At 67.9% G+C, this 55473-nt stretch carries 54 protein-coding genes and 2 pseudogenes (1 of these 56 only partly in view); 29 read left to right on the forward strand and 27 right to left on the reverse strand.

The window, feature by feature from the left end; translation table 11 throughout:
• Positions 1-9: 9 nt before the first annotated feature.
• Together gyrB and istB are read left to right on the forward strand one after the other, a co-directional pair.
• Positions 10-2448 (forward strand): DNA topoisomerase (ATP-hydrolyzing) subunit B, encoded by a 2439-nt coding sequence (gene gyrB, locus Q8O26_RS12035; RefSeq protein ID WP_305576117.1) that lies wholly within the window; start codon positions 10-12, stop codon positions 2446-2448.
• 4 nt (positions 2449-2452) lie between these two features.
• Positions 2453-3005: pseudogene (istB, locus tag Q8O26_RS12040) on the forward strand (IS21-like element helper ATPase IstB); the annotation flags it as partial.
• Between the two features lie 79 nt (positions 3006-3084).
• Here the strand turns inward: istB and Q8O26_RS12045 are convergent.
• The 3 genes and pseudogenes from Q8O26_RS12045 to Q8O26_RS12055 form a co-directional block, all read right to left on the reverse strand.
• Positions 3085-3270: a hypothetical protein gene (locus Q8O26_RS12045; protein ID WP_305575881.1), complete on the reverse strand. Its 186-nt coding sequence runs from the start codon at positions 3268-3270 to the stop codon at positions 3085-3087.
• 81 nt (positions 3271-3351) lie between these two features.
• Entirely contained in the window at positions 3352-3993 is a 642-nt protein-coding gene (locus Q8O26_RS12050) for a DUF2799 domain-containing protein (protein ID WP_305575883.1), read from the reverse strand.
• A 344-nt stretch (positions 3994-4337) separates the two neighbouring features.
• Positions 4338-4514 (reverse strand): annotated as a pseudogene (locus Q8O26_RS12055) (transposase); the annotation flags it as partial.
• Between the two features lie 172 nt (positions 4515-4686).
• On the opposite strand from Q8O26_RS12055, the gene Q8O26_RS12060 reads away from it, so the two are divergent.
• On the forward strand, positions 4687-4962 hold the full coding sequence (locus tag Q8O26_RS12060; RefSeq protein ID WP_305575885.1) for a hypothetical protein: 276 nt from the start codon (positions 4687-4689) through the stop codon (positions 4960-4962).
• 281 nt (positions 4963-5243) lie between these two features.
• On the opposite strand, the gene Q8O26_RS12065 is transcribed toward Q8O26_RS12060, so the two are convergent.
• Positions 5244-5765, reverse strand: a complete 522-nt coding sequence (locus Q8O26_RS12065; protein WP_305575887.1) for a DedA family protein — start codon at positions 5763-5765, stop codon at positions 5244-5246.
• A 257-nt stretch (positions 5766-6022) separates the two neighbouring features.
• Here Q8O26_RS12065 and Q8O26_RS12070 point away from each other — a divergent pair, with 257 nt between their 5' ends.
• The 5 genes from Q8O26_RS12070 to Q8O26_RS12090 all read left to right on the forward strand — a co-directional run bounded on the left by Q8O26_RS12070 (position 6023) and on the right by Q8O26_RS12090 (position 10846).
• Complete coding sequence (locus Q8O26_RS12070) at positions 6023-6856, forward strand: PhnD/SsuA/transferrin family substrate-binding protein (protein ID WP_305575889.1); 834 nt, start codon at positions 6023-6025, stop codon at positions 6854-6856.
• Positions 6857-6861: 5 nt separating this feature from the next.
• Positions 6862-8313 carry a sensor histidine kinase gene (locus Q8O26_RS12075; protein ID WP_305575891.1) on the forward strand — a complete coding sequence of 484 codons (1452 nt, stop codon included), beginning with the start codon at positions 6862-6864 and terminating at the stop codon, positions 8311-8313.
• Positions 8303-8899 carry a response regulator gene (locus Q8O26_RS12080; RefSeq protein WP_305575893.1) on the forward strand — a complete coding sequence of 199 codons (597 nt, stop codon included), beginning with the start codon at positions 8303-8305 and terminating at the stop codon, positions 8897-8899. Before Q8O26_RS12075 ends, Q8O26_RS12080 begins: the two co-directional genes overlap by 11 nt.
• A 135-nt stretch (positions 8900-9034) precedes the next feature.
• Positions 9035-10384: a molybdopterin-dependent oxidoreductase gene (locus Q8O26_RS12085; protein WP_305575895.1), complete on the forward strand. Its 1350-nt coding sequence runs from the start codon at positions 9035-9037 to the stop codon at positions 10382-10384.
• 60 nt (positions 10385-10444) lie between these two features.
• Positions 10445-10846: a hypothetical protein gene (locus tag Q8O26_RS12090; protein ID WP_305575897.1), complete on the forward strand. Its 402-nt coding sequence runs from the start codon at positions 10445-10447 to the stop codon at positions 10844-10846.
• Between the two features lie 134 nt (positions 10847-10980).
• Here the strand turns inward: Q8O26_RS12090 and Q8O26_RS12095 are convergent, their stop codons facing one another.
• From Q8O26_RS12095 to Q8O26_RS12130, 8 genes are all read right to left on the reverse strand, one after another.
• A complete protein-coding gene (locus tag Q8O26_RS12095) occupies positions 10981-11547 on the reverse strand; it encodes a fumarate hydratase C-terminal domain-containing protein (RefSeq protein ID WP_305575899.1) in 567 nt (188 codons plus the stop codon).
• A 3-nt stretch (positions 11548-11550) separates the two neighbouring features.
• Positions 11551-12423 (reverse strand): fumarate hydratase, encoded by an 873-nt coding sequence (locus Q8O26_RS12100; RefSeq protein WP_305575901.1) that lies wholly within the window; start codon positions 12421-12423, stop codon positions 11551-11553.
• A gap of 4 nt (positions 12424-12427) precedes the next feature.
• On the reverse strand, positions 12428-13195 hold the full coding sequence (locus Q8O26_RS12105; RefSeq protein ID WP_305575903.1) for an enoyl-CoA hydratase/isomerase family protein: 768 nt from the start codon (positions 13193-13195) through the stop codon (positions 12428-12430).
• Positions 13192-14085, reverse strand: coding sequence for an amidohydrolase (locus Q8O26_RS12110; protein ID WP_305575905.1), 894 nt, complete (start codon positions 14083-14085; stop codon positions 13192-13194). The genes Q8O26_RS12105 and Q8O26_RS12110 overlap by 4 nt, the downstream gene beginning before the upstream one ends.
• Positions 14082-14678, reverse strand: a complete 597-nt coding sequence (locus Q8O26_RS12115) for a carboxymuconolactone decarboxylase family protein (protein ID WP_305575907.1) — start codon at positions 14676-14678, stop codon at positions 14082-14084. The genes Q8O26_RS12110 and Q8O26_RS12115 overlap by 4 nt, the downstream gene beginning before the upstream one ends.
• Positions 14678-15910 carry a CaiB/BaiF CoA-transferase family protein gene (locus Q8O26_RS12120; RefSeq protein WP_305575909.1) on the reverse strand — a complete coding sequence of 411 codons (1233 nt, stop codon included), beginning with the start codon at positions 15908-15910 and terminating at the stop codon, positions 14678-14680. The genes Q8O26_RS12115 and Q8O26_RS12120 overlap by 1 nt, the downstream gene beginning before the upstream one ends.
• Positions 15900-16517: a glutathione S-transferase family protein gene (locus Q8O26_RS12125; protein WP_305575911.1), complete on the reverse strand. Its 618-nt coding sequence runs from the start codon at positions 16515-16517 to the stop codon at positions 15900-15902. The genes Q8O26_RS12120 and Q8O26_RS12125 overlap by 11 nt, the downstream gene beginning before the upstream one ends.
• Before the next feature lie 61 nt (positions 16518-16578).
• The gene (locus Q8O26_RS12130) at positions 16579-17301 is read right to left on the reverse strand and encodes a GntR family transcriptional regulator (RefSeq protein ID WP_305575913.1); all 723 of its coding nucleotides are present in this window, start codon (positions 17299-17301) and stop codon (positions 16579-16581) included.
• A 107-nt stretch (positions 17302-17408) separates the two neighbouring features.
• Here Q8O26_RS12130 and Q8O26_RS12135 point away from each other — a divergent pair, with 107 nt between their 5' ends.
• Positions 17409-18413, forward strand: coding sequence for a tripartite tricarboxylate transporter substrate binding protein (locus Q8O26_RS12135; RefSeq protein ID WP_305575915.1), 1005 nt, complete (start codon positions 17409-17411; stop codon positions 18411-18413).
• Positions 18414-18457: 44 nt separating this feature from the next.
• On the opposite strand, the gene Q8O26_RS12140 is transcribed toward Q8O26_RS12135, so the two are convergent.
• The 3 genes from Q8O26_RS12140 to Q8O26_RS12150 are packed head-to-tail and all read right to left on the reverse strand — an operon-like array spanning position 18458 to position 23548.
• Complete coding sequence (locus Q8O26_RS12140; RefSeq protein WP_305575917.1) at positions 18458-18742, reverse strand: hypothetical protein; 285 nt, start codon at positions 18740-18742, stop codon at positions 18458-18460.
• Positions 18743-18794: 52 nt separating this feature from the next.
• Complete coding sequence (locus Q8O26_RS12145; protein WP_305575919.1) at positions 18795-22280, reverse strand: AAA family ATPase; 3486 nt, start codon at positions 22278-22280, stop codon at positions 18795-18797.
• A complete protein-coding gene (locus Q8O26_RS12150) occupies positions 22280-23548 on the reverse strand; it encodes a DNA repair exonuclease (RefSeq protein WP_305575921.1) in 1269 nt (422 codons plus the stop codon). The genes Q8O26_RS12145 and Q8O26_RS12150 overlap by 1 nt, the downstream gene beginning before the upstream one ends.
• Positions 23549-23748: 200 nt before the next feature.
• On the opposite strand from Q8O26_RS12150, the gene Q8O26_RS12155 reads away from it, so the two are divergent.
• Positions 23749-24531 (forward strand): SDR family NAD(P)-dependent oxidoreductase, encoded by a 783-nt coding sequence (locus tag Q8O26_RS12155; protein WP_305575923.1) that lies wholly within the window; start codon positions 23749-23751, stop codon positions 24529-24531.
• Here Q8O26_RS12155 and Q8O26_RS12160 read toward each other — a convergent pair.
• Entirely contained in the window at positions 24528-25811 is a 1284-nt protein-coding gene (locus tag Q8O26_RS12160) for a flavin-dependent oxidoreductase (RefSeq protein ID WP_305575925.1), read from the reverse strand. The two genes, Q8O26_RS12155 and Q8O26_RS12160, sit on opposite strands and share 4 nt — an antisense overlap.
• A 124-nt stretch (positions 25812-25935) precedes the next feature.
• A complete protein-coding gene (locus tag Q8O26_RS12165) occupies positions 25936-26424 on the reverse strand; it encodes an NUDIX hydrolase (protein ID WP_305575927.1) in 489 nt (162 codons plus the stop codon).
• Positions 26425-26723: 299 nt separating this feature from the next.
• Here Q8O26_RS12165 and Q8O26_RS12170 point away from each other — a divergent pair, with 299 nt between their 5' ends.
• From Q8O26_RS12170 to Q8O26_RS12180, 3 genes are all read left to right on the forward strand, one after another.
• The gene (locus Q8O26_RS12170; protein WP_305575929.1) at positions 26724-28346 is read left to right on the forward strand and encodes an ABC-F family ATP-binding cassette domain-containing protein; all 1623 of its coding nucleotides are present in this window, start codon (positions 26724-26726) and stop codon (positions 28344-28346) included.
• 193 nt (positions 28347-28539) lie between these two features.
• Entirely contained in the window at positions 28540-29553 is a 1014-nt protein-coding gene (locus Q8O26_RS12175; RefSeq protein ID WP_305575931.1) for an alpha/beta fold hydrolase, read from the forward strand.
• A 113-nt stretch (positions 29554-29666) separates the two neighbouring features.
• A complete protein-coding gene (locus tag Q8O26_RS12180; protein ID WP_296579790.1) occupies positions 29667-29993 on the forward strand; it encodes an NIPSNAP family protein in 327 nt (108 codons plus the stop codon).
• Between the two features lie 99 nt (positions 29994-30092).
• Here Q8O26_RS12180 and Q8O26_RS12185 read toward each other — a convergent pair whose 3' ends face one another.
• The 7 genes from Q8O26_RS12185 to Q8O26_RS12215 form a co-directional block, all read right to left on the reverse strand.
• Complete coding sequence (locus Q8O26_RS12185; RefSeq protein ID WP_305575935.1) at positions 30093-30458, reverse strand: hypothetical protein; 366 nt, start codon at positions 30456-30458, stop codon at positions 30093-30095.
• 155 nt (positions 30459-30613) lie between these two features.
• Positions 30614-30982, reverse strand: coding sequence for a nitrile hydratase accessory protein (locus Q8O26_RS12190; RefSeq protein WP_305575937.1), 369 nt, complete (start codon positions 30980-30982; stop codon positions 30614-30616).
• Positions 30979-31641 (reverse strand): nitrile hydratase subunit beta, encoded by a 663-nt coding sequence (gene nthB, locus Q8O26_RS12195; protein ID WP_305575939.1) that lies wholly within the window; start codon positions 31639-31641, stop codon positions 30979-30981. Before nthB ends, Q8O26_RS12190 begins: the two co-directional genes overlap by 4 nt.
• Complete coding sequence (nthA, locus tag Q8O26_RS12200) at positions 31638-32291, reverse strand: nitrile hydratase subunit alpha (protein ID WP_305575941.1); 654 nt, start codon at positions 32289-32291, stop codon at positions 31638-31640. Before nthA ends, nthB begins: the two co-directional genes overlap by 4 nt.
• A gap of 87 nt (positions 32292-32378) precedes the next feature.
• On the reverse strand, positions 32379-34112 hold the full coding sequence (locus Q8O26_RS12205) for an AMP-binding protein (RefSeq protein WP_305575943.1): 1734 nt from the start codon (positions 34110-34112) through the stop codon (positions 32379-32381).
• A 93-nt stretch (positions 34113-34205) separates the two neighbouring features.
• Positions 34206-34487 carry an EscU/YscU/HrcU family type III secretion system export apparatus switch protein gene (locus Q8O26_RS12210; protein ID WP_305575945.1) on the reverse strand — a complete coding sequence of 94 codons (282 nt, stop codon included), beginning with the start codon at positions 34485-34487 and terminating at the stop codon, positions 34206-34208.
• Complete coding sequence (locus Q8O26_RS12215; RefSeq protein WP_305575947.1) at positions 34484-35968, reverse strand: flagellar hook-length control protein FliK; 1485 nt, start codon at positions 35966-35968, stop codon at positions 34484-34486. The genes Q8O26_RS12210 and Q8O26_RS12215 overlap by 4 nt, the downstream gene beginning before the upstream one ends.
• Before the next feature lie 48 nt (positions 35969-36016).
• Between Q8O26_RS12215 and Q8O26_RS12220 the strand changes: the two genes are divergently transcribed.
• The 3 genes from Q8O26_RS12220 to Q8O26_RS20755 are packed head-to-tail and all read left to right on the forward strand — an operon-like array spanning position 36017 to position 39235.
• Positions 36017-36154 (forward strand): hypothetical protein, encoded by a 138-nt coding sequence (locus tag Q8O26_RS12220; protein ID WP_305575949.1) that lies wholly within the window; start codon positions 36017-36019, stop codon positions 36152-36154.
• Positions 36155-36165: 11 nt separating this feature from the next.
• Positions 36166-38451, forward strand: coding sequence for an OmpA family protein (locus Q8O26_RS12225; protein WP_305575951.1), 2286 nt, complete (start codon positions 36166-36168; stop codon positions 38449-38451).
• Positions 38452-38461: 10 nt separating this feature from the next.
• Positions 38462-39235, forward strand: a complete 774-nt coding sequence (locus Q8O26_RS20755) for a hypothetical protein (protein WP_371134549.1) — start codon at positions 38462-38464, stop codon at positions 39233-39235.
• Positions 39236-39527: 292 nt separating this feature from the next.
• Here Q8O26_RS20755 and flhA read toward each other — a convergent pair whose 3' ends face one another.
• On the reverse strand, positions 39528-41654 hold the full coding sequence (flhA, locus tag Q8O26_RS12235; RefSeq protein ID WP_305575953.1) for a flagellar biosynthesis protein FlhA: 2127 nt from the start codon (positions 41652-41654) through the stop codon (positions 39528-39530).
• A 171-nt stretch (positions 41655-41825) separates the two neighbouring features.
• Here flhA and Q8O26_RS12240 point away from each other — a divergent pair, with 171 nt between their 5' ends.
• From Q8O26_RS12240 to Q8O26_RS12270, 7 genes are all read left to right on the forward strand, one after another.
• Complete coding sequence (locus Q8O26_RS12240) at positions 41826-42203, forward strand: hypothetical protein (RefSeq protein WP_305575955.1); 378 nt, start codon at positions 41826-41828, stop codon at positions 42201-42203.
• A 122-nt stretch (positions 42204-42325) separates the two neighbouring features.
• Positions 42326-44011, forward strand: coding sequence for a flagellar basal-body MS-ring/collar protein FliF (fliF, locus tag Q8O26_RS12245; protein ID WP_305576119.1), 1686 nt, complete (start codon positions 42326-42328; stop codon positions 44009-44011).
• Positions 44008-45093: a flagellar motor switch protein FliG gene (gene fliG / locus Q8O26_RS12250; RefSeq protein ID WP_305575956.1), complete on the forward strand. Its 1086-nt coding sequence runs from the start codon at positions 44008-44010 to the stop codon at positions 45091-45093. The genes fliF and fliG overlap by 4 nt, the downstream gene beginning before the upstream one ends.
• Before the next feature lie 10 nt (positions 45094-45103).
• Positions 45104-45742 carry a FliH/SctL family protein gene (fliH, locus tag Q8O26_RS12255; RefSeq protein WP_305575958.1) on the forward strand — a complete coding sequence of 213 codons (639 nt, stop codon included), beginning with the start codon at positions 45104-45106 and terminating at the stop codon, positions 45740-45742.
• 80 nt (positions 45743-45822) lie between these two features.
• Positions 45823-46104 (forward strand): flagellar motor switch protein FliN, encoded by a 282-nt coding sequence (fliN, locus tag Q8O26_RS12260; RefSeq protein ID WP_305576121.1) that lies wholly within the window; start codon positions 45823-45825, stop codon positions 46102-46104.
• Between the two features lie 13 nt (positions 46105-46117).
• Positions 46118-47497 (forward strand): sigma-54-dependent Fis family transcriptional regulator, encoded by a 1380-nt coding sequence (locus Q8O26_RS12265; protein ID WP_305575959.1) that lies wholly within the window; start codon positions 46118-46120, stop codon positions 47495-47497.
• 61 nt (positions 47498-47558) lie between these two features.
• Positions 47559-47816, forward strand: coding sequence for a hypothetical protein (locus tag Q8O26_RS12270; protein ID WP_305575961.1), 258 nt, complete (start codon positions 47559-47561; stop codon positions 47814-47816).
• A 10-nt stretch (positions 47817-47826) separates the two neighbouring features.
• On the opposite strand, the gene Q8O26_RS12275 is transcribed toward Q8O26_RS12270, so the two are convergent.
• Positions 47827-47991 (reverse strand): DUF2256 domain-containing protein, encoded by a 165-nt coding sequence (locus tag Q8O26_RS12275; protein ID WP_305575963.1) that lies wholly within the window; start codon positions 47989-47991, stop codon positions 47827-47829.
• Between the two features lie 84 nt (positions 47992-48075).
• Here Q8O26_RS12275 and Q8O26_RS12280 point away from each other — a divergent pair, with 84 nt between their 5' ends.
• The 5 genes from Q8O26_RS12280 (at position 48076) to Q8O26_RS12300 (ending at position 53543) form a co-directional block, all read left to right on the forward strand.
• Positions 48076-48807, forward strand: a complete 732-nt coding sequence (locus Q8O26_RS12280) for an SDR family NAD(P)-dependent oxidoreductase (RefSeq protein ID WP_305575965.1) — start codon at positions 48076-48078, stop codon at positions 48805-48807.
• An 8-nt stretch (positions 48808-48815) separates the two neighbouring features.
• Complete coding sequence (locus Q8O26_RS12285) at positions 48816-50384, forward strand: cryptochrome/photolyase family protein (protein WP_305575967.1); 1569 nt, start codon at positions 48816-48818, stop codon at positions 50382-50384.
• A gap of 110 nt (positions 50385-50494) precedes the next feature.
• Complete coding sequence (locus tag Q8O26_RS12290) at positions 50495-51499, forward strand: nitronate monooxygenase family protein (protein WP_305575969.1); 1005 nt, start codon at positions 50495-50497, stop codon at positions 51497-51499.
• 109 nt (positions 51500-51608) lie between these two features.
• Positions 51609-52409: a DUF2189 domain-containing protein gene (locus Q8O26_RS12295; protein ID WP_305575971.1), complete on the forward strand. Its 801-nt coding sequence runs from the start codon at positions 51609-51611 to the stop codon at positions 52407-52409.
• Positions 52410-52511: 102 nt separating this feature from the next.
• Complete coding sequence (locus Q8O26_RS12300) at positions 52512-53543, forward strand: ABC transporter substrate-binding protein (protein ID WP_305575973.1); 1032 nt, start codon at positions 52512-52514, stop codon at positions 53541-53543.
• A gap of 19 nt (positions 53544-53562) precedes the next feature.
• Here Q8O26_RS12300 and Q8O26_RS12305 read toward each other — a convergent pair whose 3' ends face one another.
• Entirely contained in the window at positions 53563-54489 is a 927-nt protein-coding gene (locus tag Q8O26_RS12305) for a polysaccharide deacetylase family protein (protein ID WP_305575975.1), read from the reverse strand.
• Positions 54490-54670: 181 nt separating this feature from the next.
• On the opposite strand from Q8O26_RS12305, the gene Q8O26_RS12310 reads away from it, so the two are divergent.
• Positions 54671-55473 carry the 5' portion of a D-2-hydroxyacid dehydrogenase gene (locus Q8O26_RS12310; RefSeq protein WP_305575977.1) on the forward strand. The gene runs 169 nt beyond the window's last position, so 803 of the gene's 972 nt are visible here — the first part of the coding sequence; its start codon is at positions 54671-54673; the stop codon falls past the right edge of the window.

Raw genomic sequence — 55473 nt, forward strand, 5'->3', positions numbered from 1 at the left:
GCCAAGGCCATGAACGCCAAAACAGCCGATTCCGCCGCCGAAAAAGCCCCCGAAAAGACGTACGACGCGGACTCGATCAAGGTCTTGCGCGGGCTGGACGCCGTGCGCAAGCGGCCGGGCATGTACATCGGCGACACCGACGACGGCACCGGCCTGCACCACATGGTCTACGAGGTGCTCGACAACGCCATCGACGAGGCGCTGGCCGTCTATTGCACCCAGGTCGACGTGGTCCTGAACGGCGACGGCTCGGTCACGGTGCGCGACAACGGTCGCGGCGTGCCGACCGACATCCACAAGGAAGAGGGCATTTCGGCCGCCAACGTGATCTTCACGCAGCTCCATGCCGGCGGAAAGTTCGACCAGAACTCCTACAAGGTGTCCGGCGGCCTGCACGGTGTCGGCGTCTCCGTCGTCAACGCCCTGTCGAGCTGGCTGAAGCTGCAGATCTGGCGCGGCGGCAAGGAGCATCTGGTCGAGTTCCGCCACGGCGACCCGATCGCGCCGCTGATCGAGGTCGGCCCCTCCAACGGCAAGCGCGGCACGGAGGTCACCTTCCTCGCCTCCACCGACACCTTCACCATGGTGGAATACGACTTCCCCACGCTGGAGCACCGGCTGCGTGAGCTCGCCTTCCTCAATTCCGGCGTGCGCATCCTGCTGACCGACCGGCGCCATGCCGAGGAGAAGCAGGTCGCGCTCTATTACGAGGGCGGCGTCGAGGCCTTCGTGCGCTATCTCGACCGCAACAAGGCGCCGCTGGTACCGAACCCTATCATGCTCAAATCCGAGCGCGACGGCATCACGGTGGAAGTGGCGCTGTGGTGGAACGACAGCTACCACGAGAACGTCCTCTGCTTCACCAACAACATCCCGCAGCGCGACGGCGGCACCCATCTCGCCGGCTTCCGCGGTGCCCTGACCCGTCAGGTCACGAACTATGCCGAATCCTCCGGCGTGACGAAGAAGGAGAAGGTCGACCTCACCGGCGACGATTGCCGCGAGGGCCTGACCGCCATCGTCTCGGTGAAGGTGCCGGACCCGAAGTTCTCGTCGCAGACCAAGGACAAGCTCGTCTCCTCGGAGGTGCGCCCGGTGGTCGAGAGCATCCTCAACGAGGCGCTGTCGACCTGGTTCGAGGAACATCCGGCCGAGGGCCGGACGATCGTGCAGAAGGTGGCGGAAGCCGCCGCCGCCCGCGAGGCCGCCCGCAAGGCGCGCGAACTCACCCGCCGCAAGACCGCGCTCGACGTCGCCTCGCTGCCGGGCAAGCTCGCCGACTGCCAGGAGCGCGATCCTGCCAAGTCGGAACTCTTCATCGTCGAGGGTGACTCGGCCGGCGGCTCCGCCAAGCAGGGCCGCGACCGCGCCTTCCAGGCGGTCCTGCCGCTGCGCGGCAAGATCCTCAATGTCGAACGCGCCCGCTTCGACAAGATGCTGTCGTCGGAGATGATCGGCACGCTGATCATGGCGCTCGGCACCGGCATCGGCCGCGACGAGTTCAACATCGACAAGCTGCGCTACCACAAGATCATCCTGATGACAGACGCCGACGTCGACGGCTCGCATATCCGGACGCTGCTGCTGACCTTCTTCTTCCGGCAGATGCCGGAGATTCTCGACCGCGGGCACATTTACATCGCCCAGCCGCCGCTGTTCAAAGTGAGCCGCGGCAAGAGCGAGACCTACATCAAGAACGAGCGGGCGCTGGACGACTATCTGGTCAATGGCGGCCTCGACGACAGTCTCCTGGTGCTCGGCACCGGCGAGATCTGCGCCGGCGCCGACCTTGCCGCCATCGTCGAGGAGGCCCGCCAGGTGAAGAACCTGATCGGTGCCGTCCATTCGCGCTACAACCGCTCGGTGGTCGAACAGGCGGCCATTGCCGGGGCGCTCAACCCCGAGACGATGAAGGACCCGGCGCGGGCGCAGGCACTGGCGGTGAAGATCGCCCAGCGGCTCGACGCCATTTCCGACGAGATCGAGCGCGGCTGGGAGGGTCATTTCGACGGCGAGCGCTACCGCTTCTCGCGCACCGTGCGCGGCGTCAAGGAAGTCGCCATGCTCGACGCGCCGCTGATCGCCTCGCTGGAGGCCCGCAAGATCGACGAGCATTCCGCCCGCCTCGGCGTCGTCTTCGACAAGCCGGCGAAGTTCCGCCGCAAGACCCAGGAAACCCAGGTCGACGGCCCGATCTCGCTGTTCGAGATGGTCAAGGAGGCCGGCGCCAGCGGCATCAAGCTGCAGCGCTACAAAGGTCTCGGCGAGATGAATGCCGAGCAGCTCTGGGAGACCACCCTCGACCGCAACGCCCGCTCGCTGCTGCAGGTGAAGGTGAAGGAGGTCGACGAGGCCGACGACATCTTCGTCAAGCTGATGGGCGACGTGGTGGAACCGCGCCGCGCCTTCATCCAGGACAATGCACTGAGCGCCACCGTCGACGCCTGAGGCTACGGGCGTCGACTTCGCGTCCAGCGAGGTCAACGAGGCAACGGTACGTCAGCTTCATGCTGGCGCCTTCATTGACGGCGCCGACAATATCGTCCTGATCGGCGGCCCGGGAACCGGCAAGACCCACATTGCATCAGCGATTGGCATCCAGGCTGTCGAGCATCACCGCAAGAAGGTGAGGTTCTTCTCGACCGTCGATCTGGTCAATGCGCTCGAGCAGGAGAAGGCCGCGAACAAGGCCGGCCAGCTGGCCGAGCGTCTCATCCGCCTCGATCTCGTCATCCTCGACGAACTCAGGATACCAGACGTTCAGCCCGTCCGGTGGCGCGCTCCTGTTCCACCTGCTCTCCAAGCTTTACGAGCAGACCAGCATCGTCATCACCACGAACCCCAGCTTCGCCGAATGGGCTGGCGCGTTCGGCGATGCCAAGATGACGACGGCATTGCTCGATCGCCTGACCCATCATTGCCACATCCTCCAAACCGGAAACGACAGCTTCCGCTTCAAGGCCAGCACAAACCAAAAAACCCGAAAGGAAACGGCACGCGCTTGACGACCTGCCATCAAGGCGGGAAACACCTTCAATCCGGGTCACTTCTCAACGAAAAATCCGGGTCAAGTCTTGGCGGGAATCAACACTCAATGACGAGATTGTCTTCGACGGGAAATGGCTGACGCGCGCCCTGCGCCGCCGCATCGCCGAAGATAACGAGGCGTCCATCAACACCGTGCCCCACCACGAGAAGATCTTCGACCCACGACGAGAAGGTCTTCTCGCGCTTCGACAGGCTGGTATCGCTCAGGGACGGGCGGCTCACCCAGATCCATGCTCCAGTCGCGCAAGGCGACGCGCATGAGCGCAAAGGCGACCCATCGGTACCCTGGGAGTCTGCGTGAGGCTACCGGATCCGACGGATCCGCGCGAGATAGGCGTTCGCCGCGTCCTGGGCCGGCAGGAGATCGTAGCGGGCCCGCTCGATTTCGAACATGGCCTGGTCGCTATCAAAGCGAATCGTTGAGAGCTGGTCGCGGATCCGCGACGCCTCGTTGCGACGAGCATCTTCGCTGAGGTTCCTGTTGCTCCGCAGCGCGTCCAAGCGGTCGCGCAGTCGGTTCCGCTCGTTGCCAAGGCTCCGCAGTCGCTCTTCCGCCGAGGAGAGGCGGCGCTCGGCCCCTCCCAAGCGCTCACCGACTTGGCGACCCTCCAGGAAAGGTCCGACCACCTGGGCAGGGCAAAGCCCATGGTAGCTGTCGTTGCGCCGGCCGGTCTCAAAGCCGTTCTCTGGCGTGCAGTACTGAAGGATCCCGCGATCCCAGCCCGCCCGGTAAGCGGCGGCGTTATGGGCGATCCCATGATTGGCGCAGGCCTCGGCATGCTGCGTGATGCGGGAAGGTGGATAGCCGGTTGCCCCGTCCCTTTGCCCGACGCTTGCCCAGTCCCCTTGGCGGCACTCATCTCTCGACATCGTCGCGCAGCCCGACATGCCGATCGATAGGAAACCTGCTCCTGCAAGAGCAAGGAGCTTGAGGGTCATGCGCATGAGTGAGACCTCTGGGGGGACGCTGCCACCGGCGGGCGATCTCGTCAGGGAATATTCTTTTGGTATCGATCGAAGTCAATATCTCCCGTGCCTGCGCGCCAGATCGGCGGTCTTCGCGCCGGCCTCCTGCGGTTCCAGCACCAAAATGATCCGCTCTTCCCTGAACCTTGCTCGCTTCATCAGTCCGCCCTCATGAGGGCCGGACCCTCACCCCGCGTGGAGGCGAAGAGGCCGTTGGTCAGGCCGGTCACCGAGGCGATATAGCCCATCAGCAGGAACATCGGCGCCGCCGACAGATTCCAGTCGCCGATCAGGCGGCAGGGGATGGCCTTCGCGATGCCGCTGACCACCACCGAGACGATCCGACCGGCGTGGCGCATCTTCACATAGGTCGCGTCGATCCACAGATAGAGCCAGTCGCCCTCGATCGGCCGATCGAGGAAGGCCTGGACCCGTTCGTCGATCTCCTCGCAGAGCCGAGAGACCTGGCTCCTGCTTTGCCTGTACAGGTCGTCGATTGAGTCAGGTTTTGGAGTTCGCTCACAGCGTGGAATGGCGAGGCGATCGCTTGAAATCGCCTTTTTCGCTGCGCCGGTGCTCGGTGTTCCCGCCGGAACATCGTGGATCCCAGGTTCGGCCTATTGATTGGACATCGGGGCAACGGAGCCCCTGCCAAACAATGGGACGATCGCCATGACCCGCTTCAAGACCCTCGCTCTCGCCACCGTCGCCGCCGCCGCCCTCTCGCTTGCCGCCGCCCCGCAGGCCGAAGCCCGCCCGCGCCACGGTGGCGCCGGCCTCGCCGCCCTCGCAGTCGGCCTCATCGTGGGCGGCGCAATTGTTGCGAGCCAGTCCCGTGCCCATGCCCACGCCTATGGCCGCGCCTATGCCCGCGACTGCTACCTGACCCGCCGCTGGGTCGACGGCCCCTACGGCCCGGAGCGCCGCACGTTCCGTGTTTGCGAGTGATGCCGATCGCCCCGGGGTCCTGCCGCGGACCCCGGTGGTCCCCGGCGGGTCGGCAGGCCCGGACCGTGGGAGCGACGCTTCGATGACGCGCGTCTCCCGGGCCGTCATTGCGCCGGCCAGCGGCACCGGGCGAAGTGAAACAATGTCTGGCCCTCGCCCGATCGACGCCAGGGCGCTGTCGCGCCCACAGGCGCGCCAGGGGTCGAGGCGATCGAGGCGAGAGTCGCGGACGGATCAACCGGACTTCCCTGTGCGATCACAGGTGGTTGTCGCAGCGGCCGTCACGGCCAGTACTTGGCCGCGGCGTAGCCGGGACCGAGCCAGACGGCTGCCCACAACAGCGATGACGTCCAGTTCGCAATCTGGAAGCGGATCTGAGGCATTCGGAAGGCGCCGGCGAGAAGCGGTACCACGCCGCGCAAGGGGCCGATGAATTTCGCGATGAAGACGCCGAGAACGCCCCAGGTCGAGATCAGCTTGACGCTGCGTTCGACCAGATCGGGGTGACGCGAGAGGGGCCAGATCCCGGACACCCGCTCCTTCAGGACATAGCCGACCGCATAGGAGACCCACTCCCCGAGGGCGGCACCGATCGTCGCAGCCAGCAGGATGGGAATCGGGTTCATGTCCGCTGCTCCGACCAGCGCTCCGAAGCCGATCAGGATGACCGAGGCGGGGATGAACAACGAGAACAGTATGATCGACTCGGCGAAGGCCAGAGCCGCGACGACGGGGAGGAACAGGGATGTGTTGTTGCGGGCCAGTGCCACGAGTTCGTTGGCGAAACTCTCGATGGACCACATGCCTGACCTCTGACGGTAACCGCGCCGCCTGTGAGGTAACTGAAAGCGGTGAAAGAATCTCCCCCCGCCGTTGCGATTTTTGATGCGCGTGCCAATCCGTGTGATGCGCCCGGCTGCGCGCCGTATGGCGCAGGCCGCATTGACGCCCGGTTCGGATTGCTTCCATCATGCTCGAAACGAAAAAGACAGGGAGGAAATGGTTGCCGCCCCCGGGCACAGCCTCTGTCGCGCCACGCTCTGACCGTCGGCGCCTGCTGTTGGCTGGCGGTTTCGCCGGTCTCGCTGCGCTTGCCGCGCCTCGTGTGCTGCGTGCCGAGCGGCCGTTCCAGTTCGGACTAACGCCGGTCTTCCTGACCTCCGACCTCGTGCTCCTGGAAGCGCTGCAGGCCTATCTGTCACGGGCCCTGGACGGCGAGGTGCGCCTGGTGCTCAGGCGAACCTACCAGGAGATCACTTCGCAGCTGGTCGCCGGGCAGATCGACGCGGCCTGGATCTGCGGCTTTCCCTTCGTCGCCTACCGGTCCCGGCTGGAACTCGTGGCCGTTCCCGTCTGGCGGGGGCGCACCACCTACCAATCCTACCTCATCGCCGGGGCACGAGCGCCGGGGGCCGCGCTCAAGGACCTGAAGGGCCATGTCCACGCCTTCTCCGACCCCGATTCCAATTCCGGCTATCTCGTCACCCGTGCCGGGCTGGCCGAGACGGGCGAGCGCCCGGAAAGCTTCTTCGGCCGCACCTTCTTCACCTACGGCCACCGCAACGTCGTTCGTGCCGTGGCCTCGGGGCTGGCCCAGTCAGGCAGCGTCGATGGATATGTCTGGGAGGTCATGACCGAGACCGAGCCGGAACTGACGTCGCGGACGCGGGTCATCTGGAAGTCCGACTGGATGGGTTTCCCGCCGGTCGCGACCTCGGCCGGTCGCCTCCGAGAGGACAGCATCGCCCGCCTGCAGAGGGGATTGCAGAGGATGGCAGCGGACCCGCTGGGACAGCGCGTGCTCGGCCTTCTCCGGCTCGACGGCTTCGCTCTCGCCGATCCCGGTCTTTTCCAGAGCATCGCCGACCGGGTCGCCCTGGTCGGACGCGATTGACGGCGATGTCCTGGGCCAATCCCCTTCGATGGCCGCTGGCGGTGAAGGCCCCGGCCATGGTGGTCATTTTCATGCTGGCCGTCAGCGCCGTCATCACCCATGCCGTGCTCGAAAGGCTCAGGGAGACGCAGGAACGCCACCTCTCGGCGCTGTCGACGACCTTCCTCGAGGGGCTGGCTTCCGCTGTGCTGCCATATGTTCTGCGCGAAGACGTCTGGGAGGTCTTCGACGCCATCGAGCGCAACGCCACGCTCAGCGTCGGTTTCGGGCGGGCCTTCATCGTCATCACCGATGAACGGGGCCGGACACTGGCGTCCAGCAATCCGCTGGACGTGCCTCTCGGGGCAGACCGCGCCTCGTTGAACGATCGGTTCGCCGCGAGCCAGCTGCTGTTCGTCGACGCGGGCGACGGCAAGGCTCATGCCCGCAAGATCCTGCGCTATCAGGACAGGGATATCGGACGCATCTTCGCCGACTACGACATCACCCATCTGGTCGCCGAACGTCGCAACGTGCTCACCACGCTGATCGCGACCAATGCCTTCCTGACCCTGTGCCTGGCTGCACTCGCCTACTGGACCATCCGCCGGATGCTGTCTCCGCTCGCCCGCCTGTCGCGCCACATCGACAGCGGCGCCGCCGGGCCGCTGGTGCCCATCGACCTCGCCGGCACGGGCCATCACGACAGTGAATTCGCGCGGCTGTTCCGACGCTACAACACGCTCGTCGAGGCGCTGTCCGAGCGCGAAGAGCTGGCGCGTCAGCTGGCGGCCGAAGAGCGGGTGGCGAGCCTGGGACGGCTGGCGTCGGGCATGGCGCACGAGATCAACAATCCCCTCGGCGGCCTGTTCAACGCCATCGACACCCTCAGGACACATGGCGAGCGTCCCGCCGTCAGGACGTCATCGATCGAACTGATCGAAAGGGGTCTGCGCGGGATCAGGGATGTCGTCCGCACGGTCCTCGCCACCTACCGCGCCGATCGACATCTGCGACCGCTGGTGCCCGAGGATCTCGACGACATGCGCCTCCTCATCGGCTCGGAGGTGCGCCGCAAGAATGTCGACCTCGGCTGGCGCAACGCCGTCGTCGGAGAACTGGCCCTGCCGGCCTCCGCCATCCGCCAGATCCTGCTCAACCTGACCCTCAATGCGGTCAGCGCCGTCGCGGAGGGCGGGCGGGTGCTGGTCGACATCGCCTGCCTCTCCGCCGAGTTCCGCCTCGTCGTCGAAGACGATGGATCCGGCCTGTCCCCCGCGGCCGCGGACGTCCTGACCGGTCGCAGCACGCGCCCCCTGCTTCAGGGAGAAGGCGCCGGCCTCGGTCTGTGGGTGTCGCAACGGCTGGCGGCAGGGCTCGGCGGCAGGATCGCGGTCGAGACCAGCGCCGCCGGTGGCGCCCGGATCGTGGTGGTCATCCCCCTGCCGGAGATCGCGGAGCATCGCGATGTCGCTTGAAGGCGTGTCCATCATCCTGGTCGAGGACGATCCGATCATGGGCGAGTCTCTCGTCCAGAGGCTTGGCCTGGAAGGCGCTGAGGTCGTCTGGTTCCGATCTCGCGGAGAGGCATCGCACGGGCTCGCCGGGGCGTCGGCGGACGTCGTCATCTGTGACATCCGACTGCCCGACGGAACCGGCGAGGATGTCTTTCTCCATGCCGGCCGGTCCGGACCGATACCGCCTTTTCTGTTCATGACGGCCTTCGCCGACATCGACCAGGCGGTTCGCCTGATGAAGGCGGGAGCCGGCGACTACATCGCCAAGCCCTTCGAAATGCAGAAGCTGCTCGCAAGGGTCCTCGGAATTCTCGGCGAGCGGCATGGGCGTACAGCCCAGATCCCGGACCTCAAACTGGTGCGCGGGGAGGCGGAGAGGGCGTTGATCGAGCGCACGATCGCCGAAACGGGAGGCCGGATCGGCGAGGCCGCCCGTCGCCTGAACGTTTCCAGGACGACGCTGTGGAGCCGCATGAAGGTGCTGGGAGTCGCCGGGCCCCGATCTGTTCAGAAAACTGAACATGGCCCCGGTCGATTGTCAAAATAGTCAAACAAGTATCTGAAATATAGACGTATTTTCCTGAATCTCCTTGCCTTCCCGCAGGTCTTCGGCAAGCCTCCGTTACGGTCACGGAGGAGTCCGTGATCCACAACAAGGCTTGTCCGGAGGGATGCCATGGGGATGAAACGCCATCAGGCGGAAGATGCCGCAACTGTCAGTCAGGTCCTGCGCGAGGGCACCAACCTCGACCGCCGAAGCCTGTTCGTCTCGGCCGCGGCCTTCGGTGCCGTCGCTGCCACGCCGGTTCTCGCACAGGCGCCCGCTGCGCCAACGCCCGCTGCCGCGCCGGCGCGACGCATACTGGTGAAGGACGACAGCCGTGTCCTGAACATCGGCGCCACCGTCCGCTCAGGCAATTACTGGAATTTCACGACCTTCATGACGCCCGTGGAGGAGTTCTACGTCCGCAACCATTATCCGACGCCGCGTGCCGAGGACAAAACGGTTCTGGCGCGCGAGAACTGGAAGCTGAAGGTGCATGGCGCCTCGGTCGAGCGGCCCTTCGAGATCGGCTACGAAGACCTGCTCAAGATGCCGTCCCGCTCGATCATCGCCACCATGGAGTGCCATGGCAACGGCCGCACGCTGTTCTGGGAGCAGGGTGGCTTCACCGGTCAGCAGGTCGGTGGCGGCAACTGGGTCATGGGCGCTGTGGGCCAGGCGGAATGGCAGTATGTGCCGATGAGCGCCATCCTGGCGCGCTGCGGCGTGAAGCCCGATGCGGCGACCGTGCTGTTCTGGTCGGGGGTCGACGGCAACGATATGGGCCGGCCGATGCCCTATGCGGAGATCGCGTCGCGTGCCGACGACATCGGTGTCTGCTTCGCCATGAACGGCAATGCGCTGACGCCCGACCACGGTGCGCCCGTCCGCATCGTCGTGCCCGGCTGGGGCGGCACCGCCTCGATCAAGTGGGTGACGGAGATCCGCATCACCAACAAGCGCGTCTGGTCGCGGCTCAACACCAAGGGCGAGGTCTATATCGGACCGACCTATTCGGCGCCGGAACATGCTGCCGACGACGAGTATCTGCCGGGGATCACAGCCGCCGACATCAAGGGGCCGATGGTCACCTGGATGCCGCCGAAGTCGACTCTCACCGTGCCCCTCGTTCTCGAGAAGTCGCCGTCGGTTCCCTCCAACTACCCGCTGAAGCGCGGTGAACTTCCCAAGCTCAGCGCCGGCCGCCAGACCATGCGGGGCTATGCCTGGGCGCCGCAGCACGGTGTCAATGCGGTCGAGTACCGGATCGACGGCGGTGCCTGGCAGCGTGCCACCATCCAGCCCCCCAATATGGGCCGCTACACCTGGGTCCGGTTCACCTTCCCGTGGGACGCTGCCGCAGGGACCCATACGATCGAAACCCGGACGACGGACAATGCCGGCGTCTCCCAGCCGGAACAGATCCCGCTGAACTCGCTCGGCATGGCCAACTGGTCCATTCCGAAGTTCCGCATCGAAGTGGTCTGAACGCGACCCGGAGCGGCGCGCGCCGGTGCGCCGCTCCCGACCCCCCCGAAAGTGCAACAGATGATGATCCGTGTTTTCGTCGCCACGACTCTCGTCGGCGCGTCATTTCTGCTGGGCCCGTTGATGAAACCCGACGGCGCCGCTTTCGCGAGCCAGGAATCACCTCAAATCGCGCAGGGACGGGCCCATTACGTCGAGCATTGTCTGCTCTGCCACGGCGCCGACGGACAGCGTGGCGAAGGCTACCAGACGCCGATCTGGGGCAACGGCACCCAGATCGCCAAGTTCGGCAACGCCCAGGGTCTTCTCGACTACATGCAGTTGATGCCCTTCAACGATCCCTCGTTGCTCGACGAGACGCAGAAACTGGCCGTGGTCGCCTTCATGCTGGCCCAGCATGGGGCGATCAAGCCGGCCGATTCCATCGAACCCGCCGCGGCGGCCCGTATCGGCATCCGGTGACCGCGGCCGCCCCGTCCTCAGGGCGCGCCCATGGCGGATGGGGCCTGGTCTGCTGCGGCCTCCAGTTTCCGGCGGGCAGCCCTCCCGACGATGATGTTCCGCGCCCTGCGGATCGGGGGCTTGGCAGCGGCGCTTCAGGTCGCCGCGTCGATGTCGTAGAGGCTGACGCCGTGGGCATCGATGGCGACCGTGACGGGACCCATGTCCTCGACCTGCAGCCGCACCAGCCGGTAATGCATCAGCATGTCTGACCAGCCGACCTCGATGACGCGGCGGATGGCCTGCGTGTGCAAGGCCGCGCCGCCGCCGAGAAACGAGAGATAGACCCCGCCGACCTGGCGCAGCGCCTCGACGCAGGGCCTGTCCAGCCCGCCCTTGCCGCCCACCGCATGCCAGTTGAAGCCGCTGATAAGCGTCGGCATCAGGGCGTTGAACCGGGTGCTGGTCGTCGGGTTGATGTAGTGGAGCTGCAGCGTGCCGTCCTTCTCCTCGCTGTAGCTGCCGAGATGGAAGACCGAGGCGCCGTTCAGGTCCATCGGCATCGGCTCGACGCCATTGAGGCAACCGATCAGGCGGTGATGGGTGGGCAGTCCGGCTGTCACGACGATCTCGCCGCTCATGATGACCATGTCGCCGGCGCGCAGGGACCGGGCGGATTCGGCCGTCAGGGGAAAGGTGAGGCGGTGCGTTGTGATCGCCATGACCTACTCGATAATCTCGACGCGGCCGTCGTTGAACAGACGCGCGCGCGTGCGCCGGTTGATCCAGCAATTGAACGTCACGGCCACCGGGGTGAAGCCGTGGCCGGCGGCATAGTCGACATGAACCGCGGTCGCCGTGCTGTCCCCGCCGGTGCCCATGGGGCCGAAGCCGGTGCGGTTGACCGCCGCCAGCAGACGCTCCTCCATCGCTTCGACTATCGCCTCCGGATGCGACTGCCCGATCGGCCGCAGCGTCGCCTCCTTGGCGAGCTTGCAGGCGTAATCGAAGGTGCCGCCGATGCCGACGCCGACGACGACGGGTGGGCAGGGCTGGCTGCCCGCCTTCCGGACGACGTCAAGGACATAGGCCTCGATGGTCGGCAGGTCGGGGAAGCTGAAGATCTCCATCGCCGACCAGCGGCCCGACCCGAGCGCCTTGGGCGAACAGGTGATGTCGATGAAGTCGCAATCGTCCACCATGTCGAAGGTGACGATCGGCATGTGCCGGCCGCTATGGCCGCGCTCCAGCGTCAGGGGATTGGTGACGTGGGGCAGGAGCGGCGGCTGGATGCTGGCGACCAGGTCCGCGAAGCCCTCGACGATCGCCTGCCGCACATTGCCGGAAAACCGCGCCTGCGTGCCGACCTTGATGACATAGACCGGCACGCCGGAATCGGAGCAGACGAACCGCCAGGACTGCTCGGCAGCCTCGGCGCTCCTGATCATGGTCTGCAGCGTGTGGCGAGCAGTCTCGTTCGTCTCGATGCCGTCGGCCTTGCGCAGCGCCACCTTGGAATCCGCCGGAATGAACCGGAGGGACCGGTCATAGAGGTCCGCCGTGACGCGTTTGATGGTGTCGAAGCCGATCCCCGTCATGACGTCAGAAGCTCGGCTTGCGCTTTTCGGCGAAGGCGCGCTGCGCCTCGCGGAAATCATCCGTCGTCGCCAGCATCGCGGTCTGCGACTGTTCGAACTTGTAGCCATCCTGCAGTGGCATGCCCTCGGTGGTGAGGAAGGACTTCTTCGCCGCGCGGACGGCGGCAGGGCTCTTCGTGGCGATCTCGCGGGCGATCTCGAGGGCGGCCGGCAGCATCTCGTCACGCGGCAGGGACACAGACGCGACGTTCATCCGCAGCGCCTCCTGGCCGGAGATCCGGCGCGCCGTATAGGTCATCAGCCGCGCATCGGATTCGCCGAAATGCCTGCGGATATGGCTGACGCCGCCGGCGAGCACATAGTCGACCTCGGTCATGGCGAGATAGGCCTCGTCGGCCATCACGACGATGTCGCAGACCAGCGCCAGCACGCAGCCCGCACCGATCGCCGCGCCGTTGACCGCGGCGATGACCGGCTTCGGGCATTCCATGACGCAGTTGAAGGCCTCGCGGACATTGCGGCTGTGGGTCGGATAGGCTCCGGGAACCTTCGGATCGGGACGGTCCTTCAGGTCAGCTCCGGCGGAAAAGATCTTGCCAGCGCCGGTCAGCACGATCGCGCGAACGTCCGTCCTCTCGCCGAGGCTGTCGAAGAGCCGGGTGATCTCCTCGCGAAAGGCGCGGTTCTGCGCGTTCACCGGTGGCAGCGTGATGGTGACGGTCGCGACATAGTCTGAAACGTCGACCGAAAAGGCGCTGTAGGTGTCCGTCATGGCAAGGCTCGCTTGGCTGGTTCGAATTGGTAGAGGTGCTGTGGGTTGTCGACGAGGATCTGCCGGACGAGGGTCTCGTCACCGGCCCATTCGGCGAAAACGTCGAGCATGGCGCCGGCGTCGGGCGCGGGCTCGAGCCGCACATAGGGCCAGTCCGAGCCCCAGAGCAGGCGGTCGGGATTGGCGGCGATCAGCGCATCATGGAACGGCCTGGCATCGGCATAGGCCGGAAAGGCCTTGCCGACCCGGCAGACCGCCAGCTTCACCCAGACCGCCCCTTCGCGAAGCGCGTAGAGCACGGCCCGGAAGGCCGGAGCATCGGCCCCCCCGGCGATGTCCGGGCTCGCCATGTGATCGAGAACCAGCGGCAGCCGCAGTGCCTGCAACATCGAGAGGTGATCGGCATAGGTCTGCGCGCTCGCCCAGAGCTGCGCATGGAGACCCAGGGCCCGCATGCGCGGGGCGAGCTTTGCGAGACCGTCGAAGCCGACACTGCCGGGATAGCGCTGGCCGTTCGGTGCGCGCATCTCGACGAAGCGAAGACCGCGGACGCCGCGCGCCACCCAGTCCGCGAGCGTCGCGTCGCTGATTTCCTCGTCGGCAATGGCGATGGCCCTGAGGGCCCCGTCCGACCGGGCGACGGCGGCCAGCATCGCCGCGGGATCCATGCCGTAGGGGGCGGGCTGGACCAGCACGCCGCGGCTGATGCCCATCGTCGCGCGCGCCGCGGCGTGAACATTGTCGGATGCGGCAGGCAACGGGTAGGTCGAGGCCTGGCTGGGCGGGAAGGTGTCGAACGGGCCGAAGACGTGGCTATGGGCGTCGCAGGCCCCCGGCGGAACCTTGAGGCGCGGCGCGGTGACCGGCGGTGCCGGTACTGTCGCCGTCACGGGTGCCTCGCCGCCGGCAGGCAGGTGAGACCCTCCGCCGCGATCGGCGTCAGCGGCGGCGTGCTGCCCTCCGGTACCGGGATCTCGTGCACGTTGAGCGTCATCGAGACCATCGTGTAATAGCCGATCACCGCAGTGAGCTCGACCACGCCGCGCGCGCCGTGACGGTCGACGATGCGGTCATAGACCGCCTGCTCGACCGTTCCCGTCATCTGCAACTGCCTGGCGAATTCGTAGACATCGGCTTCGCCGGGATCGGCGAAGACGGGCGCCTCTCCGAGATGGATGGCGTCGATAACGGCTGTCGGGATGCCGGCCGTCTCGGCGGCCTTCGCATGGACGAGCCATTCGACCTGGCTGGTCCAGCGCCGCGCCGTGACGATGATCGCAAGCTCCTTGCAGGCCGGCGGCAGGCAGGTGCGGAAACGGATGTATTCCCCGAAGCCGGACCACAACCTCGCCAGATCCGGGCTGTGGATGACCGCCCTGAGAGGTCCGATCACGGCTCCCCGCGGTCCCGACACGGCAGCGTCATAGATGCGCTGCTGCTCCTCGGTCATGTCGTTGCGGCCGGGTAGTGGAATGCGTGGCATCAGATGATCCCCTTGCCTCTGAGGGCGGCGATCTCGTCGGCGCCGAGGCCCAGTTGCACGAGCGCGTCGTCGGTATGCTCGCCGAGGAGCGGCGCGGACCGTGGAAATGCCAGGGGAGCATTCTCGAAACGCAGCGGACTGACGACGTGGCGGACGCTTCCGGCCTCGGTGTGAGGCAGATCGCGCACCATTTCGCGATGCCGGATCTGCGGATCGCTCAGCACCTGCGGGACGGAATTGATCGGTGCCGCGGGAACGCCCTCGGCATCGAGGCGCGCGATCAGGTCATCGCGGGCGAAGGTCATGAAGCGGCCGCTCAGCAGCGCGGTCAGCTCCGGATTGTGCCGGACCCGGGCGGCATTGCTGGCGAACCGTTCGTCGCTGGACCATTCCGCATGGCCGAGCACTTCGCAGAGCTTGGCGAACTGACCATCATTGCCGACGGCGAGCACGAAGAAGCCGTCGGCACAGGCGAACACATCCTGCGGCTGGATGTTGGGATGACGGTTGCCGCCGCGCTGGGGGTTGCGCCCGCCTACCAGGTGATTCATCGCCTGGTTGGCGAGGAAGGCCGCCTGGACGTCCAGCATCGCAAGGTCGATCACATCGCCGACGCCGGTCCGGTCGCGCTTCGCCACTGCGGCGAGCACCGCGACGGCGGCATACATGCCCGTCATCAGGTCGACGATCGGCACGCCGACCTTCTGGGGTCCGCCGCCGGGCTTGTCGTCCCGTTCTCCAGTGACGCTCATCAGCCCGCCCATGGCCTGAATGGCGAAGTCATAGGCGGCCTGGTCCTTGCGCGGCCCGTCCTGCCCGAAACCGGTGACCGAGCAATAGATCAGTCGCGGGTTGTCGGCCCGCAGGCTGGCGGCATCCAGCCGATAGCGCTTCAGCGTCTCGGCCTTGAAGTTTTCGATGACGATGTCGGCCTGCCGCGCCAGACTGCGGACGATCTCCTGGCCCTCGGTGGTGGCCATGTCGACGGTCACCGAGCGCTTGCCGCGATTGACCGACAGGAAATATCCGGATTCCTTCGTCGCCCGGCCCTGGCTGTCCTTCAGAAAGGGCGGCCCCCAGCTACGCGTGTCGTCGCCGACGCCGGGACGTTCGATCTTGATGACGTCGGCACCGAGGTCCGCAAAGATCTGCGTCGCCCAAGGAGCGGCCATGATGCGGCTGAGATCGAGCACCGTCAGGTGCGCGAGGGGGCCTGTCCGTTCACTGGCCATCGACGATGACCGTTGCCCGCGCCGAATCGCGTGCGCTGAAGGTCTCATGCCAGGCCGCCAGCTGCGGTCGGGACGCGCGCCAGGCGAGATCGGCGAAGCGGAAATCGATATAGGACAGACAGCAGCCGACGGTGATCTGGCCGATGGCGAAGGGGGCCTCGGCCAGCCGTGCGGCTGCCTGTTCGAGCCGATCGAGGCCAATGCCGACGCGCAGTGCGAAGCTCTCGAGCAGTGCGGCGGTCTGGCGGTCGGCTGGCTTGTCACGCTCGTTACGCCACAGGATCAAGAGGTCGAGCATGCCGTTGGCGAGCGCGTGGTCGGTCAGTGCCTGCCAGCGCGCGTCGCCGGGGGGCGGGAACAGCCGATGACCTCCGGCCCTGAAGTCCAGGTACTCGCAGATGGTCAGCGAATCGAAAAGCACGCGGCCGTCATCCAGCACAAGGGTCGGAATCTTGCTGAGCGGGTTGTCGACCATGATGTCCGGGTTCGGCTTCGTCATCATGGCGACGCTGCGGACCAGGGTCATCTCGTCGGCCAGCCCCAGTTCGTGGGCAGCGATCATGACCTTGCGCACGAAGGGCGAGCGCGGCGACCAATGCAGTCTCAAGGTGGGCTCCTCGACCCGATCGCTCGGATCATTCGATAGGCTATATGTTTGTACAAGCAGCCTAACGGAGCTTCATGTCAAGCCTGACGAGGTCGCCGCGGTAGATGCCGTCGGCGACGAGAACGATGAAGCCTTCCCGGTCCACGGCCGTCCGCTGGACCAGGGCGACCGGAGCGTTCAGCGGCAGGCGCAGACGCTCCGCCGTCTCGATGTCGGCGCTGCCGATCGTCAGGGTCTGCTGCGCATCGGTGATCTCCACCCCCGGCAGATCGGCAACCAGCTTCAGCGCCGTCTTGGAGTGGATGTCCTGGTCCGTGATCCGGTCCATCAGCCGCTCGTCGATATAGACGTCGGCGAGCAGGAAGGCCTCGCCGTCGCGTGAATGGAGGCGGCGCAGGTGACGATAGCGCTCGGCCGGCGTGCCGATGGAATGAGGGAAATTCGCCGGTATTTCGCCCGACTTATCGGCGATAATCTCGATCGTCGCGCCTTCGCGGGCGCGCAGCAGGCCGGCGAAATTGGTCTCCATCGTCAGCCACATCTGATCTCTCGGCCGCCGGCGGACGAACGTTCCCTTGGCCCGCAGGCGTTCGATCATCTCCTCCTTCTCGAGCATGCCGAGGGCCTGGCGCAGGGTGGCGCGCGCGACGCCAGTTTCCGCCGCGAGGGCGTCGACGGTGGGGATCTGCTCGCCGACCTTCCACTGCCCCGTCTCGATCCGCCGACGAAACATGGTCGCGAGCTGGATGTAGCGGGGAATGGGGCTCTGGCTGAGGCTGTCCATGGTGGTTCCAGACGGGCGGTACGACACTTCAGATGCAACCCTGCTTGACAAAGGTCAATGATATAGCCTTTTGTTGTTCAATCAAATAACAAAAGGGAGATTACGATATGGGAGCGCCTTTCCATACCCGAGCTTCGCGCCTGCGTTCACGCCGGCTCGCCATGCTGGCGGGTTGTCTGCTCGCGATGGTGGTCATCGCCCCCGCCACGGCTCAGGATTTTCCGGTCAAGGCGATCACGCTGGTCGTCCCCTTCCCGCCGGGTGGCTCGACCGACATTGCGGGGCGCGCGCTCGGCGAGAAGATGTCCCAGATCCTCCGGCAGCCGGTCGTCATCGACAATCGCGCCGGCGCCGCGGGTGCCATCGGCATCAGGGCCGTCGCGACGGCGCCGCCCGACGGCTACACGCTGGGTGTCAGCGGCATCGGCCCTTCCGCCGTGCTCCCGGCGCTCGGCCGCGAGATCGGCTATGACCCCGCAACCCTGACCTATGTCGGGCATATGGGGTCGACGGCGCTGATGCTCGGCGCCCGCCGGGACCTCAACGTGCGCACGCTTTCCGACCTCGCGGCTCTGGCCCGGTCGACCCCCGGCGGCATCAGCTACGGCACATCCGGTGCAGGCTCGCCGGGCCACCTCGCCATGGAACTGCTGCTGCACCGGCTTGGCGTGAAGATGAACCACGTTCCCTACAGGGGGAATGCGCCCCTGCTGAACGACGTCATCGGACGCCATGTGGATGTCGGCGTGCTGACCATGCCCGGCACGCCCGAACATGTGAGGTCCGGCTCGGTCCTCGGCATCGTCGCGCTCGGCGGCGAGCGCACGAAAGACCTGCCGGATCTGCCCACCGTTCGGGAGGGCGGCGTTCCCGACTATGCCTTCGAACTGTGGAACGTGCTCGTCGGGCCACCGGGCCTGCCTCAGCCTGTCGTCGACAGGCTCTCGGCGGCGCTTGCGACGGCCATGGCCGACCCGGATGTCCGGGCGAAGCTGGAGGCCAGCAGCATCATCCCGGTCACCATGTCGCCGGCACAGGCCAAAGCCCTCGTCGATCGTGAGAGGGGCATCTGGCGCGAGGTCGTCACGTCGCTCGGCATCAAGGTGGACTGAGGCCCTGCGACACGCCGGCGGGAGAAGATCCGTCCGCCGGCGGTTCAGCCCGCGCTACAGGCATTCAGCAGCAGCGTGATGAGCGCCACGCCGATGGCAACGATCCGCAGGGCAGACATCCACGCCGGTCCGAAAGCGGCGAGGATGGCGGCGAAGGCGAGCGTTAGCCCCGCCGAGGCCGAGCCAGCGATCAGGGCAGTCTGCGGAGTCGGCCTGAATTCCGTGAGATAGACGAAGGAATAGCCGAAGCCGAAGAGGACGGGCGTCAGCCAGAGAAGCGCCGTTACCGCACGCCTGCGCCGCTCCGGTTCGTTGAAGCCGTCGTTCATCGCGCCGCCTCCGGATCACCATCCTCGCATCGCGGCGGCCATCCTGCCAAGATCAAGGCGTCAGGTCGTGGATGCGCGTGCCGGGAACGATACGGGCGGCCATGTCGCAGAGGTGACGGTGGTGGGTCAGGTAGATCACCTGGCCGATGGTTGCCATGCGCCCGAAGAGCCGGAAGACCTCCTCCGATCGCATCTCGTCGAAGGTCTCCATGATGTCGTCGGCGATGAAGGGGACCGAGGGCCTGACGGCGGCGAATTCCTCGTAGCCGGCGAGGCGCAGTGCCAGATAGAGCTGGAACCGCGTGCCCTTGGACAGGTCCTGCGCCGCCTTCGAGCCGCCCTCCCGCGGCAGGGCGATCAGCACCTCGCGCTCCTTCTCCGCCCGGGTCGTGAGGCCGAGATAGGCGTCGCGGGTGATCAGCCGGAACGCCTCCGAGGCGCGCTGCATCATGGCGCTGCGGTGACGGTCGCGATAGGCGGTCAGGGCGTGGTCGGCGAGGATTCGGCCGGTGCGCAGCCGCAGGAAGCGTTGGGCCAGATCCTCGATCTCCAGGACGACGACGCGGCGCTCGGCCTCGATCCGGGCGACGGAATCATCGCCGCCGATGGCAAGAAGCCGCTCGGCGGCGAGCGTCCGGTCGCCATAGAGCTCCCGGGCCCGCGCCTCGCCCTGCGTGATCCTGGCGCCGAGCTCGCCGGCCTCGATCTCCAACCCGTCTCCGGCGACGCTGTCGAGCCTGCCGAGTGCCTCTTCCAGCGGGACGGTCTGCATCTCCACGGTGATGCGGGCCGCAAGGCTCGCGGCCTCTCCGACGAGCCCGTCGCGCCGGGCACAGGCCTGCAGGCGGGCATTGACCGCCATGAGGTCTTCGACGCCGAAAAAGACGAGACGAGCCTGTTTCTCGGCCTGGTGCGCCATCATCTCGGCGTCGAGCGCCTGCTTTTCGGTGCGTAGGGCGGCGAGCTTGTCCTGCGTGTCGCGCTGAATCTTTTGTTCCAGCCGGGCCACCTCGTGGCGGCCGAGGAGCCGTTCGGCGGCCGCCAGCGCCGTGCCGTCGTCGAAGGGCTCGGCCAGGGCCTCGTGCAGCGCGGCTAGGTCGGAGACGAAGCTGCGGCAATCCGCCTCCATGGCGGCGATGCGGTGGGCGACGTCGTCGCGCGCCCGCAGCGTCGCGGGCAGGTCCCCGAGCACGTCGAGAAGGGCGCGGACAGCGCCGGTGCTGCCGCCACGGTCGGCGAACCAGGTGGCGGCGAGGGCCGTCTCCCAGGCCGCGCGCCATGTCGCCATGGCGGTTTCGGCGGTGCGGGCATGGCGCGTCCGCGCATCGAGATCGGCCCCGCGGTCGCGGATGGCCGCCGCGGCCATGTCGGCGGCGCGGGCGCGCTCGGCCCCGGCCTTCAGGGCGTTCTCGGCGGTCTGGGCGAGCGCCGCGAGGCCGAGTTCCGCGGGTTCGAGGCCGATGGCGGCGATGGCGGCGGCCAGATCGCGGCGTGCCCTGCCGGCCTCGGCACGCGCCGCTGCAAGGCGGTCCTCGCCGTCCTTGGCGCGGACTGCCGCATCGAGGGCGCTGTCGCGGAGCGCCGTCCAGCGCTCGATCGCGTCGAGGCCGGCAGCGAGGGGGGCGTCGTCCGGCAGACCGATCGGCACTGGGAAACGTGCCAGCACAGTGCCCTGCAACAGCGCCATCGCTGCGGCGGCCTCCGCCGCGTGCCGTGTCTCCCGCGCCATGGCCGCCTGCCGGGTCGCCACGACGACCGAGAGGTTGCGCAGTTCCGCGAGGCGGTCGGCATGGGCGGCGCGTGCATCTGCGACGGCATCGGCCGCCCGCATGGCCGCCTCGAAGGTCGCCGCCGTGGCGCGGTCGAGAGTCCCGAGATGGGCTGTCCAGGCGGCCTCGCGCGCGCCACGCAGGGCGGTGGCGGCGGCATCGTCGACGAGACCGGCAGCGTCGCGCAGCGCGTTCAGCGAGGCCGTCGCCTGGTGATGCTCGGCGGCGAGATCCTGCAACTGCCGGCGGGAGCGCGCTGCCTCCGCTGCATGCTCGGTGAGGGCGCGCCGCCAGCCGGCGAGCTCGGCGCGGTCGGGGACGGGGAGCGTCGCGAGGGCCGCCGGCGGTCCCGTCCAGGGCGCCAGAGCCGCCATGGCGGCAGAGAGGGTGCGGCGGTCCTTGTCCACCTCGCGTTCCAGCAGGGCGAGCCGGGCGGTGAGGTCGCCCTGCCGGACCGGCGCGAGCGCTGCTTCGAGGGCCGCGGTCCTTTCGGGTGCGAGCAGCGCTCCGGCCGCGGCGAGACGGCAGTGATCATCCTCGGCGCGCGCCTGCGCCTCGCGGGCATCCTGCAACTCCCGGTTCGCCGTCGCCAGGGCGGCGCTGACCCCGGAATGCTCTTCGATCAGGTCGCGCAACTGGCCGATCAGGCCGGCGGGAAGCGCCAGGGTGGCGGGATCGGTCACATCCGGGCGGCCGAGCGAGGCGGCGATCGTTCGCAGTTGCTGGTCGGCCTCGGCGAGTGCCCTCCGGCGTTTCGGCAAATCCTCGGCGGCGGTGCGATAGCGCGCCGTCTCCTGCGCGAGGCGGGCGAGCCGTTCCTCCAGCGGGTGGAGGGCGGCTTCGGGTTTCGGGCTGGCGAGGGCGTCCTCAAGGGCCGCGATCTGCCTGTCGAGGGCATCGGCCCGGGCCGTCAATGCGGCGTCGCGGGTCAGAAGCGCCGGCATGGTGCCGATCCAGTGGCCGGGGGGATCGGGAAGGTCAGCGAGTGGCGCGAGTTCGGCCAGGATGCGCGCGCGCTCGGTCCGCAGCGGAATGGCGCGGAGGATGCGGGCGAGTTCGTCTGCGCGCGCGCGAGAGACGGCGAGTTCACGGGCGGCGAGGCCATAGGCCTCATCCGCGCGCGCGAGGGTGTCGGCCAGCCGCTGATGTTCCGACGCCTGGACGTCGATCTGATCGCGGGCGGCCTTCAGGTCGGTGAGGCGGCGTTTCAGCGCGGCGATGCGGGTCGTGCTCGCCCGCTTGCGGAAGATGTCGTCGGCCTCCTTGGTCACGGCGTCGAGCTTGCGGGAGAGGTCGGCGAGGCCGCTGCTGGCGGAGAACAGCAGTTCGCCGATGTCGCCCTGGCTGTCGAGGATCGCCTCGCCGCCCATTTCGAGCGTCTCGTCGTCGAGCGAGAACATCATGCGGTAGCTGTCGCGTGTCAGGCCGGCGAGGGGGGCGGCGAGCAGGGTCGGCGCGACAGGCTGGCCGCGGCTGTCCCGCAGGGAACCCGTGCGCTGCTTGACCCGCCTGAGTTCGTGGGTTTCGCCCTCGAAGGTGAGGAGGGCGCCGACCTCCATCGTCGCATAGGGATGCAGGAAGGCGTAGCGGGTCTGTTCCTGGATGCCGAAAAGAAGGTCGAGATAGCCGTTCAGCGACGTCGACTTGCCGGCCTCGTTCGGACCGTAGACGACGTGGAAATCCGGGCCTTCCGCCGGCGCCGCGCCGAAATCGAGCACGCGGTCGGTGAAACGGCCGTAGCGGATGAGGTCGAGGCGCTGCAGCCGCATCACCGGTCTCCCGCCGGTTCCGCGGCGAGGCGCGCCAGCACGTCCTCGCCCGCCTCACCCAGAAGGGTCTCCACGAAGGCCTCGAACTCCTCCTCCGTACCGCCCGAGAAGCCGCGGGCATCGCCGGGCAGATCGTCCCGCAGCTCGCGGACGAGGTCGCGCACGGCTTCGCGCACGCCGTGCTGGCGCATCGCGTCCGACCGCATGAGGTCGCCGAGTTCGCGCACCGGATCGGCGGACCCGGCGCCCTCGGCCGGACCCGGCGCCATGACGGAGAGGTCGATCTTGTCGATCCAGGTCCGCCCTCCCGCCTCCAGCCGCTGCTCGATCTCCGCCAGCAGCAGGTCGCGGTCGCGCCGCATCCGCCAGGCGAGCGGCGTGCGCCCGGACAGCATCAACCGTCCCACCAGATGCGGCGCCTCGATCCGGTCCCGCATCCGGCCGACGGCCTGTTCGATCGCCTCGACCGCCTCGCGCCACCCGGCGATGCCGCCGAGATCGACCGGGATGCGCTCGAACTGGGCGATGCTGGTCGGCCATTCCTCGACACTGATACTGCGATCGTCGCCGATGGTGACGAGCGACACCGATTTCGGACCGGCTTCGTTGATGTCCCGCCCCTGCGGCATGCCCGGCATCACCACGGTCCGGGCACCGGCATGCTCGGCGCGGGCGTGGACATGGCCGAGTGCCCAGTAGTCGAAGCCGGAGCCGTGAAGGTCCGGGAGCGCGCAGGGGGCATAGACGTCGTGACCCGGCGAGCCGGCAAGGCTCGTGTGCATGATGGCGATGTTGACCGCGTCGGGCACGGGGGGGCGGAACTTCGGCACCAGGCTTTCGGGTGCCTGGGGGCGGGCGAAGCTGATGCCGTGAACGGCGATTCCGACGCCCTTTCCCGCGATCTCAACGGCTTCTCCGCGTCCGCCGAAGACTTTCACGGAGGGCGGCAGGATCAGTTCCTGGGTGATCTTCGACAGGGCGTCGTGATTGCCGCGGATCTTGAAGACGGCGATGCCTGCCTCATGCAGCCGGCCGAGTTGGGTCGCCAGGAAACGCGCCGTCTTCATCGAGGTCTGGTCGCCATCATAGAGGTCGCCGGCGATGACGAGGGCATCGACCTTCTGGTCGAGGCAGAGATCGACGATCGCCACCAGGGCCTGCCGCGTCGAATCGCCGATCAGGGAAGCAAGCTTGGGGTTTCGCAGCGCCAGCGACCGCAGCGGCGAATCCAGGTGGATGTCCGCGGTGTGGACGAAGCGGAATGGCAAGGAATTGTCCCTCGTGGCCGGCGCGGAATCGGCCACCGACCTTGCCCGGTTGTGCCCCGCCGCTCAACCGTGGTGGACGGCGCCCAATTCGGCCGCATCAAGGCGACGGGGCGGCCCTGTCGAAGGTGCGGAGGCAGTGCCCGAGCGTTCGTGCTAGGCCTTGGACGGTTTGCATGTCGCCACCGGACGGAACAGGGCCCATGACGAAGGATCAACAGCGCGTCGCGCTCATCACGGGCGCAGCCCAGGGCATCGGCCTTGCCGCGGCGCAGCGTTTTCTCGCCGATGGCTGGGCGGTCGCCATGCTCGACAACAACGGCGCCGTCCTCGCTGCGGCCGCCACGGCGGCGGGAGCCCCGGACCGGGTGCTTGCCCTGACGCTCGACGTCTCCCGCCCGGCCGATGCGGAGGCGGCGATTGCCGCCATTGCCGGGCGCTTCGGACGGCTCGATGCCCTGGTCAACAATGCCGGCATCGCCCATTTCGGGCCGCTGATGGAGACCCCGCTGGAGGCCTGGAACGAGGTCATGGCGGTCAACCTGACGGGGCCCTTCATCATGACCAAGGCGGCGGTGCCGCTGATGCGCGAGACCGGCGGGGCGATCGTCAACATCACCTCGATCTCGTCGCTGCGCGCCTCGACGCTGCGCGTCGCCTATGGAACGTCGAAGGCCGGGCTCGGCCACCTCACCAAGCAGATGGCCGTTGAACTCGCCAGCTACGGCATCCGCGTCAACGCGGTGGCGCCGGGTCCGGTCGACACGGCCATGGCCAAGAAGGTCCATTCGCCCGAGATCCGCGCCGACTATCACGATGCCATCCCGCTCAACCGCTACGGCCTGCCGGAGGAACTGGCGGACGCCATCGTCTATCTGTGCGGACCGGGTGCGAGCTACGTCACCGGCCAGACGCTGGCGGTGGATGGCGGGTTCGACGCCGCCGGGATCGGCCTGCCGACGCTCAGGCGCGACCAGAACGGCTAGGAGGCGCGGGCCCGCGCTCCCGCCGCGATCGTCGGCGGTGCGGCGTTGAGCTGCTCCACGGCGAAGCCGGCGGCCGCCTTGTAGCCGGCCATGAAGGCGGCGCGCTCGGCAGCCGGCACGACGGTGTCGATGTCGTCGAATGTCCCCCCGCAGCGCTCATCGACGAGGTTGAGGAGCCCGAAGGGACCGGCACCGCGGTTGCGGAGGACGACCTGCGAGATGGGCCCGCAGAGCTTCGCATCATAGGCGGCGAGCGCCTCCGGGGTCACGCCGTGCGCAACGATGGCCGCGCCGAGGACACGGGCGTCGACGATCGCCTGGCTCGCCCCGTTCGACCCGGTCGGATACATGGCGTGGGCGGCGTCGCCGAGCAGAGCGACGGGGCCGTCCTGCCAGGTGGCGACGGGATCGCGGTCGATCATCGGGTTCTCGTAGACGCTGTCGGCGCCGCGGATCAGGGCCGGCACGTCGAGCCAGTCCCAGCGCCAGTCCTCGAAATGATGGATGAAGTCGCCGATGCCGACCTGGCGGAACCAGCCGCGCTGGTTCCACCCGTCGGACGGGTCGACCACCACCTCGGCGATCCAGTTGATCGTCGCTAGGCCGTCGGCGTCTGGGGCCGAGATCGGATAGACCACCATGCGGTGGCGATGGGTGCCGAGGCCGATGAAGGATGCCCCTGTGCGGATGGGCCGGGCGCGGCTGGTGCCCCGCCACATCAGCGCGCCACCCCAGTGGATGGGCGGCTGATCGGGATGCATCTGCGCCCGGATGGCGGAGTGGATGCCGTCGGCGCCGATGAGGAGCGTGCCGTGCTCGTCGGAAGCGGTGCCGTCGGCCGCGGTGATCAGGGCGGTCACGCCGTCCGCCTCCTTGCGATAGCCCCTGACCTGCGCACCGAGCCGGACAGCCGCCGGGCCGAGGCGTTCCACCACCTTCTCGTGGAGCAGCATGTGCAGCCGGCCGCGATGGGCGGCATATTGCGGCCAGCGATAGCCGGCGAGGCGGCCGCGCGGTTCGGAATAGATGTCATTGCCGTTGAGGCCGACCAGCGCCCATTCCTTCGCGGGAAAGCCGACCTGGTCGAGATCGGCCTCACCGATGCCGAGATCGGCGAGTTCGCGCACGGCATTGGGCTGCAGGTTGATGCCAACGCCCAGCGGGCGTATCTCGCGCACGGATTCGAACACCGTGCAGGGCACGCCGATCTGATGCAGGGTCAGGGCAGTGACGAGACCACCGATGCCGCCGCCTGCGATGATGACGCGATGGTCGGTCATGATGGTGTTCGGCTCGACATGAAAGGAGCGCCGTCGATTTTACAGGAATTTCCCGCGCCGCCTTTACCGATTTCCTGCGACGTCTGCCAGTGCGTCCGGCGAACGAGGCTGGTCTCCGATCTCGTCAGGTCGCTTGCGGCGCGAAGTCGCGGATCAGCGGCGCGAGTTCGCCGTCGTCGATGATGCTTGCCGCTTCCGTCAGGTCCATCCACCGGCGCTCGCGCCGTTTGCGCTCCGGCCAGGCGGAGTTCTGGCGGCGTACATCGAGCGCATAGACGTCGACCCGGCAGCGCGCCACGGCTCCTGTGGAGAGCAGCTTGTCGTAATGATAGAAGCCGATCGCTTGCTTGCCGATCTTGCCCTCGACGCCGGCCTCCTCGGCAGCCTCCAGCGCCGCGACCTTGTGGGCGGGGCGCTTGCCCATGGGCCAGCCCTTCGGGATGATCCAGCGTCGGGTGCTGCGGGAGGTGATCAGCAGGATCTGCAGTTCACCCTCGTCCGTGATGCGATAGGGCAGGGCGGCGAACTGCACACGGTTCCGCGTGCCCTGGTCGGCATCGCGCTCGCCCGATCGTCCGGCATCGATCATCGCCGCGACGGGCGCTTCATCCACCAAAAAAGTCTCCCCGCAATCCGCCGCGTCCATGATCCCAAGTCTGGTTTGGACAGACGTCATTCCGACGTCGACCGTCAGATTGCAAGCCGATATGGCGACCGCAAGGCAGCCACTGCAGCCGGGTGTTACATAATTGTCATAATTTGTCTCATCTGTCTGTGATGTGTCGGGAAAGGACCTTTTCTGTCCTTTGTCCCAGGCGCCCTGCTCCACGTGCAAAGCAGGGATGAGGCTTCCGCCGGGAGGGAACATCGCGTATGGCCCCGGCAAGCTTCGTTTTCGGGTTTCTGACGCGCATGATTCGACTGGAAAGCATCGGCAAGCAGAACGGCAAGCAGATCGTCTTCATCGAGGCTTCTGCCGCCCTGCAGAAGGGCGAGAAGATCGGCCTCGTCGGCCCCAACGGGGCCGGCAAGACGACGCTGTTCCGCATGATCACCGGCGAGGAGCCGCCGGACGAGGGCCAGGTCTCCACCGACCGCGGCGTCACGATCGGCTATTTCAGCCAGGATGTCGGCGACATGGCCGGCCGCAGCGCGGTCGCCGAGGTGATGAACGGCGCCGGGCCGGTGAGCGAGGTCGCCGCCGAGCTGAAGGCGCTGGAGGCGGCCATGGCCGATCCGGAGCAGGCGGACCGGATGGACGAGATCATCACCCGCTACGGCGAGGTTCAGGGCCGGTTCGAGGAACTCGACGGCTATGCGCTGGACGGACGGGCGCGCGAGGTCCTGGCCGGCCTCGGCTTCTCCGAGGAGATGATGGCGGGCGACGTCGGCAAGCTCTCCGGCGGCTGGAAGATGCGCGTTGCGCTCGCCCGCATCCTCCTGATGCGGCCGGACGTGATGCTTCTGGATGAGCCGTCCAACCATCTCGACATCGAGAGCCTGATCTGGCTGGAGGCCTTCCTCAAGGGGTTCGAGGGCGCCCTGATGATGACCTCGCACGACCGCGAGTTCATGAACCGCATTGTCGGCAAGATCATCGAGATCGACGCCGGGTCGCTGACGACCTATTCCGGCGACTATGCCTTCTATGAGCAGCAGCGGGCGCTCGCCGAGAAGCAGCAGCAGGCCCAGTTCGAGCGCCAGCAGGCGATGCTCGCCAAGGAGATCGCCTTCATCGAGCGGTTCAAGGCACGCGCCTCCCATGCCGCCCAGGTGCAGAGCCGGGTGAAGAAGCTCGACAAGATCGATCGCGTCGAGCCGCCGCGCCGCCGCCAGACCGTGATGTTCGAGTTCCAGCCGGCGCCACGCTCCGGCGAGGACGTGGTCTCCCTCAAGGGCGTCCACAAGCGCTACGGCAGCCGCACGATCTACGAGGGTCTCGATTTCCAGGTCCGCCGGCGCGAGCGCTGGGCGATCATGGGCGTCAACGGCGCCGGAAAGTCGACCCTGCTGAAGCTCGTCACCGGCGCGACCGATCCCGACGACGGCACAGTGGCGCTCGGCGCCAGCATCAAGATGGGTTATTTCGCCCAGCACGCCATGGAACTGCTGGACGGCGAGCAGACCGTCTTCCGCTGGCTCGAGGAGGCCTTTCCGCAGGCAGGCCAGGGGTCGCTGCGGGCGCTGGCCGGGTGCTTCGGCTTTTCCGGCGATGATGTCGAAAAGCGCTGTCGGGTGCTCTCAGGCGGCGAGAAGGCACGCCTCGTCATGGCGCGGATGCTCTTCGATCCGCCGAATTTCCTCGTCCTGGACGAGCCGACCAACCACCTCGACATGGCCACCAAGGAGATGCTGATCAAGGCGCTGGCCGGCTATGAGGGCACCATGCTCTTCGTCTCGCATGACCGGCATTTCCTCGCCGCCCTGTCCAACCGGGTGCTGGAGCTGACGCCGGAGGGCATCCATGCCTATGGCGGCGGCTATACCGACTATGTCGCGCGCACCGGCCAGGAGGCGCCGGGATTGCGCAGCTGATCCGGCCAACGCGTTCTCCCGTATCTGGAACAGGCTGCGACAGTCCGCAACACGTCGGAGCCATCAGCCAGGCCCATGGCTGAGGACCAGCGCGGCCGTTCCCCCCGGTCCGCGCGGGAGGCTGCCCCGGCCGGGGCAGCCTCCCCTTCTCCGCTCCGCCCGCCTATGGTGGCGGCGGGATCAGGGGGGATGGATGGCCGACCACGACATTTTCGAGATCAGGTCCTTCGCCCTGCAACGCGGGCTGACGCTGCCGCTCGCCCGCCTCGCCTACAAGACCTACGGCACGCTGAATGCCGCGCGCAGCAACGCCATCCTCTACCCGACCTCCTACGGCGCTCATCACAGCGACATCGACTGGCTGATCGGGCCGGGACGGGTGCTCGATCCGACGCGCTGGTTCATCATCATCCCGAACCAGTTCGGCAACGGCCTCTCCTCCTCGCCCAGCACGCTGGCCGAGCCCTTCGGCCTCGGACGCGACCCGGTCTTCACCCATGTCGACAATGTCGCGGCACAGGAGCGGCTGCTGCAGGAGGTCTTCGCAATCGAGCGCCTCGCCCTCGTCTATGGCTGGTCGATGGGCGGCCAGCAGGCGCTGCACTGGGGCGCGCTCCATCCCGACCGGGTCGGCGCCATCTGCGCTGTATGCACCTCGGCCCGCACCAGCCCGCACAACCGGGTGTTCCTGGAAGGGATCCGCGCCACGCTCACCGCCGATTCCGCCTGGCGCGACGGCCGCTTCGTCGAGCGCCCGGTGAAGGGCCTGCGTGCCTTCGCCAGGGTCTATGCCGGCTGGGCGATGAGCCAGGCCTTCTACCGGGAGGAGGTGTGGCGGACCGTCGGCTTCTCCTCGCTGGAGGATTTCCTGGTGCGCAGCTGGGAGGCGAATTTCCTGCGACGTGACCCGGCCGACCTGCTGTCGATGATCGAGACCTGGCTGGCCTCCGACATTTCCGACAATCCGGTTTTCGGCGGCGACCTGTCGCGCGCCCTCGGGGCGATCACCGCGCGGTCGATCATCATGCCATCGGAGACCGACCTCTATTTTCCCACGGCCGACAGCGCCATCGAGACCGCCATGATGCCGAATGCCGAACTGCGGCCGATCCCCTCGATCTGGGGCCACCGTGCCGGCAACCCGGCCCAGAATCCCGCCGACGAGGCACTGCTGCGGCAGGCGGTGCAGGACCTGATGGCAGCCTAGAGGCGGCGGCCATCGCCGGGAGCCTTCTCCCAGGAGCCCGCCATTCGCCGGCGTCGATGGCCAAGAGCCGCGGCGCACGGCATGGTGGTGGTCCCATCAGGGAAGGAAAGTCTATGATCTACGAATTGCGCGTCTACAACTGCCTGCCCGGTCGCCTGCCCAAGCTGCTCGCCCGCTTCCAGAATCACACGCTGAAGATCTGGGAGAAGCACGGCATCCGCCAGGCCGGGTTCTTCACCACGGCGATCGGCCCGTCGAACAACGACCTGACCTATCTGCTGGCATGGGAATCCATGGCCGAGCGCGAGGCCAAGTGGGTCGCCTTCCAGCAGGATCCGGACTGGAACGCCGCGCGCAGCGAGAGCGAGAGCGACGGGCCGATCGTCGCCAATATCGCGAGCTCATTCCTGGCGCCGACGGCCTTCTCTTCCGTGAAATGACGGGCGCGGGACGGGCTCATCGGAACCCGTCCCGACCCTGCCGCAGTGAAATGACGGGCGAGGGGCGGGCTCGCTGGAACCCGCCCCGACCCTGTCGCCTCATTCGACCGTGAAGCGCGTCGTGCCGGCCGAACGGTTGTAGAAGAGCGTGACCTTGCTGACGCGGCACAGGTCGACGCCGCGGAACTCGGCGGTCTCCTTGTCGTCATAGACGACCTTGATGTCGAAGCTGCACTCGGTGGTGCTGCCGTTGAAGCGGACCGTGACCTGCCGGGCATTTTCCAGCGTGTCGGCTCCGAGGACGTCGTTGCCCCAGGCGGTGACGCGGGAGGGGCTGACATAGACCTCCTCGATCGTGTAGCCGGTGCGGTTGATCAGGACGAAGTCCTGACGCGACTGGGCATGGACATCGCCGGCAACCATAAGGGAAAGAGCGGCAAAAGCCGCGATGAGCAGGGCTCGCATGTCGGGTATCTCGGTTCTCTCCGCGGGGTGCATGACGGGATGTGGCGGAGCTGATGGGCAGGTGCACCTTGCGCGAACCATGCTCACCCGGAAGAGACTGGGTCAATCTGCCGCAGCCGGTGGCGATGGCCTAGGCCGTCCCACGAAAAGGCGGCTCACATCCGCGCGTCGAGGACGATCGGCTGGCCATGCGGGGTCGCCTCCGCCGCGCGATGCCAGGCGGCGGTGGTGTCGGCGATGGCCGGTGCGCTGGTGACGCCCTTAGCGATCACCAGCCGTTCCAGCGCTGCCAGCCAATGGCTGTAGTAGGTCTCGCCCGTATCGGGATCGCCGGCGGCCTGGGCGGCGCGTATCTCACCGGAGAGCGTCTCTGCCCATTCGGCCCAGGTGAACAGGCCCCGCTGGTGCAACGTCACGGCGAGAGCGAAGGCATGGGCCTCCCAGGGTTCGCGAAAGACGGGCCCCTCGGCATCACAGGGGATGTGGGGCAGGGCGGCGAGGTCGGGAACGATGGTCTGGGTCATGCCGGGCTCAGATAGCTGTCCCAGGCGTCGACGGAGACGCTGGATGCGGGGTCGCCCTCGGTCCCGAAGAGCTCCCGCCCGTCGAACCGCACGGTGTAGAGCCATTCGGGCTCCTCGCCCGCGCCGGTGGCGTTGATGTCGGCGAAGACGTGGACGCCGTGCAGATAGGTGACCGTGCCGGTCTTGCCCTGGACATAGCGCGGCAGGCGCGTATGGCCCTTCGGCGCCGGCATGCTCGCGGTCCTGACGCGTTCGCCGACGGCGAAGCGGGCGGGACCTGCCGCTTCCCGTTCGGTCGGGCCTCCGCGCGCCAGCACGGCCGGGACGTTCTCGGCGGTGAGGACCCGGGGGACGGACTTCGCCGGGTCGACAGAACGGCCGGCGGCGAGATCGGCTTCGGTGACGAGGCCGCGGTCGGTCACCAGGCGTTCGAGCCCGCCGGTCCAAACCTCATAATAGCTCATGCCGAGATAGCCGGGCTGCTGCTCGCGGGCGGCGCGCGACTGGTCGATGTTCCAGGCGCCGGTCGCGCCCATGGCCAGGGTCAGCGCCAGGGCCCTGGCTTCCCAGGGGGCGTGGAACAGGGGCTCGTCGCGCTCCGGCATCACCGGCCCGAGGCCGTGACGCCCGCCGAGATCGGCATGGGTGACGTAGGTCATGCCGTCGCCTCCGGGCTGCGGGCGAGGCCCGTGCCGATCATCGAATCGCGGCTGACGAGACCGGCGAGGCGGGCCTCGTCCCAGCCGTCGGTTCCGACGGGACGTTCCGGCACGACGAGGTAGCGGATCTCGGCGGTCGAATCCCAGACCTTGATGGCCTTGCCCGCAGGCAGCGACACACCAAAATCGGCGAGGACGCCGCGCGGGTCGCGCACCGCCTTGGCGCGGTAGGGCGCCGACTTGTACCAGACCGGCGGCAGGCCGAGCACCGGCCACGGGTAGCAGGAGCACAGGGTGCAGACGACCATATTGTGGGTTTCGGCCGAATTCTCCACCGCAACGAGGTGCTCGCCCTGGCGACCGGCATAGCCGAGTTCGGCGACAGCGGCGGTGGCGTCCGCGAGCAACCGGGCACGGTAGGCGGGGTCGACCCAGCTCCTCGCCACGACACGGGCACCGTTGTGCGGCCCGACCTTGGTCTCGTAGGTCTCGATCAGCACGTCGAGGGCGGCCGGATCGACATAGCCCTTCGCGACGAGGATCGTCTCCAGCGCCCGCACCCTCGCGTCCATGGCCGAGAGTTCGCTGTGGTCGTGATGGTGGTGGTCGTGGTCGTGGTGATGATGGTCGTGGTGATCGTGATCGGTCATGGCGCGTCTCCACCTGCGCAGAGGCTAGCGCGTCGGCGACGGAGGGGAAAGGCGGCCGCCGTGCGCGGCCGCCCTGCGGGCAGGCCCTCAGGCCTTCGGTGCCTTCGCCATTTCCTCGGCGCGCAGGTCCTTGCGCAGGATCTTGCCGACGTTCGACTTCGGCAGCTCGGTGCGGAACTCCACCGTTTTCGGCACCTTGTAGCCGGTCAGATGCTCCTTGCAGAAGGCGCGGATTTCCTCGGCGGAGATATCGGAGCCCGGCTTCCGGACGACGAAGGCCTTGACCGCCTCGCCGGCTGCGCCGTCCGGCACGCCGACGACAGCGACTTCAAGGATGTCGGGGTGCTTGGCCAGCGTATCCTCGACCTCGTTGGGGAAGACGTTGAAGCCGGAGACCAGCACCATGTCCTTCTTGCGGTCGACGATGGTGAAATAGCCGTCCGCGTCCTGGGTGGCGATGTCGCCGGTGTAGAGCCAACCGTCGCGCACGGTGCGGGCGGTCTCGTCGGGCTTGCGCCAGTAACCCGCCATGATCTGCGGCCCGCGGGCGATCAGTTCGCCGGGATGGCCAAGCGGCACTTCCTTGCCCTCGTCGTCGACGCACTTGATGTCGGTGGAGGGAACGGGAACGCCGATCGTGCCTTCCCGCACCGCATCGAGCGGGTTGAAGGTGAGGACGGGGGAGGATTCGGTCAGGCCGTAGCCCTCGATCACCGGCGTGCCCGTCACCTCGTGCCAGCGCTTGGCAACAGCGTCCTGCAACGCCATGCCACCGGCGCAGGAACTCTTCAGAGCCTTGGGCGGGTTGTCGCGGAACCAGGCTTCGTTGTTGAGCCCGTTGAACAACGTGTTGACGCCGGTCAGGGTCGAGATCGGGAACTTCTCGAAGGCCTTCTGCAGGTTGGTCAGCGGCCGTGGACTGGGAACCATCACGTTGTGGGCGCCGAGCACCCAGTAGCCGAGCATGTTCACCGTGAAGGCGAAGATATGGTAGAGCGGCAGCGCGGTGAGGATCGTCTCCTCACCCTTGACCATGTTCGACGCGACCATTTCCAGCGCCTGCGCCATGTTGATGACGAGGTTGCCGTGGGTCAGCATGGCACCCTTGGAGACGCCCGTGGTGCCGCCCGTATACTGCAGCACGGCGAGCGTATCGAGGCCGACGGTCTCGGCATAGGCGGTGACCTTGACGCCTGCCTTGCGCGCCTCGCCGGCGGCGAGGGCGGCACGGAAGGTCGTGTGCTCCACCGGAACCGGCTTCACCGACTTGTCCTTGTACTTCTGTACGAGGCCGACCAGCGTGCCCTGCAGCCAGGGCATGAAGTCGGTAATCGAGGAGACGACGACGTTGCGGACCTTGTGGCGCGCGAAGGCCGCCGGCAGCTTGTCGGCGAACATGTCGATGATGACGAGCAGGTCCGGGTCGCCGTCGGCAAAGACATTGCCCATCTCTTCGGCGGTGTAGAGCGGATTGACGTTGATGAGCACGCATCCGGCCTTGAAGACGCCGAAGGCGACGATCGGGAAGGCGAGGGCGTTCGGCGTCTGCAGCGCGACGCGCGCGCCGGCCTCAAGCCTAAGGACCTCGCGCAGATAGACCGCGAAGTCGTCGGACAGGCGGTCAATGTCGGCATAGGTCAGCGAGCCGCCCATGCCGTTGGGCAGGCAGAGCGAGAAGGCGGTCTTGGCCCCGAAGGTGCGCGCCACGGAGCGGACCATGGCGGCGAGATTGGGATAGGGGGCCTCGTCGATCGTGTGGCGCATGCCGACCGAATAGAATTTCGTCCAGGGCCTCGCAGGCGCGCTGTCGACGTGGGTCATGCTGTCCTCCCGGGATTTTCTTGGTTATCAGCCTATAATCGAACGCTGCCGGGCCCGCCAGACGGCTAAATGCCTCCGCTGTGGAAGATCGGCCTAGCGCAGCTTGCCGGCGGCACGCAGCACGAAGCCGATGACCTCGGCGACGGCACGATAGAGTTCTTCGGGGATATGGTCGTCCACCGCGACACCCGAAAGGGCCTCGGCGAGGAGCGGATTGCCCTCGATGGCGACGCCGTGTTCGCGCGCCGTGGCGATGATCTTCTCGGCGACGAGCCCGCGCCCGGACGCGGTGACGCGCGGGGCGGCGTCCTTGCCCATGTCATATTCGAGCGCCACCGCTATGGTGGGGCGAACCGGGATGTCCTCCGCGCTCATGACGAGAGGTCCAGGCGCTGGCGGGGCAGGCCGGTCGGGGTGCGCGGATCGGGCGGCGTCCCCGATGCGATGGTCAGCCGCTCGACCGTGAAGGCGGAGGCCGCGAGGGCGTCGGAAAGTCCCGCCCGCTGGGCTTCGAGCGCCGCCGCGACGTTGTCCCGCTCGGCCCAGAGCTGGATGCCGACGCGGCCGTCGTGCCAGCGCACGGCGGCATGGATCGGCCCGAGGGGCTCCGCATCGAGCGAAAAACGCATGGTCCAGTCGCCGGCCTTGCGGGAGCGGGCCGTCGGCTCGTCCGCCTCGTCCCGGTCGCGCTGGATCTGGAACTGGACGACGGCGGTCTCGACGCCGACGCGCAGGGGCACTTCCAGCGTGGTCAGACCCTGCAGGTCCGGGCGGATGCCGTCGCGCATGTCGGGAAGCGAGGCGGCCTGCAGCAGGGTGATGCGCGCCAGCGCGGCTTCCGTGCGTTCGGTGAGGATCTGCGCCACCTCGGCAGGGGTCGAGGCCGCGCCAAGCTGGCTCTGCTGGACCGGCTGGCCATGGGGAAGGGCGCCGCGGAGCGGCGGGCGCTCGTGACCCGACGTTTTCGCGGCGGCCTGACCCCCAGCGGGGTCGTCGAGACCCGCCGGCCAGCCGGCGAGGGCCGATTGCAGCCGCTGCAGCGCCGCCTTCAGATCCGGTGGCAGTGGCATTCCCGGCGGCAGCGCCGCGAGCCTCGCCTCCAGCTGCGCGCCGGAATCCTGCAGTGCCCTGGCCAGTCCCGCCGGCGTCGCCAGGGCCTCCGCCGGCACGCGGAAACCGAGGACCTCGGCCATGGCGCGGGCGACCGGCGCCGGTATCGTCGCCCGCGTGCGGCCCTGGGCCACGGCGGTGAGGTCGGCGAACAGCGCGGTCAGGCTCTCCTGCCGCCCGGCGGCTGCCCGGACGCCCTGGACGAGGGCTTCGCGGAGCGCTTTCGGAGGCGAGGCGCCGTTCTCACCCATTTCAACCTGAGCCGGGTTCGATGTGCCACGCGCCGCCAGCGCGACCTGCCCACCCTCCACCAGCTTGGCAGCGCCGGACGATACGAGACCGCGTGCCAGGAGGTCGACGAGGGCGGTGGTGACCGTCCCTGCGCCGGGCACCGACGCGGTGCCGGCGGAAGCAGGTGCTGCGGTGGTCCGGGCCGGCGCTCCGGGTGAACCCTGCATGCTGCGCAGGGTGGCGAGCCCGGCCTCCGCCAGGGCGATTCTCACCGCCTGGCCGCCGCGTTCCACCGTCAGCATGACGTCGGTTCCCGGCACCAGCGGCTGGCTGGTCCTGACGTCGAGCGTACCGGTACCGATGGCGAGCCGGGCGATGCCTTCGGGCAACATGGCGGCCACCCGCGCGGCGACGGCCTCGCCGGCCTTCGCGCCGAGGGCCTCCAGCGCTGCGCGCAGGTTGACGGGCTCGACTGGAGCCACCGCCTGGGTGGGCCTGATGCTCTCCACACTCACGCCGGTTGTCCCCCGCGCGTTCCGGAAACGGAGCCTGCCGGATAAATCATGACCGATTCGGTAATGCCGATCTTGACTCGCGTGGCGTTCCGCACCGAAATCTCCTTGAAACCCGTCCGCCTGGTCTGCTTGCGGCGCGCAGGCGAGGCGGGACAAGCCGGCCGCACAGCGGCGGTGAACGAGTGAGGACGAGTTTCATGTTGCATCAGCCGCGTCGTTGGCTTCCAGGCCTGCTGCCGCTCGCCCTCCTGGCCGGCGGTTCCCTGTGGTGGAAACAGAACAGCATCGAAGCCGATCTGGCCGCCCGTGCGACGCGGGCGATCGCCGCGACGTCCACCGTCGACGGCAAGCCCTGGGCGGTCGTCAGCGTCCGCGGGCGCGATGCGGTCATCACCGGTACGGGCCCGGCGCTCGCCGCGGGTGCCGTGGCCGAGACTGCCGCCGAGGGCCAGTTCGGCGTTCGCCGCGCCGATGCCGCCAATGATCTCCTGCCGGCCGCCAATCCCTTCGGCTGGTCGGCGCGGCGTGAAGGCCAGACCCTCACGCTGTCCGGCCAGGTCGCGCCGGACGGCGCGCGGGCCCGTCTCGTCGAGGCGGCGCGCAGGGCGGTGTCCGGCGCCGAGGTCAGCGATCTGATGACGCTGGCGCGCGACATTCCCACCACCGCTACCCGTGCGGCCGAACTGGGGCTCGAACAGCTGGGACGGGTCACGTCCGGATCGGCGACGCTGACCGGAACGGCCTTCCGCTTCACCGGCACGGCCGGCGATGCCGCGACCAAGGCCGTGATCGAAAGCGCCTTGGGCGCGTTGCCGCAGGGGATCACCAGCGGTGGCATCAACGTCGCCGTGCCGGGCCGCGCCGTGCCGCAGACGCCGCCGCCCGCGGCGATCCTGCCGCCTGAGGCAGACTGGTCGGCGGTCAAGTCTGCCGACGGTGCCATCCGGCTCGTCGGATCGATCGGTTCCCCCGAGGCGCGCGACCGGATCCTGGCCGCCGCCCGTGCCTCGACCACCGGTCCTGTGACCGACGCCATGACCGTCATCGGCGGACTTCCCGCCAATCTGGAGGCCAAGGCGCTCTCCTCCATCGATCAGTTGAAGGGCCTCGCCAGCGGCACGGCGAAGATCGCCGGCACCGTCTATTCGTTCACCGGCGTCGCGGCCGATCCGGCCGCCTTCGACCGGCTCGCCGGCGCGGTGCGCGGCACCCAGGACGGGTTCTCGATCGGCGACCTGATCGTCGCGCCGCCCGTCGTGTCGCTCTTCAGCTGGAGCGCGCAGAGGTCTCCGGATGCACTGACTCTGCAAGGCTTCGCCCCGTCGGAAGCCGCCAAGGCGGCGGTTCTGGCGCTGGCCGGACGGGTTGCCGGAGGCTTGCGCGTCGTCGACGAGATGCGGCTCGCAGGCGGATTTCCCGACGGCGTCAACTATGCGGAGCTGACGGAGGCGGCCCTCACCCAGCTCTTCCGCCTGACCGAAGGCTCGGCCCAGATCAACGGCAACAGGCTGACGCTGGCCGGCCGCGCGCCGGATGCCGGCGTCGCGATGAGCGTCAGGCAGGCTCTCGCCGCGGTTGGTGCGCCGGTGGTCGCGATGACCGACATCGCCTTGCCCCCGGCCGAGATTCCGCCGCCGCCGGCGCCACCGCCGCTCTCGGCGGATCTCGTCGCGCCGCTGCCGCGGCTCGAAACGCTCGCGCCGGTCGCCCAGCAATTGCCTTTGCCGGTGGTGCCGGTGCCACCGCCGTCGTTGGAGGCCATGGCGCCGCCCGTGCAGCAACTCATTCTTCCCGTCGTCCCGCCGGCCTTGCCGCCGGTCGTGCTTCCCGTCGTCCCACCGGCCTTGCCGCCGGTCGCGGCTCAGCCGACCGCGCCGGTCGCAGCGACCTCCGGGAGTTCCGGATCGGGAACCGTCGCTGCCGCGGCAGCCTCTGCTCCCACGGCGGGGGCGCCGCCGGCTCCCACCCCGTCGGCCAGCGCATCGTCGGTGGCAGGTTCGGGAGGCGCCGCCGCAACGGTCGCGAATGCCGCCGGTTCTGCGGCGGCACCACCGCCGGCGCCGGCCGCCATGCCGCCCCCGCCCTCCCCCGCACCGCTCTGGCTGCCGCCGCCCGACTGCAGCGCGATCATCCAGACCGCGCTCGAGGGCGACCGCATCCTGTTCGACTACTTCAAGGCGGAGCAGCGCGCCGAGCATGGACCGGTGCTCGACCGCCTCGCGGCTGCGGTCAAGCGCTGCGGCGGCGAGGCGCGGATCGAGGTGGCAGGCCATACCGACAGCCACAACTGGACCGGACAGAACCAGAAGCTGTCCGAGGATCGCGCCGGCGTGATGCGGAGCGAACTCCTGCGACGCGGGGTCGAGGCGCGGGCACTGGTCGTGGTCGGCCATGCCGCCTCCAAGCCTGTCGCCCCGAACGACTCGGAAGAGGGCCGCGCTCTCAACCGCCGGGTCGAATTCCACGTCCTGCCGCGCAATTGAGGAGAGGGTGATGCTGTATCTCGTTCAAACCTTCACCGCTCCGCTCCTCCTGGCCCTCGCCGGCGGCCTCGCCGTCGGCTGGATCACGTCCGACCGGGAGGACAAGGGTCGGAGTGCATGGGCCGCGCTCGCCATGACCGTCTTCGCGCTCATGGTGGTGGCCGCCGCGCTGAACTGGGTGCCCGGGCGCCCCGGCCTCTGGCTCGACACGATGGTGCTCTTCGGCGCCGCCTATCTCCTCGGCTGCATCGTCGGCGCCTTCGCCCGCGTCTTCACCGACAAGGCCGAGGATGCGGCAGCCGAGCCGCTGCAGCAAATGGCTGTCGCCGGGCAGGCCTTCACCTCCGGCACCGAAGCGGTCAAGGCGGTGGCCGGCGCCACCACCGCGGTGGCCGGCCTGGTCGGCGAGGCTGTCGCGTCGCCCCCGCTGTCGGCCAGCGCCGTGGCGGCGTCGGAGGCTATGGCACAGGGCAGCAAGCCGCAGGGTGTCGCCACGCCGCGCTCCGGCAAGGCCGACGAACTCGAACTGATCCGGGGCATCGGGCCGCAGAACGAAGCGCGGCTCCATGCGCTCGGCGTCTTCCACTTCGATCAGATCGCCGCCTGGACCCCCAGGGAGGCCCAGTGGGTCGGCGGCTATCTCGCTTTCCCCGGCCGCATCGAGCGCGAGGACTGGATCGGCCAGGCCAAGCTGCTGGCCGCAGGCGGCACGACCTCCCATGCCGATCGCGTCAGGAGCGGCGAGATCACCAGTACGCCCGACGGGCGCCCACCGAAGGCGTGAGGACCGGTCCCGAATGCGAAAGGCCCCGGCTGTCGATGCCGGGGCCTTTCGTCATTGTGGTGACCGCGATCAGATCAGGTAATGGACGCCGGCGGCGATGATCAGGGTCCATACGACGAAATTGACGGTGATGGTGGCCAGAACGGCCCTGGCAGGAGACATGCGGAACCTCATCGAAAAGCCTCGCCCCGATGGGACAGACCCCCTCCACACGCTGTTCTAGCGCAGCCAGTCCGGGCGTCGATGAAAGGATGAAGGCAGGGTTAACCGACCGTCCCGGTCCGGGGCGGCGTCAGACGCTGCCGACCGTCTTCAGGCGCACGCGCGGATGGATCTCCGCCTGGCTGAGGACCGGCGTCTGGGCGCGGAAGCGCTCAACGATGGAGCGTACGAAGGGCCGGATGCCTGGGCTGGTGAGGAGGACCGGCGCCTCGCCCATGCGGGCGGCATCCTCGAAGGAATCGCGCACCAGCATGATGAATTCGGACAGTTTCGACGGCTGCATGGCGAGCTGGCGGTCGTCGCCCTGGCCGACGATGGAATCGGCGAAGGCCTGTTCCCAGACGGGCGACAGCGCGATGAGGGCGAGGCCGCCGTCATAGCCGGCATATTGGGCGCAGAGCTGGCGAGCGAGGCGCGCGCGCACATGCTCGGCGATCTGTGCCGGCGAGCGGGTGAAGGCGACGGCCTCGGCGATGCCTTCGAGGATGGTCGGCAGGTCGCGGATGGAGACGCGCTCGGTGAGAAGCGTCTGCAGGACGCGCTGGATGCCGGATATGGTGATCTGGCCGGGGACGAGGTCCTTGATGAGGTCGCCCTGGTCCTTGGGCATGTCCTTGATGAGCTTCTGCACCTCGGAATAGCTGAGCAGGTCGGAGACGTTGGCCTTGAGGATCTCGGTGAGATGCGTCGACAGCACGGTCGCGGCATCGACCACCGTATAGCCGCGGACGCTCGCCTCTTCCTTCAGCGCCGCATCGACCCAGGTCGCGGGCAGGCCAAAGGTCGGTTCGGTCGTGTGGACACCGGGAAGGTCGACCCGACCGCCGGCCGGATCCATGACCATGTACTGCATCGGCCAGATCTGGCCCTGGCCGGCATCCACCTCCTTGACGCGGATGATGTACTGGTTGGGCGGCAGCTGCACGTTGTCGAGAATGCGCACCGAGGGCATGACGAAGCCCATGTCGGAGGCGAGCTGGCGGCGCAGCGCCTTGATCTGGTCGGTCAGTCGGTCCGAGCCGCCCTCCGACTGGACGAGCGGCAGCAGGCCGTAGCCGAGCTCGATCTTCAGGTCGTCGATCTTAAGGACGGAGGACATCGGTTCTTCCGCCGGCGGCGCGGCGGCGGCGGCGACCTCCGCGGCCTCGGCCACGTCCGAGTCCCGGGCGATGCGCTTGGATTCCTCGCCGAGCGAGTAGGCCGCCCAGCCGGCGAGGGCCGCAAGGCCGGCGAAAGGCAGGAACGGGATGCCCGGCAGGAGGGCCATCGCGCCCATGACGCCGGCCGAGAGGCCCAGCGCCTTCGGGTAGCCGGTCAACTGCTTGAGCATCGCCTGGTCGGCCGAGCCGGTGACGCCCGCCTTGGACACGAGCAGGCCGGCGGCGGTTGAGATGATCAGGGCGGGGATCTGGCTGACGAGGCCATCGCCGACGGTCAGGATCGTGTAGGTCCGCGCCGCCTCGAGGAAGGGCATGCCCTGCTGGGCGACGCCGATGATGAGACCCGCGATGATGTTGATGAAGGTGATGATCAGGCCGGCGATGGCATCGCCCTTCACGAATTTCGAGGCGCCGTCCATCGCGCCGTAGAAGGCGCTCTCGTCTTCGAGGTCCTTGCGGCGCGTCCTGGCGGTCTGCTCGTCGATCAGGCCGGCGGAGAGGTCGGCGTCGATCGCCATCTGCTTGCCGGGCATGGCGTCGAGGGAGAAGCGCGCCGCGACCTCGGCGATGCGGCCGGAACCCTTGGTGATGACGATGAAATTCACCAGCACCAGGATGGCGAAGACGATGATGCCGATGACGAAAGAGCCGCCCATCACGAAGTTGCCGAAGGCTTCGATGACATGGCCGGCGGCGTGGGTGCCCTCGTGCCCGTGCGAGAGGATCAGGCGGGTCGAGGCCAGGTTCAGCGCCAGTCGCAGCATCGTGGCGATGAGCAGAACCGTAGGGAAGGACGAGAATTCCAGCGGCTTGTGGATGAACAGCGCGGTCATGAGGATCATGACCGAGGAGATGATCGATACCGCCAGCATCAGGTCGAGCACGATCGCCGGCAGCGGGAAGATCAGGATGATCAGGATGCCGATGACACCGACGGCCATCCACAGGTCGGGCCGGCGCAGCCAGCCGGCCATCTGGCCGACCGACATGCCACTGGCCGTCGCGCGCTGTCTGTCGGCTGCCGCCGTATCGCTCATGCCCGGTCCCCGTCCGCAAACACGCGCGGATTTGTTGAATCGTCCTGGGCAAGAATTGCCGGGCAGATGGTTAACGCGAGGTTACCCGGCGGCCACGCGCAGGCGCTTGTTCCCGGCGGGGAGGAATGGCAAAGCTCTGGGCGGGCGACCCAGCCCCTCATGGAGCCCGACATGGCCGACTTCCGTCTGTCCGGCGCCGGCGGCACGCCCGGCGGCCTGATCACCTTCTTCGTCGGCCTCGGCATGACGGTTGCCGGGGCCTATCTGCTGACGAATCAGGTCTCCGTCCACGGGGGATCGTGGACTTTGGGCGGCTATTCGGCCTTCGGCCTGTCGCTGGTTCCCATCCTCTTCGGCATCGGGATGCTGTTCTTCGACGGCTCGTCGCGCTTCGGGTTCCTGCTGCTCTTCGCCGGCGTGATCATCATCGCCGCCGGTATCCTGGTCAACCTGACGATCTATTTCGTTCCCACCAGCCTCTTCAACACGCTGATGATGCTCGGGCTGACGGCCGGCGGAATCGGGCTCGTCCTGCGCTCGCTGCGGTAAAATCGACATACCGCCCCAAAACGCACGGCCGCGTTAACCATCCGGTAACCACCCACCCGGCAAATCTTGCCCAGCGAACGGCGGCAGGCCGCGTCGCTTGGGACCGGATGGCTGGTGGCGTCTTGAACGGCATGATGGAGTTCATGAAGAAACTGGGAGCGCCCCGCCTCGCGGCGATGGGGGCGGTCTCGTTCGGCCTGGTCGGGTTCTTCGTCTACATCATCCTCAGGATGAGCCAGCCGCAGATGGCGCTCCTCTTCTCCGATCTCACGCTGGAGGATTCCGCACAGGTCGTGAAGGAACTGGAACGCCGGCAGGTGAAGTTCCAACTGCGCAACGAGGGCGCCCAGGTCTTCGTCCCGCAGGAACAGGTCGCCCGCGTCCGCCTGCAACTCGCCGAGGGCGGCATGCCGCGCGGTGGCGGCGTCGGCTACGAGATTTTCGACAAGGGCGACGCGCTCTCCTCTACCTCCTTCGTGCAGAACATGAACCAGCTGCGGGCGCTGGAAGGCGAGCTCGCCCGTACCATCCGCGGGATCGAGCGGGTGCAGTCGGCCCGCGTCCACCTGGTTCTGCCCGAGCGCGCCCTGTTCTCGCGCGAGCGGACCGAGCCCTCCGCTTCCATCGTGCTCCGGGTCCGCGGCGGGCTGGAGCCGCAGCAGATCCGCGCGGTGCGCCACCTCGTCGCCTCGGCGGTGCGCGGCCTGTCGCCGCAGCGCATCTCCATCGTCGACGAGGGCGGCCGGCTCCTCGCCGACGGTGCGGGCGATGCGACGGGCATGATGGGGTCCACCGTCGACGAGCGGAAGGCTGGCCAGGAGCGTCGCCTGCGCGAGCAGGTCGAGAGCATCATCGCCTCCGTCGTCGGTCCCGGCCGGGCCCGCGTCCAGGTCGCCGCCGACATGGACTTCAACCGCGTCACCCAGACCTCCGACGATTTCGATCCGGAGCGTCGCGTGGTGCGCTCGACCCAGACCCGCGAGGAACAGTCCAGCTCCAACGAGGGGCGCGGCGACGGCCAGGTCACGGTCGGCAACGAGCTTCCCGGCGCCAACCAGACCGGTGCCGGCGCCAATCCGTCGCGCGAGGCGAGCCGCAAGACCGAAGAGACGGTCAATTACGAGATCGCGCGCACCCAGCGCACGGAGGTGATCGAGGGCGGTCGCATCAGGCGCGTGTCGGTGGCGGTTCTCGTCGACGGCATCTATGCCCGTGACGCGCAGGGCAACGTCAACTACCAGCCCCGGCCGGCCGAGGAGCTGGAGCGCATCGGCGCACTGGTGCGTTCCGCCATCGGCTTCGACCAGCGGCGCGGCGACCAGGTCGAGATCGTCAACCTGCGCTTCGCCGAGGCGCCCCAGCTCGCCGCACCGGAAGCCGAGAGGCCCTGGTGGATGGTCTACGACTTCACGAAGGAGGACATCCGCTACGCCATCGAGCTGGCGGTACTGCTGCTGGTGTCGCTGCTGGTCATGCTGTTCGTCGTCCGGCCGCTGCTTCGCCGCATCGTGGCGCCGGACGAGGTCCCGGCGGCGCTGCCTGCTGGTAGCACCGGCACTGCCGCGGCGCGTGCCGATGGGGCCACGGGCGGCGAGCCCGGTGAGCGTGGCGACGGCACCGTGGCGATGAAGTCGCCGCCGCTGGTGCCGGGCGCAGAAAGTGCCACCATGAAGATGATCGAATTTGCCCAGATCAAGGGCGAGGTGCATCAGGCCTCGCTCACGAAGGTCGGAGAACTGGTCGAAAAGAACCCGCATGAGACGGTGTCGATCATCCGCCAGTGGCTTAATGACGGGGAACCGAAATGACCGTGGCCCAGATTCAACGCGACGCGGAATTCGGCAGCGCTCTCGCCGCCCTCTCCGCCGATGGCCGCATCAACACTCTCGCCGCCAAGGGGCTGAACGGCCAACAGCGCGCCGCCATCCTCATGCTGACGCTGGGCGACAAGGTGTCCTCCCGCATCTGGAAGCTGCTCGATGACGACGAGATCCGGGTCCTGTCCATCGCCATGTCGCAGCTCGGCACGGTCGAGCCGGACGTGGTGGAGAGCCTGATGCTCGAGTTCGTCGGCCGGCTGTCGGCCGCCGGCGGCCTGATGGGCAATTTCGACGCCACCGAACGCCTGCTCTCGCAGTTCATGCCGTCGGACCGCGTCGCCAGCCTGATGGAGGAGATCCGCGGACCTGCCGGCCGCAACATGTGGGAGAAGCTCTCCAACGTGCAGGAGCAGGTGCTCGCCAACTATCTCAAGAACGAATATCCGCAGACGGTCGCGGTGGTGCTCTCCAAAATCAAGCCGGAACATGCCGGCCGGGTGCTCGCCATCCTGCCCGAGGAGTTCGCCCTCGACGTCGTCGGCCGCATGCTCAAGATGGAGGCGATCCAGAAGGACGTGCTCGAGCGCATCGAGCAGACGCTCCGCACCGAGTTCATGTCCAATCTCTCGCAGACCTCGCGGCGCGACAGCCACGAGGCCATGGCGGAGATCTTCAATTCCTTCGACCGGCAGACCGAAACGCGGTTCATCACGGCGCTGGAAGAGCAGAGCCGCGACTCGGCCGAGCGCATCAAGAGCCTGATGTTCACCTTCGACGACCTCGCCAAGCTCGACGCCGGCTCGGCGCAGACGCTCGTCCGACAGGTCGAGAAGGACAAGCTGGCGATCGCGCTCAAGGGCGCTTCGCAGACGATGCGCGACTTCTTCCTCGCGCAGATGTCGACCCGCGCGGCCAAGATGCTCCAAGACGACATGCAGGCGCTCGGACCCATGCGCCTCAAGGACGTGGACGATGCGCAGGGCGTGCTCGTCAATCTCGCCAAGGACCTCGCCGCGAAGGGCGAGATCATGATCTCCAAGAACCGTGCCGACGACGAACTGGTCTTCTGAGGACATGAACGTGGCAGCGCCGGTCAAATATCTCTTCGAGACGGAGTTCGGGCAGGAGGCGAAGCGCGCCGCCGAGCCGCAGATCGCGCTCACCGACCATGAGCAGTTGATCGCGCTCGCCCGCCAGGAAGGCCACGCGGCGGGGTTCATCGCCGGCGACGCCCGGGCCATGGCTTCCATCGAGCGGCAACGCGCCATCGCCCTCGGTGACCTCGGCGACCGGCTGACGGTGGCCGCCGCCGCGCTGGCCACCCTCGAGGGCCGTCTGGAGGCTGAGGCCATCGACATCGCGGTGGCCGTGGCGCGGAAACTGTCAGGGGCTCTGGTCGCCCGCGAGCCGCTGGTCGACATCCGCGATCTCGTCGCCGACTGCTTCGCCAATCTGCGCAGCGCGCCGCATCTGGTCGTGCGTGTCAGCGATGAACTCCTCGAGGACGCCCGCGCCGAACTGACCAAGCTCGCCGCCGAGCGCGGCTTCGACGGGCGCCTCGTCATCCTGGCGGAGCCGGGCATCCCGCTGGGCGACTGCCGCATCGAATGGTCGAGCGGCGGCGTCATGCTCGACCGTGACGAGACCGCCCGCCGTATCGCCGAGGCGGTCGGCCGCTATATCGCCTCCACCTCCGGTAACGCCGAGGCCCTGACATGACCAATCCGACCGAAACCGGCATGCCGCTGCCCGATCTCGAAAATGACGGCATGGACGTGGTGCCCGGCAGCAATGCCGGTATGGAGGCCGACGAGGGCGCCGACGACAGTTCCAAGGACGCTGCGGATCTGGAAGCCGTCTTCGACGTGCCGGTCAATGTCTCCGCCGTGCTCGGCCGGTCGCGGATGGATGTCGGCGAACTCCTCAAGCTCGGCCCGGGTACTGTTCTCGAACTCGACCGCAAGGTCGGCGAGGCCATCGACATCTATGTGAACGACCGTCTCGTCGCGCGTGGCGAAGTGGTGCTCGTCGAGGATCGCCTCGGCGTCACCATGACCGAAATCATCAAAGCCGAGCGCTGAAGGAAACCGAACGATGCGACTGCTGATCGTCGGAACACTCAAGGGCCAGCTCTCGATCGCCACCAAGATGGCGGTGGACAAGGGCGCTGCCGTCACCAATGCCGAAGACATCGAGACGGCACTGCGCGTCATGCGCTCCAAGGGTGCCGACCTCGTCATGGTCGAGGTGACGATGGACGTCAGGGCGCTCGTCCAGGCCTTCGCGGACGAGATGATCGCCGTACCGATCGTCGCATGCGGCACATCGAACGACGCCCGCGCGGCGGTGGCGGCGATCCATGCCGGCGCCAAGGAATACATCCCGCTGCCGCCTGACCCGGAACTCATCGCCGCTGTGCTGGCGGCGGTCGCCGACGACGCCAAGCAACTCATCTACCGCGACGAGTCCATGGCCCGCGTCGTCCAGCTCGCCAACCAGGTGGCGGGCTCGGACGCCTCTATCCTGATCACCGGCGAGAGCGGCACCGGCAAGGAGGTGCTGGCGCGCTACGTCCACACCAAGTCTAACCGGGCGAAGGCGCCCTTCGTGGCGGTGAACTGCGCCGCCATCCCCGATAATCTCCTGGAGAGCGAGCTCTTCGGCCACGAGAAGGGCGCCTTCACCGGCGCCGTCGCCCGCCGCATCGGCAAGTTCGAGGAGGCCAATGGCGGCACGCTGCTGCTCGATGAAATCTCCGAGATGGATGTCCGCCTGCAGTCGAAGCTCCTGCGCGCCATCCAGGAACGGGTCATCGATCGCGTCGGCGGCACGCGGCCGGTTCCCGTCGACATCCGCATCCTCGCGACCTCCAACCGCACGTTGGCGGACGAGGTGCGCAAGGGCACGTTCCGCGAGGACCTTCTTTACCGACTCAACGTCGTGAACCTGAAGCTGCCGCCGCTGCGCGAGCGTCCGGCCGACATTCTTGAACTCGCCGGGCATTTCGCCAAGAAATATGCCGAGGCCAACGGCATGCAGCCCAAGCTCCTCTCGGCGGATGCACGCCGCCAGCTCACGGTGGCCCGCTGGCCGGGCAATGTGCGCGAACTCGAGAATACGCTGCACCGCGCCGTGCTGCTCTCGACCGGCCCCGAGATCGGCGTCGACGCCATCCGTACGCCCGACGGCGCGCGGCTCGACGAGCGCCGCGGTCCCGACCAGGTGGCGGCGCAGGCGGCGATCGCGGCGGAGGCGGTGACGCGCGGCCTGGTCGGCCGCACCGTGGCCGATGTCGAGCGCGACCTGATCCTCGACACGCTCGGCCATACGCTCGGCAACCGCACCCATGCGGCCAATATCCTCGGCATCTCGATCCGCACGCTGCGCAACAAGCTGAACCAATATGCCGACGAGGGTCATGCCATCCCGCCGCCGCCGCAGGGCGAAGCGCGTTACGAGGCCCGCTACGGCTGATACCGGAGGGCGTTGCGCCGGGCCTCGTCGCTGCTAGAGTTTCCCAAAGGGGAGGCTAGCCATGGGCGTGATTGCCGAGCTAATCGTCTACGTCATCGTGGACATTCTTCTCCTCGGGCTCGCCACCCTGCTGCTGCCGCTGCTGAGTTTCGGGCGAGCCCGCGTCGCCCCGGCCGATGCGCCCGGGCCCTTCCCCTTCCACGGATTCCGCCGCGCGAGTGACGGACGCGTGGAGGTCGGCCGCTCGCAGGTGGGCGTCTACACGCTGCTCGTACTCTTGATCCTCCTCGCCCTCTGGCTGATCGCAGCGGGGCGCTGATATAGCGCCGCTAGCTCTGCTCGGCGGCCGCTTTCGGACGGCTTGTCCGGCAGCGGTCCGAGCAGTAACGCACCTCGTCCCAGACCCGCTCCCACCTCTTGCGCCAGGCGAAAGGGCGGCCACAGGTGGCGCAGGTCTTCTGCTGCAGGTCTGCCTTGCGGACCATCTTCGCCATCGCGCACCCATCCCTGAACCGCCGCCCGGTGCCCGCCGTATCACACAGACCGGCCACGAAGCCGGCAGCGGAACAGCGGGAAACATGGCCGATACCTTCCTCATCTACGGCGGCTCGGGTGGCATCGGATCGGCGCTGGCGCGCCGGCTGTGCGGCCGCGGGCATCGGGTTCACCTGGTGGCGCGCGACCGCGAACGCCTGGAGGCCCTCGCGACCGAGATCGGCGCGAGCTATTCGGTGGCCGACGTCACCAACCGCGCCAGCATTGAGGCGGCCGCAGCCGAGGCCGGCGACAGGCTCGCGGGCCTCGCCTATTGCGTCGGCTCGATCAATCTCAAGCCCGTGGCGCGTCTCACCGATGCCGATTTCACCCGCGATTTCGAGATCAACGCCCTCGGTGCCGTGCGTGCCGTCCAGGCGAGCCTCCCGGCCCTCAAGGCCTATGAGGGATCGACGGCCGCGATCCTTCTCGTCTCGACGGTGGCGGTGGCCCAGGGCTTCGCCGCCCATGCCTCCGTCTCGATGGCGAAGGGCGCGGTGGAAGGCCTGACCGTGGCGCTCGCGGCCGAACTCGCCCCGAAGATCCGGGTCAACTGCGTCGCGCCATCGCTGACGCGGACGCCGCTGGCCAAGGCGCTGACCGGCTCGGAGACCATGGCCAACGCCATCGCCGCGCTGCATGCAATCCCGCGGCTCGGCGAGCCGGACGACGTGGCGGCGCTCGGCGCGCTGTTGCTCGATGCCGAGGCGGGATGGATCACCGGCCAGATCATCGGCGTCGACGGCGGCCGCTCCATGCTGCGCACCAAGGGCTGAGACGGGCCTTGCCGACGCTGCGCCTCGTTCTCGGCGACCATCTGTCGCGTGACGTCGCCGCCCTCGACGGGCTGGATGCGGCCGGCGACGTCGTGCTCATGGTCGAGGTTGCGGCGGAGACGACCTATGTCCCTCACCACAAGCAGAAGATCGTCTTCATCCTGGCGGCGATGCGGCATTTCGCCGAGGCACTGCGGCAGGAGGGCATCCGTGTCGACTATGTGCGGCTCGACGACCCGGCCAATAGCGGCAGCTTCACCGGCGAGCTGACGCGGGCGCTGGCGCGACATGCCGTCGACCGCATCGTGGTGACCGAGCCCGGCGAGTGGCGGGTGCGCGCCATGATGGAGGATTGGGCCGCGGCGACCGGGCTGTCGGTCGAGATCCGCGAGGACGACCGGTTCTTCTGCCGGCGCGGCCGCTTCGCCCGCTGGGCGGATGGTCGCAAGTCGTTCCGCATGGAATTCTTCTATCGGGAGATGCGGCGCGAGACGGGGCTGCTGATGGAGGGTGACCAGCCCGTCGGCGGGCAGTGGAACTACGACGCCGAGAACCGGAAGACCCTGCCGAAGGGCGCGCGGCCACCGCTTCGCCTGCGTTTCGCACCGGACGCAGTGACCCGCGGCGTGATGGACCTCGTGAACACGCGTTTCGCCGGCCATTTCGGCGATCTCGAACCCTTCGGCTGGGCGGTGACGCGGGCGGATGCGCTGAAGGCGCTCGACCATTTCATCGCCGAGGCGCTGCCCGCCTTCGGCGACGTGCAGGACGCGATGAAGCGCGGTGAGCCCTTCCTCTATCACGGCCTCGTCTCGCCCTATCTGAATGTCGGCCTGCTGACGGCGCGCGAGGTGTGTCTGGCGGCGGAGACGGCCTGGCGCCGTGGCGCCGCCCCGCTCAATGCGGTTGAGGGTTTCATCCGCCAGATCCTCGGCTGGCGCGAATATGTCCGCGGCATCTACTGGCACCAGATGCCCGGCTATGCCGAGACGAACGCGCTGGCCGCGGCGCGCCCGCTGCCCTGGTTCTACTGGTCCGGCGAGACCGATCTCGCCTGTCTGGCCGAGGTGGTCGGCGACACCCGTCGCAACGCCTATGCTCATCATATCCAGAGGCTGATGGTCGCCGGCAATTTCGCGCTCCTCGCCGGCATCCGCCCGGCTGAGGTGGAGGCCTGGTATCTCGCCGTCTATGTCGACGCCTTCGACTGGGTGGAACTGCCCAATGTCCACGGCATGGTGATGTTCGCCGATGGCGGGCTCCTCGCGTCCAAGCCCTATGCCGCGTCCGGCGCCTATATCGACCGGATGTCCGACTATTGCGCGGGCTGCACCTACGACCCCAAGGTGAAGGTCGGCAAAGGGGCCTGCCCGTTCAACCTGCTCTACTGGAACTTCATCGCCGAGAATGCCGGCACGCTGCGCGGCAATCCGCGAATGGCCATGCCCTATCGCACCTGGGAGGGCATGGAGAGCGGCCGCAAGGCGCAGATTCTGACCGAGGCGCGCGCCTTCCTCGACGGGCTGGATGCACGCCCGGCGGCATCGCGCGGGCGCCAGACGATGCTCGATCTCTAGGTCCGCCATGCCATCCGCCGACCGGGAGGGCTTCCCCCGCCGGCGGCGATCGGCTTTCATGCGACGTGTCGATACACGTCACGAAACATTTGGCCCCCGGAACGCTCCCCATGTCGCTTCCCGCTTCGCTTGCCAGCCGCCTGCAGCTCCCGGCCATCGGCTCGCCGCTGTTCATCGTGTCGAACCCCGACCTCGTCATCGCCCAGTGCAAGGCCGGCATCGTCGGCTCCTTTCCGGCGCTGAACGCCCGGCCTGGTCCGGTGCTCGAGGACTGGCTGAAGCGCATCACCGAGGAATTGGGCGCCTATGACGAGGCCAATCCGCACGCGCCCTCGGCGCCGTTCGCGGTGAACCAGATCGTCCACAAGTCGAACGACCGGCTCATGCACGACGTCGAGATGTGCGTGAAATACAAGGTACCGGTGGTCATCACCTCGCTCGGTGCCCGCCCGGAGCTCAACGACGCGATCCATTCCTATGGCGGCATCACGCTGCATGACATCATCAATATCACCCATGCCAAGAAGGCGCTGGAGAAGGGTGCCGACGGCCTCATCGCCGTGGCGGCCGGCGCCGGCGGCCATGCCGGCACGCTTTCGCCCATCGCCCTGATCCAGGAGATCCGCGAGTTCTTCCAGGGGCCGCTGGTGCTGTCGGGCGCCATCGCGACGGGCCGTGCCATTCTCGCGGCCCAGGCGCTGGGGGCAGACCTCGGCTATATCGGCTCGGCCTTCATCGCCACGAAGGAGGCCAATGCGACCGAGGCCTACAAGCAGGCGATCGTCGATGGCACGGCCGGCGACATCGTCTATTCGAACCTGTTCACCGGCGTGCACGGCAACTACCTGCGCGCCTCCATCGTCAATGCCGGTCTCGATCCGGACCACCTGCCGGAGAGCGACCCGTCCAAGATGAGCTTCGGCTCGGGCGGCTCGGAGAAGACCAAGGCCTGGCGCGACATCTGGGGTTCGGGCCAGGGCATCGGCGCCGTCAAGGTGGTGGAAAGCGCCGGCGAGTTCATCGCAAGGCTGAAGCGGGAATATGCCGAGGCCTACAAGGGCCTTTCCGCCGTCACCGCCTGGCCGTTGCGCGAGGCCCAGCGCCTCGCAGGCTGAACCACAGGACGCTTGACGCGGCGCGCAACCGCGTCATCCTCTCTGGTCAACCCCCGAAATCAGCTGGCCTCGAAGCCGGCGGCGTCACGCCATGCGGGGAAGCACCATCATGACCGACACATCGGTAACGGGCATCGCGCCGCGACCGCCGGAGCCCATCGTCAAGATCGCGACGGTCGAGGACATCAAGGCAGCGCTGGAGGCGGCCTGGGGCGACCTGAGGGCAGTGCCCGCCTACGGCCTGTTCTTCGGCGCCATCTATTGGCTCGGCGGCCTGATGCTGCTGATCCTGCCGGCGCGGTTCGGTTATGCCTGGGCGGTGTTTCCGCTCGCCGCCGGTTTCGCGCTGATCGGCCCCTTCGTCGCTGTCGGGCTCTACGAGGTGTCGCGGCTGCGCGAGACCGGCATCCGTCCGACCTGGGGGGCGGTGCTGGCGACGGTGTGGCGGCAGGGCGGGCGGGAGCTCTCCTGGCTCGCCTTCCTCACCATCTTCATCTTCATCATCTGGATGTACCAGGTGCGCATGCTCTATGCGCTGTTCTTCGGCTTTGCCAGCCTCGATCCCGTGCTCTTCGCCAAGGCGCTGTTTCTGACCACCGACGGCTGGGCCTTTCTCGCGGTCGGCACCACCGTCGGCGCGGCGATGGCGCTCTTCACCTTCTCCATCACGGTGATCTCCTTCCCGCTGCTGCTCGACCGCGACCTCGACATCGTCACCGCCATGATCACCTCGGTCAGGACCGTGCAGGCGAGCCCGGTGGTCATGCTGGGATGGGGGGCAGTGACCGCCGTCGTCGTCTTCCTCGCCATGGCGCCCTTCTTCGCCGGGCTGCTGGTCGTCCTGCCTCTCTGGGGCCATGCGACGTGGCACCTCTACCGGCGGCTCATCATTTTTGCCCCGCCTGCCTGAGGCTGCGGCAACCTGTATGGTCCCTATGGCAAAGTTCTTGCGTCGGGTCGGGTCGTGACTGTCCGGCCGCCTTCGCGCGGCCCTTTCCGCGGAGCCAGCCCCATGATCACCCGACGCGCAGCCACTGCAGGCCTCGGCCTCACCCTCTTCGCCCCCGCCGTGCGGGCGCAGGGGCTGACACCCATCAAGTTCACGCTGGGATGGAAGACCCAGGGCTCCGACGCGCCCTATTTCGTCGCCCGCGACAAGGGCTATTTCCGCGAGGCCGGGCTCGACGTCACCATCGACCAGGGCGAGGGCTCGGGCGCCACCGTCACCCGCATCATGGGCGGTGCCTATGATGCAGGCTTCGGCGACATCAATGCGATCATTCAGAATGCAGCGACGCGACCTGCCGACACCCCGGTGATGGTCTACCAGATGTGGAACCAGCCGCCCTTCGCGATCGTCGCGAAGAAGTCGACTGGCATCACCACGGTGAAGGACCTCGAGGGCCGCAGGCTCGGCGGTGCGCCGGGCACGCCGACGACACGTCTGCTACCGGTCTTCGCCAAGGCCAACAATCTCGACATGGCCAAGCTCGTCGTCACCAGCATGGCGCCCAACCTGCAGGAGCCGATGCTGATCCAGGGCCAGATCGACGCGGCGCTGGTCTTCAACATCACCAGCTATTTCAACCTGGTGCTGAACCGCCAGGACCCGGACAAGGACTTCGTCTGGTTCGCCTTCGGCGACCATGGCCTCGATCTCTATTCCAACGGAACGATGGTCTCGCAGAAGCTGCTGAAGGACAATCCGCGGGCGGTTGCCGGCCTGGTCAGGGCGGTCAACCGTGCCAATATCGAGGTCGCCGCCGATCAGAACATGGGCATGGCGGCGGTGCGCGCCTATGATGGCCTCGTCAACATCCCGGTCGAGAAGCGCCGCCTGCAATATGCCTTCGACAAGCTGATCATGTCGCCCGAGCTGAAGGATATCGGCGCTGGCGACGTGAAGGACGACCGTCTCGCCCGCGCCATCGGCATGGTGGTGACCGGCTACGCGCTGACGCGGACACCGGCGCCGGCGGAAATCTTCAACCGCTCGTTCCTGCCGTCCCGCGCCGAGCGGGAGATGACCTACACGATGACCTGAGGCGGGCGCTGCGGGGGGCTCAAGCCCCCCGCGAACCCGGCACGATGCCTTCCGGCAGGGCTGCGACATGGCTCGCGATGGCACCGGCCGTCGCAAGCCAGACGTCGTCGCGGCGGAGCGCGATATGGGCGAGGGCCCGTCGCAACTGCCTGAGGCGGTAGGGCTGGCCGACGATATAGGGATGGAGCGCGATGCCCATGACCAGCGGCATGGCGCGCGACTGTTCCAGCATCTCCTCGAACTGGTCGATGATCATGTCGGCGAACTGGCCGGCGGAATCCTTGCGCGCGACGATGGCCGGGATGTCGTTGAGCTCCTGCGGATAAGGCAGTGACAGGATCCGGCCGCCGCCGCGGGTCGAGAACCAGACCGGCTGGTCGTCCTGGCACCAGTCCAGCAGATAGGTGTAGCCGCCCTCGGCTAGGAGGTCGGGCGTCACCTGGCTCTGCGAGATCCAGGGACCGAGCCAGCCCTGCGGCGCCTTGCCCTCGGCAGCAGAGATCACCGCCGTCGTCTCGCCGATCAGCATCCGCTCGCCGGCCTCGTCGAGGAGACCCTGGCGCTCGGAATTGGTCCGGCCATGGCCGAGGACCTCGTCGCCGCGCGCGCGGAAGGCATCCATGACCTCCGGGCAATAGCCGTAAATCGATGAGTTGACGAGGACGGAGGCGGGCAGGGCGAGCGTGTCGAACAGCTCGATCATCCGCCAGACGCCGACGCGGTTGCCGTAGTCGCGCCAGGCGTAGTTGAGGACGTCCGGCTGCGGGCCGCCGGGTGCGAGTTCGGCGCCGAGCCCGGTGCCGAAGGCGAAATGCTCGAGATTGACGCCGAGATAGACGGCGAGCCGCTTGCCCTCCGGCCAGTCATAGACCGGCCGCCGCGTGATGGCGCTGTAGGCATAGCGTCCGTGGGAGGGCAGGGCGGGCGGCACGGGTAACTGGGTCATGATCGCACGGGCATGGAGGGAAAAGGGAGATGGCGGCAGCGTGCCGAAAGGCCATGGGGCTTTGCAAGCGCCGTACCGCGGAAGGCCCCATGCGCGCGGGCCTGTGGACCTTCCCATGCGCCGCCATTGCCTTCCCCGAGCTTCTGGGGATGATCGGCCGGCCCTTCATACCGGATGATCCATGACCTCCCTTCCCGCGCTTTCCGACCTGACCATCGGCTTCGGCCATTCCGCCTATCGCCTCGGGGAGGAGTTCGCCCGCCGGAACACCGGCATCCGCTTCGAGGAGTTCCGCTCGGCCGCCGACTTCCATGCCCGCATCGGCGACTTCGACGTCGTCTGCGTCTCCGCCTTCTGGCGGGGCGCGCCGCTGGAACAGGCGGGCAAGCTGCGCTTCATCCAGTCGGTGAGTGCCGGCATCGACGTCTTCGGCATCGAGGCGCTGAAGGCCCGCGGCATCCGTCTCGCCAGCGCCCAGGGGGCCAATGCCATCGCCGTCGCCGAGCACGCCATGGGGCTGACGCTGGCGCTGTCGCGGATGATCCATACCGCCCGCGACAACCAGGCGCGCAAGCACTGGCGGGGCATGATCTCCGATCCGCGCGCGCGCGAGGACGAACTCGCCGGCAAGACGATGCTGATCGTCGGCCTCGGCGGCATCGGCGGGCGCCTCGCCCGCTTCGCCAAGGCTTTCGACATGCGCGTCATCGGCCTGAAGCGCGACACGAGCGTCCGCGTTGAGAACGTCGACGCGCTGGTCGGTCCCGCCGATCTCGACCGGGCCCTGGGCGAGGCCGACATCGTCGCGCTGACCTGCCCGCTGACGCCGGAGACGCAGGGGCTGATCAACGCCGACCGGCTGAGGGCGATGAAGCCGACCGCCCATCTCATCAATTGCGCCCGCGGCAAGGTGGTGGACGAGGATGCGCTGGTGGCGGCGCTCCAGGCCGGCACGATCGCCGCGGCCGGTCTCGACGTGACGCG

It is taken from the genome of Phreatobacter sp. (genome assembly GCF_030691135.1).
Lineage (GTDB): Bacteria > Pseudomonadota > Alphaproteobacteria > Rhizobiales > Phreatobacteraceae > Phreatobacter.

Bases quoted from the DNA above. Each gene is read 5' to 3' on its own strand.
- gyrB (WP_305576117.1), top strand. From the start codon at position 10: ATGAACGCCAAAACAGCCGATTCCGCCGCCGAAAAAGCCCCCGAAAAG.
- Q8O26_RS12050 (WP_305575883.1), bottom strand. From the start codon at position 3,993: ATGCGCATGACCCTCAAGCTCCTTGCTCTTGCAGGAGCAGGTTTCCTA.
- Q8O26_RS12060 (WP_305575885.1), top strand. From the start codon at position 4,687: ATGACCCGCTTCAAGACCCTCGCTCTCGCCACCGTCGCCGCCGCCGCC.
- Q8O26_RS12065 (WP_305575887.1), bottom strand. From the start codon at position 5,765: ATGTGGTCCATCGAGAGTTTCGCCAACGAACTCGTGGCACTGGCCCGC.
- Q8O26_RS12075 (WP_305575891.1), top strand. From the start codon at position 6,862: ATGTCCTGGGCCAATCCCCTTCGATGGCCGCTGGCGGTGAAGGCCCCG.
- Q8O26_RS12080 (WP_305575893.1), top strand. From the start codon at position 8,303: ATGTCGCTTGAAGGCGTGTCCATCATCCTGGTCGAGGACGATCCGATC.
- Q8O26_RS12085 (WP_305575895.1), top strand. From the start codon at position 9,035: ATGAAACGCCATCAGGCGGAAGATGCCGCAACTGTCAGTCAGGTCCTG.
- Q8O26_RS12090 (WP_305575897.1), top strand. From the start codon at position 10,445: ATGATGATCCGTGTTTTCGTCGCCACGACTCTCGTCGGCGCGTCATTT.
- Q8O26_RS12095 (WP_305575899.1), bottom strand. From the start codon at position 11,547: ATGGCGATCACAACGCACCGCCTCACCTTTCCCCTGACGGCCGAATCC.
- Q8O26_RS12100 (WP_305575901.1), bottom strand. From the start codon at position 12,423: ATGACGGGGATCGGCTTCGACACCATCAAACGCGTCACGGCGGACCTC.
- Q8O26_RS12105 (WP_305575903.1), bottom strand. From the start codon at position 13,195: ATGACGGACACCTACAGCGCCTTTTCGGTCGACGTTTCAGACTATGTC.
- Q8O26_RS12115 (WP_305575907.1), bottom strand. From the start codon at position 14,678: ATGCCACGCATTCCACTACCCGGCCGCAACGACATGACCGAGGAGCAG.
- Q8O26_RS12120 (WP_305575909.1), bottom strand. From the start codon at position 15,910: ATGGCCAGTGAACGGACAGGCCCCCTCGCGCACCTGACGGTGCTCGAT.
- Q8O26_RS12130 (WP_305575913.1), bottom strand. From the start codon at position 17,301: ATGGACAGCCTCAGCCAGAGCCCCATTCCCCGCTACATCCAGCTCGCG.
- Q8O26_RS12135 (WP_305575915.1), top strand. From the start codon at position 17,409: ATGGGAGCGCCTTTCCATACCCGAGCTTCGCGCCTGCGTTCACGCCGG.
- Q8O26_RS12140 (WP_305575917.1), bottom strand. From the start codon at position 18,742: ATGAACGACGGCTTCAACGAACCGGAGCGGCGCAGGCGTGCGGTAACG.
- Q8O26_RS12145 (WP_305575919.1), bottom strand. From the start codon at position 22,280: ATGCGGCTGCAGCGCCTCGACCTCATCCGCTACGGCCGTTTCACCGAC.
- Q8O26_RS12155 (WP_305575923.1), top strand. From the start codon at position 23,749: ATGACGAAGGATCAACAGCGCGTCGCGCTCATCACGGGCGCAGCCCAG.
- Q8O26_RS12160 (WP_305575925.1), bottom strand. From the start codon at position 25,811: ATGACCGACCATCGCGTCATCATCGCAGGCGGCGGCATCGGTGGTCTC.
- Q8O26_RS12170 (WP_305575929.1), top strand. From the start codon at position 26,724: ATGATTCGACTGGAAAGCATCGGCAAGCAGAACGGCAAGCAGATCGTC.
- Q8O26_RS12175 (WP_305575931.1), top strand. From the start codon at position 28,540: ATGGCCGACCACGACATTTTCGAGATCAGGTCCTTCGCCCTGCAACGC.
- Q8O26_RS12180 (WP_296579790.1), top strand. From the start codon at position 29,667: ATGATCTACGAATTGCGCGTCTACAACTGCCTGCCCGGTCGCCTGCCC.
- Q8O26_RS12185 (WP_305575935.1), bottom strand. From the start codon at position 30,458: ATGCGAGCCCTGCTCATCGCGGCTTTTGCCGCTCTTTCCCTTATGGTT.
- Q8O26_RS12190 (WP_305575937.1), bottom strand. From the start codon at position 30,982: ATGACCCAGACCATCGTTCCCGACCTCGCCGCCCTGCCCCACATCCCC.
- nthB (WP_305575939.1), bottom strand. From the start codon at position 31,641: ATGACCTACGTCACCCATGCCGATCTCGGCGGGCGTCACGGCCTCGGG.
- nthA (WP_305575941.1), bottom strand. From the start codon at position 32,291: ATGACCGATCACGATCACCACGACCATCATCACCACGACCACGACCAC.
- Q8O26_RS12205 (WP_305575943.1), bottom strand. From the start codon at position 34,112: ATGACCCACGTCGACAGCGCGCCTGCGAGGCCCTGGACGAAATTCTAT.
- Q8O26_RS12210 (WP_305575945.1), bottom strand. From the start codon at position 34,487: ATGAGCGCGGAGGACATCCCGGTTCGCCCCACCATAGCGGTGGCGCTC.
- Q8O26_RS12220 (WP_305575949.1), top strand. From the start codon at position 36,017: ATGACCGATTCGGTAATGCCGATCTTGACTCGCGTGGCGTTCCGCACC.
- Q8O26_RS12225 (WP_305575951.1), top strand. From the start codon at position 36,166: ATGTTGCATCAGCCGCGTCGTTGGCTTCCAGGCCTGCTGCCGCTCGCC.
- Q8O26_RS20755 (WP_371134549.1), top strand. From the start codon at position 38,462: ATGCTGTATCTCGTTCAAACCTTCACCGCTCCGCTCCTCCTGGCCCTC.
- flhA (WP_305575953.1), bottom strand. From the start codon at position 41,654: ATGAGCGATACGGCGGCAGCCGACAGACAGCGCGCGACGGCCAGTGGC.
- Q8O26_RS12240 (WP_305575955.1), top strand. From the start codon at position 41,826: ATGGCCGACTTCCGTCTGTCCGGCGCCGGCGGCACGCCCGGCGGCCTG.
- fliG (WP_305575956.1), top strand. From the start codon at position 44,008: ATGACCGTGGCCCAGATTCAACGCGACGCGGAATTCGGCAGCGCTCTC.
- fliN (WP_305576121.1), top strand. From the start codon at position 45,823: ATGGAGGCCGACGAGGGCGCCGACGACAGTTCCAAGGACGCTGCGGAT.
- Q8O26_RS12265 (WP_305575959.1), top strand. From the start codon at position 46,118: ATGCGACTGCTGATCGTCGGAACACTCAAGGGCCAGCTCTCGATCGCC.
- Q8O26_RS12270 (WP_305575961.1), top strand. From the start codon at position 47,559: ATGGGCGTGATTGCCGAGCTAATCGTCTACGTCATCGTGGACATTCTT.
- Q8O26_RS12275 (WP_305575963.1), bottom strand. From the start codon at position 47,991: ATGGCGAAGATGGTCCGCAAGGCAGACCTGCAGCAGAAGACCTGCGCC.
- Q8O26_RS12280 (WP_305575965.1), top strand. From the start codon at position 48,076: ATGGCCGATACCTTCCTCATCTACGGCGGCTCGGGTGGCATCGGATCG.
- Q8O26_RS12290 (WP_305575969.1), top strand. From the start codon at position 50,495: ATGTCGCTTCCCGCTTCGCTTGCCAGCCGCCTGCAGCTCCCGGCCATC.
- Q8O26_RS12295 (WP_305575971.1), top strand. From the start codon at position 51,609: ATGACCGACACATCGGTAACGGGCATCGCGCCGCGACCGCCGGAGCCC.
- Q8O26_RS12300 (WP_305575973.1), top strand. From the start codon at position 52,512: ATGATCACCCGACGCGCAGCCACTGCAGGCCTCGGCCTCACCCTCTTC.
- Q8O26_RS12305 (WP_305575975.1), bottom strand. From the start codon at position 54,489: ATGACCCAGTTACCCGTGCCGCCCGCCCTGCCCTCCCACGGACGCTAT.